Origin of the sequence: Shinella sp. (assembly GCF_052438155.1) — a bacterium.
GTDB lineage: Bacteria > Pseudomonadota > Alphaproteobacteria > Rhizobiales > Rhizobiaceae > Shinella.
In genome coordinates, this window is record NZ_JBQVPI010000008.1 from 1 (window position 1) to 52808 (window position 52808).

The 52808-nt window shown below is 60.9% G+C and carries 63 protein-coding genes and 1 pseudogene (1 of these 64 running past the window's edge); 38 read left to right on the top strand and 26 right to left on the bottom strand.

Features of this window, described 5'->3' with window-relative positions; all coding sequences use genetic code 11:
* Window positions 1-235 precede the first annotated feature (235 nt).
* Together ACT6VE_RS16160 and ACT6VE_RS16165 are read right to left on the bottom strand one after the other, a co-directional pair.
* Window positions 236-553, bottom strand: a complete 318-nt coding sequence (locus tag ACT6VE_RS16160; protein WP_444799574.1) for a single-stranded DNA-binding protein — start codon at window positions 551-553, stop codon at window positions 236-238.
* A gap of 33 nt (window positions 554-586) precedes the next feature.
* A complete protein-coding gene (locus ACT6VE_RS16165; RefSeq protein ID WP_444799575.1) occupies window positions 587-1096 on the bottom strand; it encodes a hypothetical protein in 510 nt (169 codons plus the stop codon).
* A 109-nt stretch (window positions 1097-1205) separates the two neighbouring features.
* On the opposite strand from ACT6VE_RS16165, the gene ACT6VE_RS16170 reads away from it, so the two are divergent.
* The 6 genes from ACT6VE_RS16170 to ACT6VE_RS16195 all read left to right on the top strand — a co-directional run bounded on the left by ACT6VE_RS16170 (window position 1206) and on the right by ACT6VE_RS16195 (window position 4569).
* Window positions 1206-1412 carry a helix-turn-helix domain-containing protein gene (locus ACT6VE_RS16170; protein ID WP_444799576.1) on the top strand — a complete coding sequence of 69 codons (207 nt, stop codon included), beginning with the start codon at window positions 1206-1208 and terminating at the stop codon, window positions 1410-1412.
* Window positions 1413-1540: 128 nt separating this feature from the next.
* Window positions 1541-1960 carry a hypothetical protein gene (locus tag ACT6VE_RS16175; protein WP_444799577.1) on the top strand — a complete coding sequence of 140 codons (420 nt, stop codon included), beginning with the start codon at window positions 1541-1543 and terminating at the stop codon, window positions 1958-1960.
* A gap of 94 nt (window positions 1961-2054) precedes the next feature.
* The gene (locus ACT6VE_RS16180) at window positions 2055-2228 is read left to right on the top strand and encodes a hypothetical protein (protein WP_444799578.1); all 174 of its coding nucleotides are present in this window, start codon (window positions 2055-2057) and stop codon (window positions 2226-2228) included.
* Window positions 2229-2238: 10 nt separating this feature from the next.
* Window positions 2239-2946, top strand: a complete 708-nt coding sequence (locus tag ACT6VE_RS16185; RefSeq protein WP_444799579.1) for a zeta toxin family protein — start codon at window positions 2239-2241, stop codon at window positions 2944-2946.
* Between the two features lie 7 nt (window positions 2947-2953).
* Window positions 2954-3904, top strand: coding sequence for a hypothetical protein (locus ACT6VE_RS16190; protein WP_444799580.1), 951 nt, complete (start codon window positions 2954-2956; stop codon window positions 3902-3904).
* Window positions 3905-4254: 350 nt separating this feature from the next.
* Complete coding sequence (locus ACT6VE_RS16195) at window positions 4255-4569, top strand: hypothetical protein (protein WP_444799581.1); 315 nt, start codon at window positions 4255-4257, stop codon at window positions 4567-4569.
* A gap of 413 nt (window positions 4570-4982) precedes the next feature.
* On the opposite strand, the gene ACT6VE_RS16200 is transcribed toward ACT6VE_RS16195, so the two are convergent.
* The 4 genes from ACT6VE_RS16200 to ACT6VE_RS16215 all read right to left on the bottom strand — a co-directional run bounded on the left by ACT6VE_RS16200 (window position 4983) and on the right by ACT6VE_RS16215 (window position 7574).
* Window positions 4983-5786, bottom strand: coding sequence for a hypothetical protein (locus ACT6VE_RS16200; RefSeq protein WP_444799582.1), 804 nt, complete (start codon window positions 5784-5786; stop codon window positions 4983-4985).
* A 500-nt stretch (window positions 5787-6286) separates the two neighbouring features.
* On the bottom strand, window positions 6287-6436 hold the full coding sequence (locus tag ACT6VE_RS16205; protein ID WP_444799583.1) for a hypothetical protein: 150 nt from the start codon (window positions 6434-6436) through the stop codon (window positions 6287-6289).
* Between the two features lie 21 nt (window positions 6437-6457).
* Window positions 6458-6937 (bottom strand): thermonuclease family protein, encoded by a 480-nt coding sequence (locus ACT6VE_RS16210; protein ID WP_444799584.1) that lies wholly within the window; start codon window positions 6935-6937, stop codon window positions 6458-6460.
* A gap of 19 nt (window positions 6938-6956) precedes the next feature.
* Complete coding sequence (locus tag ACT6VE_RS16215) at window positions 6957-7574, bottom strand: hypothetical protein (protein WP_444799585.1); 618 nt, start codon at window positions 7572-7574, stop codon at window positions 6957-6959.
* 88 nt (window positions 7575-7662) lie between these two features.
* Between ACT6VE_RS16215 and ACT6VE_RS16220 the strand changes: the two genes are divergently transcribed.
* The 15 genes from ACT6VE_RS16220 to ACT6VE_RS16290 all read left to right on the top strand — a co-directional run bounded on the left by ACT6VE_RS16220 (window position 7663) and on the right by ACT6VE_RS16290 (window position 21272).
* On the top strand, window positions 7663-8223 hold the full coding sequence (locus tag ACT6VE_RS16220) for a lytic transglycosylase domain-containing protein (protein ID WP_444799586.1): 561 nt from the start codon (window positions 7663-7665) through the stop codon (window positions 8221-8223).
* Window positions 8224-8268: 45 nt separating this feature from the next.
* Window positions 8269-8592 carry a TrbC/VirB2 family protein gene (locus ACT6VE_RS16225; RefSeq protein ID WP_444799587.1) on the top strand — a complete coding sequence of 108 codons (324 nt, stop codon included), beginning with the start codon at window positions 8269-8271 and terminating at the stop codon, window positions 8590-8592.
* Between the two features lies 1 nt (window position 8593).
* Complete coding sequence (locus ACT6VE_RS16230) at window positions 8594-8884, top strand: type IV secretion system protein VirB3 (RefSeq protein WP_444799588.1); 291 nt, start codon at window positions 8594-8596, stop codon at window positions 8882-8884.
* Window positions 8881-11304 (top strand): VirB4 family type IV secretion/conjugal transfer ATPase, encoded by a 2424-nt coding sequence (locus ACT6VE_RS16235; protein ID WP_444799589.1) that lies wholly within the window; start codon window positions 8881-8883, stop codon window positions 11302-11304. Before ACT6VE_RS16230 ends, ACT6VE_RS16235 begins: the two co-directional genes overlap by 4 nt.
* Window positions 11297-12460 (top strand): transglycosylase SLT domain-containing protein, encoded by a 1164-nt coding sequence (locus ACT6VE_RS16240; RefSeq protein WP_444799590.1) that lies wholly within the window; start codon window positions 11297-11299, stop codon window positions 12458-12460. Before ACT6VE_RS16235 ends, ACT6VE_RS16240 begins: the two co-directional genes overlap by 8 nt.
* Before the next feature lie 10 nt (window positions 12461-12470).
* Window positions 12471-13187: a type IV secretion system protein gene (locus ACT6VE_RS16245; protein WP_444799591.1), complete on the top strand. Its 717-nt coding sequence runs from the start codon at window positions 12471-12473 to the stop codon at window positions 13185-13187.
* A 6-nt stretch (window positions 13188-13193) separates the two neighbouring features.
* Window positions 13194-13367 carry a hypothetical protein gene (locus ACT6VE_RS16250; protein WP_444799592.1) on the top strand — a complete coding sequence of 58 codons (174 nt, stop codon included), beginning with the start codon at window positions 13194-13196 and terminating at the stop codon, window positions 13365-13367.
* Window positions 13368-13371: 4 nt separating this feature from the next.
* Window positions 13372-14391, top strand: a complete 1020-nt coding sequence (locus ACT6VE_RS16255) for a type IV secretion system protein (protein WP_444799593.1) — start codon at window positions 13372-13374, stop codon at window positions 14389-14391.
* Between the two features lie 55 nt (window positions 14392-14446).
* Entirely contained in the window at window positions 14447-14683 is a 237-nt protein-coding gene (locus ACT6VE_RS16260) for a hypothetical protein (protein WP_444799594.1), read from the top strand.
* A gap of 15 nt (window positions 14684-14698) precedes the next feature.
* Window positions 14699-15070: a hypothetical protein gene (locus ACT6VE_RS16265; RefSeq protein WP_444799595.1), complete on the top strand. Its 372-nt coding sequence runs from the start codon at window positions 14699-14701 to the stop codon at window positions 15068-15070.
* Window positions 15071-15225: 155 nt separating this feature from the next.
* On the top strand, window positions 15226-15960 hold the full coding sequence (locus ACT6VE_RS16270) for a virB8 family protein (RefSeq protein ID WP_444799596.1): 735 nt from the start codon (window positions 15226-15228) through the stop codon (window positions 15958-15960).
* Window positions 15960-16742: a TrbG/VirB9 family P-type conjugative transfer protein gene (locus tag ACT6VE_RS16275; protein WP_444799597.1), complete on the top strand. Its 783-nt coding sequence runs from the start codon at window positions 15960-15962 to the stop codon at window positions 16740-16742. The genes ACT6VE_RS16270 and ACT6VE_RS16275 overlap by 1 nt, the downstream gene beginning before the upstream one ends.
* On the top strand, window positions 16739-18160 hold the full coding sequence (gene virB10 / locus ACT6VE_RS16280; RefSeq protein ID WP_444799598.1) for a type IV secretion system protein VirB10: 1422 nt from the start codon (window positions 16739-16741) through the stop codon (window positions 18158-18160). Before ACT6VE_RS16275 ends, virB10 begins: the two co-directional genes overlap by 4 nt.
* A complete protein-coding gene (virB11, locus tag ACT6VE_RS16285; RefSeq protein WP_444799599.1) occupies window positions 18157-19155 on the top strand; it encodes a P-type DNA transfer ATPase VirB11 in 999 nt (332 codons plus the stop codon). Before virB10 ends, virB11 begins: the two co-directional genes overlap by 4 nt.
* A 230-nt stretch (window positions 19156-19385) precedes the next feature.
* Window positions 19386-21272, top strand: a complete 1887-nt coding sequence (locus ACT6VE_RS16290) for a type IV secretory system conjugative DNA transfer family protein (RefSeq protein ID WP_444799600.1) — start codon at window positions 19386-19388, stop codon at window positions 21270-21272.
* A gap of 83 nt (window positions 21273-21355) precedes the next feature.
* Here the strand turns inward: ACT6VE_RS16290 and ACT6VE_RS16295 are convergent, their stop codons facing one another.
* Entirely contained in the window at window positions 21356-22129 is a 774-nt protein-coding gene (locus tag ACT6VE_RS16295) for an SDR family NAD(P)-dependent oxidoreductase (RefSeq protein WP_444799601.1), read from the bottom strand.
* Window positions 22130-22323: 194 nt separating this feature from the next.
* Between ACT6VE_RS16295 and ACT6VE_RS16300 the strand changes: the two genes are divergently transcribed.
* A complete protein-coding gene (locus ACT6VE_RS16300; RefSeq protein ID WP_444799602.1) occupies window positions 22324-23940 on the top strand; it encodes an RcgA family putative transporter in 1617 nt (538 codons plus the stop codon).
* Window positions 23930-24970, top strand: a complete 1041-nt coding sequence (locus tag ACT6VE_RS16305) for an RcgR family putative quorum lactone hydrolase (RefSeq protein WP_444799603.1) — start codon at window positions 23930-23932, stop codon at window positions 24968-24970. The genes ACT6VE_RS16300 and ACT6VE_RS16305 overlap by 11 nt, the downstream gene beginning before the upstream one ends.
* Before the next feature lie 44 nt (window positions 24971-25014).
* On the opposite strand, the gene ACT6VE_RS16310 is transcribed toward ACT6VE_RS16305, so the two are convergent.
* Genes ACT6VE_RS16310 through ACT6VE_RS16320 form a run of 3 tightly spaced genes read right to left on the bottom strand, consistent with a single transcriptional unit; the run spans window position 25015 to window position 30462 of the window.
* Complete coding sequence (locus ACT6VE_RS16310; protein WP_444799604.1) at window positions 25015-28275, bottom strand: error-prone DNA polymerase; 3261 nt, start codon at window positions 28273-28275, stop codon at window positions 25015-25017.
* Complete coding sequence (locus ACT6VE_RS16315; RefSeq protein WP_444799605.1) at window positions 28272-29786, bottom strand: Y-family DNA polymerase; 1515 nt, start codon at window positions 29784-29786, stop codon at window positions 28272-28274. Before ACT6VE_RS16315 ends, ACT6VE_RS16310 begins: the two co-directional genes overlap by 4 nt.
* Window positions 29704-30462: an ImuA family protein gene (locus tag ACT6VE_RS16320; RefSeq protein WP_444799606.1), complete on the bottom strand. Its 759-nt coding sequence runs from the start codon at window positions 30460-30462 to the stop codon at window positions 29704-29706. Before ACT6VE_RS16320 ends, ACT6VE_RS16315 begins: the two co-directional genes overlap by 83 nt.
* Window positions 30463-30669: 207 nt before the next feature.
* Between ACT6VE_RS16320 and ACT6VE_RS16325 the strand changes: the two genes are divergently transcribed.
* The 8 genes from ACT6VE_RS16325 to xth all read left to right on the top strand — a co-directional run bounded on the left by ACT6VE_RS16325 (window position 30670) and on the right by xth (window position 36766).
* Window positions 30670-32739: an ATP-dependent helicase gene (locus tag ACT6VE_RS16325; protein ID WP_444799607.1), complete on the top strand. Its 2070-nt coding sequence runs from the start codon at window positions 30670-30672 to the stop codon at window positions 32737-32739.
* A gap of 39 nt (window positions 32740-32778) precedes the next feature.
* Window positions 32779-33900: a DNA polymerase IV gene (gene dinB, locus ACT6VE_RS16330; RefSeq protein WP_444799608.1), complete on the top strand. Its 1122-nt coding sequence runs from the start codon at window positions 32779-32781 to the stop codon at window positions 33898-33900.
* 92 nt (window positions 33901-33992) lie between these two features.
* Window positions 33993-34583, top strand: coding sequence for an SOS response-associated peptidase (locus ACT6VE_RS16335; protein WP_444799609.1), 591 nt, complete (start codon window positions 33993-33995; stop codon window positions 34581-34583).
* The gene (locus tag ACT6VE_RS16340; protein ID WP_444799610.1) at window positions 34583-34840 is read left to right on the top strand and encodes a hypothetical protein; all 258 of its coding nucleotides are present in this window, start codon (window positions 34583-34585) and stop codon (window positions 34838-34840) included. Before ACT6VE_RS16335 ends, ACT6VE_RS16340 begins: the two co-directional genes overlap by 1 nt.
* Window positions 34841-35041: 201 nt before the next feature.
* Window positions 35042-35224, top strand: coding sequence for a hypothetical protein (locus tag ACT6VE_RS16345; protein WP_444799611.1), 183 nt, complete (start codon window positions 35042-35044; stop codon window positions 35222-35224).
* A 7-nt stretch (window positions 35225-35231) separates the two neighbouring features.
* Window positions 35232-35570: a DUF982 domain-containing protein gene (locus ACT6VE_RS16350; protein ID WP_444799612.1), complete on the top strand. Its 339-nt coding sequence runs from the start codon at window positions 35232-35234 to the stop codon at window positions 35568-35570.
* Window positions 35571-35716: 146 nt separating this feature from the next.
* Window positions 35717-35974 carry a hypothetical protein gene (locus ACT6VE_RS16355; protein ID WP_444799613.1) on the top strand — a complete coding sequence of 86 codons (258 nt, stop codon included), beginning with the start codon at window positions 35717-35719 and terminating at the stop codon, window positions 35972-35974.
* Between the two features lie 9 nt (window positions 35975-35983).
* Window positions 35984-36766, top strand: a complete 783-nt coding sequence (xth, locus tag ACT6VE_RS16360) for an exodeoxyribonuclease III (RefSeq protein ID WP_444799614.1) — start codon at window positions 35984-35986, stop codon at window positions 36764-36766.
* Window positions 36767-36768: 2 nt separating this feature from the next.
* Here xth and ACT6VE_RS16365 read toward each other — a convergent pair whose 3' ends face one another.
* Window positions 36769-37653, bottom strand: coding sequence for a hypothetical protein (locus ACT6VE_RS16365; RefSeq protein WP_444799615.1), 885 nt, complete (start codon window positions 37651-37653; stop codon window positions 36769-36771).
* 30 nt (window positions 37654-37683) lie between these two features.
* A complete protein-coding gene (locus ACT6VE_RS16370) occupies window positions 37684-37866 on the bottom strand; it encodes a hypothetical protein (protein WP_444799616.1) in 183 nt (60 codons plus the stop codon).
* A gap of 194 nt (window positions 37867-38060) precedes the next feature.
* Here ACT6VE_RS16370 and ku (ACT6VE_RS16375) point away from each other — a divergent pair, with 194 nt between their 5' ends.
* From ku (ACT6VE_RS16375) to ligD (ACT6VE_RS16385), 3 genes are read left to right on the top strand one after another with little or no spacing between them, the layout of a single operon-like run.
* A complete protein-coding gene (gene ku / locus ACT6VE_RS16375; protein ID WP_444799617.1) occupies window positions 38061-38966 on the top strand; it encodes a non-homologous end joining protein Ku in 906 nt (301 codons plus the stop codon).
* Window positions 38967-38977: 11 nt separating this feature from the next.
* On the top strand, window positions 38978-39790 hold the full coding sequence (gene ku / locus ACT6VE_RS16380; RefSeq protein ID WP_444799618.1) for a non-homologous end joining protein Ku: 813 nt from the start codon (window positions 38978-38980) through the stop codon (window positions 39788-39790).
* Between the two features lie 52 nt (window positions 39791-39842).
* A complete protein-coding gene (gene ligD, locus ACT6VE_RS16385; protein WP_444799619.1) occupies window positions 39843-40886 on the top strand; it encodes a non-homologous end-joining DNA ligase in 1044 nt (347 codons plus the stop codon).
* Between the two features lie 107 nt (window positions 40887-40993).
* On the opposite strand, the pseudogene ACT6VE_RS16390 reads toward ligD (ACT6VE_RS16385), so the two are convergent.
* From ACT6VE_RS16390 to ligD (ACT6VE_RS16400), 3 genes and pseudogenes are all read right to left on the bottom strand, one after another.
* Window positions 40994-41505, bottom strand: a pseudogene (locus tag ACT6VE_RS16390) (DUF4334 domain-containing protein).
* A 60-nt stretch (window positions 41506-41565) separates the two neighbouring features.
* On the bottom strand, window positions 41566-41976 hold the full coding sequence (locus ACT6VE_RS16395; protein WP_444799620.1) for a DUF4112 domain-containing protein: 411 nt from the start codon (window positions 41974-41976) through the stop codon (window positions 41566-41568).
* Complete coding sequence (ligD, locus tag ACT6VE_RS16400) at window positions 41973-44615, bottom strand: DNA ligase D (RefSeq protein WP_444799621.1); 2643 nt, start codon at window positions 44613-44615, stop codon at window positions 41973-41975. The genes ACT6VE_RS16395 and ligD (ACT6VE_RS16400) overlap by 4 nt, the downstream gene beginning before the upstream one ends.
* Window positions 44616-44792: 177 nt before the next feature.
* Here ligD (ACT6VE_RS16400) and ACT6VE_RS16405 point away from each other — a divergent pair, with 177 nt between their 5' ends.
* Entirely contained in the window at window positions 44793-44996 is a 204-nt protein-coding gene (locus tag ACT6VE_RS16405; RefSeq protein ID WP_112803963.1) for a cold-shock protein, read from the top strand.
* Between the two features lie 23 nt (window positions 44997-45019).
* Here ACT6VE_RS16405 and ACT6VE_RS16410 read toward each other — a convergent pair whose 3' ends face one another.
* Window positions 45020-45463, bottom strand: a complete 444-nt coding sequence (locus ACT6VE_RS16410) for a DUF1810 domain-containing protein (protein ID WP_444799622.1) — start codon at window positions 45461-45463, stop codon at window positions 45020-45022.
* 300 nt (window positions 45464-45763) lie between these two features.
* Between ACT6VE_RS16410 and ACT6VE_RS16415 the strand changes: the two genes are divergently transcribed.
* Window positions 45764-46015, top strand: a complete 252-nt coding sequence (locus ACT6VE_RS16415; RefSeq protein WP_444799623.1) for a hypothetical protein — start codon at window positions 45764-45766, stop codon at window positions 46013-46015.
* A gap of 267 nt (window positions 46016-46282) precedes the next feature.
* Complete coding sequence (locus ACT6VE_RS16420) at window positions 46283-46582, top strand: hypothetical protein (RefSeq protein WP_444799624.1); 300 nt, start codon at window positions 46283-46285, stop codon at window positions 46580-46582.
* Between the two features lie 278 nt (window positions 46583-46860).
* Here ACT6VE_RS16420 and ACT6VE_RS16425 read toward each other — a convergent pair whose 3' ends face one another.
* The 8 genes from ACT6VE_RS16425 to ACT6VE_RS16460 all read right to left on the bottom strand — a co-directional run bounded on the left by ACT6VE_RS16425 (window position 46861) and on the right by ACT6VE_RS16460 (window position 51252).
* Window positions 46861-47142: a hypothetical protein gene (locus ACT6VE_RS16425; RefSeq protein WP_444799625.1), complete on the bottom strand. Its 282-nt coding sequence runs from the start codon at window positions 47140-47142 to the stop codon at window positions 46861-46863.
* A 130-nt stretch (window positions 47143-47272) separates the two neighbouring features.
* Complete coding sequence (locus tag ACT6VE_RS16430) at window positions 47273-48004, bottom strand: Crp/Fnr family transcriptional regulator (protein ID WP_444799626.1); 732 nt, start codon at window positions 48002-48004, stop codon at window positions 47273-47275.
* 211 nt (window positions 48005-48215) lie between these two features.
* Complete coding sequence (locus tag ACT6VE_RS16435) at window positions 48216-48812, bottom strand: general stress protein (RefSeq protein ID WP_444799627.1); 597 nt, start codon at window positions 48810-48812, stop codon at window positions 48216-48218.
* Between the two features lie 12 nt (window positions 48813-48824).
* On the bottom strand, window positions 48825-49142 hold the full coding sequence (locus ACT6VE_RS16440; RefSeq protein ID WP_444799628.1) for a PepSY domain-containing protein: 318 nt from the start codon (window positions 49140-49142) through the stop codon (window positions 48825-48827).
* 88 nt (window positions 49143-49230) lie between these two features.
* On the bottom strand, window positions 49231-49536 hold the full coding sequence (locus ACT6VE_RS16445) for a hypothetical protein (RefSeq protein WP_444799807.1): 306 nt from the start codon (window positions 49534-49536) through the stop codon (window positions 49231-49233).
* Window positions 49537-49841: 305 nt separating this feature from the next.
* Window positions 49842-50060: a hypothetical protein gene (locus ACT6VE_RS16450; RefSeq protein ID WP_444799629.1), complete on the bottom strand. Its 219-nt coding sequence runs from the start codon at window positions 50058-50060 to the stop codon at window positions 49842-49844.
* A 90-nt stretch (window positions 50061-50150) separates the two neighbouring features.
* The gene (locus tag ACT6VE_RS16455) at window positions 50151-50645 is read right to left on the bottom strand and encodes a BON domain-containing protein (protein WP_444799630.1); all 495 of its coding nucleotides are present in this window, start codon (window positions 50643-50645) and stop codon (window positions 50151-50153) included.
* Between the two features lie 94 nt (window positions 50646-50739).
* Window positions 50740-51252, bottom strand: coding sequence for a sigma-70 family RNA polymerase sigma factor (locus ACT6VE_RS16460; protein ID WP_444799631.1), 513 nt, complete (start codon window positions 51250-51252; stop codon window positions 50740-50742).
* Between the two features lie 138 nt (window positions 51253-51390).
* Between ACT6VE_RS16460 and ACT6VE_RS16465 the strand changes: the two genes are divergently transcribed.
* Complete coding sequence (locus tag ACT6VE_RS16465; protein ID WP_444799632.1) at window positions 51391-51621, top strand: DUF6894 family protein; 231 nt, start codon at window positions 51391-51393, stop codon at window positions 51619-51621.
* Here ACT6VE_RS16465 and ACT6VE_RS16470 read toward each other — a convergent pair.
* Both ACT6VE_RS16470 and ACT6VE_RS16475 read right to left on the bottom strand, forming a co-directional pair.
* Entirely contained in the window at window positions 51614-52345 is a 732-nt protein-coding gene (locus tag ACT6VE_RS16470; protein ID WP_444799633.1) for a Crp/Fnr family transcriptional regulator, read from the bottom strand. The genes ACT6VE_RS16465 and ACT6VE_RS16470 overlap by 8 nt on opposite strands.
* Before the next feature lie 236 nt (window positions 52346-52581).
* On the bottom strand, window positions 52582-52808 hold the 3' portion of the coding sequence (locus tag ACT6VE_RS16475; RefSeq protein ID WP_444799634.1) for a DUF6894 family protein. 22 nt of this gene lie beyond the right edge of the window; only the last 227 of its 249 coding nucleotides appear in the window; the start codon falls outside the window, past its right edge; it ends in the stop codon at window positions 52582-52584.

Below are 52808 nucleotides of genomic sequence, written 5' to 3' on the forward strand. Positions count from 1 at the left end.
GTTTTTTTGCCGGCGCGACAAGCGGCTGTGCCGCGCCTGCCCCTTGATCCGAACGGCCGGCGCTGTCATGGGGCGGACACAGAGATGCGGGCCGACGACGGGCCTCAGTGCCGGGGGCGTAGCCACCGACTGGACAAGCGATCGTTACCGGGATCGGCGGAGACGGCCGCAGGCTGGCTTCGTGCTTCGCATAGAGCGCGGCCCACCGGAACGGGCGGTGGCCAATGGCCTTTTGTCAGGATGGCTTCTTCGAGAGGAGATTGAAGAGCTGAGCGATGACGTCGGTGGTATAAACCTGTTCCCCATCGCGTTCGTAGCTGGAATTCGAGATCCGGGACTCGACATAGACGAGATCGCCCGGCCCGACATTTTCTTCGATCCACTCGGCCTGCTTTTTGTCGAGGATCGTCACCTGGGCCCAATCGGTGGCAGTTTTTCGATCGCCATCGGCCTGCCATTCGCGATTGGTGGCGATGTTCACCTTTAGCACATTCTTGAGCTTTATGATGTTTCCGACGTGGCCGAGCAGGGTGTGACGGTTGACAGTCCGCATGGATTTAAACCTTCCTTAACCGCTGAAATCCGGTTATTTGTGCAACTCGAACCAATGCCGCTCGGTTTGGCCAGAGGTGTCATTCTTGATGTCGAAGAAATAAGGCTCTGACCTGAGCGGTCGAGACATGGAGACCGTTTGTATGCAGCTCCGCTGCCGATCAGAGGTGTAAAGGCTGTGCGTGTTGCCCTGGCAAACGTTGACTGTCCTGACGCACAGATCGCCTTCCCTGGCGAAGCCGTTTCGGTCTCTGCTGCTCCCCACCTGAAAGCCTTCCGGGCATTCAGCATACCTCTGGAAGCCCGGCTCTCCGGTTCCTCCTTCCGGGCAGGTCGGCCAGTCGAAGCCCGGTTTCTTCATCGCGGAGATCAGCCGGTTCATCGGCTGATGGCAGGCGGGCACGCCCCTCCAGGACGGATTGGAAGACGAAGCACACAACAGAACCTCGCAGCCCCATTCGCTCGCTGCCGCGGGCGTGGGCAGCATGACGGACGCCAGGAGGATTCCGGCGATGACGTTGGCAGGCAAGGCTGTGACTGACATCGGCAACTCTCTCATCAAAAACACGAACGAGTAAACTATAGTTTATAATATGGCACCGAGCAAACGCAAGAAGGCCGATACAGACCTTGGGACGATGATCCTGCGAAATATGGCGATCGTCATGGAGCGCGAGCGCGAGAAGCGCGGCCTGACGAAAAAGGAGCTGGTGAAGCTTTGTGAGATCACCACGCCCTACTATTTCCGGATTCTCGACGCGACGGCGAATCCGTCCCTTCAGGTCATTACGCGGATCAGCACCAATCTGAAGATACCGCTGCAGGACCTGATGCTCGGGATAAAATCAGACGACAGTTGAAACTCGTCGTTGCGTCCATCACTGTCGCCACAACGATATCGTTGCGCGAAACATAAGTTATAATTTATCGTCGTCCCGGGATCATGATGCTTCGAACCTCGCGTTCGAGCTACTGAGGGATAACGATCGTGAAATATCGCCTAATCTCGGCGCTGCTGACGGTGTCCACCACATGGGCTGCGGACAATCCGATGTGGCGGAGCGGTTTCACCTGGTCCTGCACCTTTTCCTCGGTCATTCGCTGCGAGCGGGCGTCCGATTGCGTGTCGAGCGGAGAGGGGGGCAAAATCCAAGTGGCCTATCGCGAGAACCAGCTGGTCGACCCGGAGGGAAAGACCCATCCGATCAAGCGCCATTATGTGCAGACCGTCGCCGGTAGTCCGATCGGCAGCGAGGTGAAAATCGAACTCGACACCAACGAGGTGATCTGGCTTTCACCGGCCGATCCGGCGGGGACATTTTCCGATAACTGGATCGGCGCGATGCTTTCGCCGAAGGCCGGCGTGATCGTGCAGGAACTTCGTCCACTCATCTGCAAGCCGCTTTGAAAGCTACCGCGGAATGGTGAGCGCTATTTGTCATGCGGAATTTGCAGCCGAGGTCATGAAGCGCTATATTCCCTGCACAGAAAGGAGATCGATCATGCTGTTGAAGAAATACCGTGAGAACAAGGATGCCCTCAAGCAGATCGGCCGGGAAGCTCTTGCTGAGAGCCGCCGTCTTGGCCTTGCGATTTCCGCCAAGGATCGCCTGAACGAGGCGAAGGTGCAGGCCAAATCCGAGCGCAAGGATCGCGTTCCGGCTGCCGTGAGGTAGCCATCACTATATGCCGGAACTGTCATGCATTCTCCTCGCAGGACCGAACGGCTCCGGCAAGTCCTCCGCTTTCCCAAAGCTGAACCTCGAAGGCGAGTGGATCAACGCTGACGAGATCGCGAAAACTCTGCCTGAAACCGGCGACGGCAAGTCGAAGGAACGGCGAGCTTCGGAGGCAGCGCTTCACAAAATCGCTCTAATGATTGAGACCCGGAAGTCTTTCATCTTTGAGACCACATTGAGTAGCCAGCAATCCCTCCGGCTGATGCGCGATGCGAAAGCGGCCGGGTTCATGGTCGGCCTCTATTACACTGCTCTGGATTCCGTCGAGACGAATATCGAGCGCGTTAGGCAGCGTGTGCTGAAGGGCGGCCACAACATCCCTGAGGATGACATCCGGAGACGGCACAGGGGATCGCTGGCAAAGCTATCCGAAGCCCTGAAGATCGCGGACGAAGTCGTGCTTGTGGACAATAGCGGCCTCGAACCTCACGAGGTCTTCGTCATTATCTCCGGTGAAGTCCAGTCCTTCGACATCGACGACACGCAAGAACTACACCGCCTGTTTTCGAGCAAGGTTTGCGAGGCCTACGGGCTGACGCGGGTGCATGGTGACTTCAGGGATGCGAAGGCGGTAGATCCGGAGATCGAGGATCGTACCACGCAGATCCTTGGCAACATGCCTGGATACAAGCCCAAGCCGCCGGGTATGAAGTGAGAGCGGCATGTTCGAATTGATCAACCTTCTCGATACCGTGTACCGGACCATCTCGGCCGATCTCGAGGCATGGTTTGACCAATTTCCTCAAGGGGTAGCGTGGAACGTCTTCTCTGACTATTGCATCGGGGACCCGAACAAGTCGAACGACAGCTTTTCCTTCGCGATCGTTCTCAATCACGACACTCAGGCGAACATCGCGGAATACATTGCAGCGGTAGCTCCAAGCGACATTAAGGGATCCCGGTCATCCTCGGAAGGCCTCATCTTGTATCTGAGATGCCCTGTGGTCTTCAGCATCAGCTTACTGGTCGAGAAGAAATCGAAGCTGCTCCGGGACTACATGATCGACGACAACATCTGCGCCGCTCTTGGGGATATGCGGGAAATTGTCTCGCAGTTGGCGACCATGATCCCGCAGAAGGCCGATCATTTGCGGGCAGTGGACAAGCGGCTGGCAAGCTTCCTTACCGAGATGAAAAGGCGCTCCCGAAATTCCAATCTGGCTCGGCAGATCCTCCTCTGCGCTGCCTTTGCTTGGATCGTTTGCGGGCATCTGGCTGCCAAGAAGAAGCCGAAATTCATTCGGTGGATCAGCGACCGAGATGCCATGTTCGACAAACACGACAAGGTAGCCTTCGACCTCGCCTTCCTCTATTTCCATCTTCACCGAATGATGAACGGTCAGGACGCCCTCGAGCCGGAATTTCTCTTCGGGCTACCTGGATGGGACGGAAAGAACGAGTACGCTGAATTCATTCGGGTTGCCAACTATCTCGCTGGCACACTGGCGGACATCAAGCTTCCGGAGATGACGTTCTCGCATGCGAAGTTTGAATCCGTTTTCCACAATCTCTTCGTCAACGGACCGAACTCTGCCATCATCGAAGTCCTTGCCCGAGACGGCGGAGGGGTTACGGCACGTCGCCTCGTCCCCAGAACTCCTGCCATCGTGTAAAGAAAACGACCGCACCCGGCAGGCAACCTTTTGCCTTCCCACGACACCTCGACCACCAGTATGCTCATTGCTTGCGCGCGCTTCCAGATCATTGGCCATTCTGGCGAGACGCCATAGTTGCTTGCATCCGATTCAGGAACTTCTACAATAACATATCACATAAGATACCTTATGGAACTGCTACGGTTTTCATTACCGAACGGCTACTCTTCCTTCAATGAAGGATCATTATACTCGATGTCCTCGGAAAGCGGGCTATCGTAATCAACACCATCGCGACAAGCGACGGCATGTTGATTTCCACTGGCGTCGTTTCGGCGGAAGACTGCGTGCCGATGGCAAGACAGCCGATGCCCGACGTCGGGATGCGCTTTTCAGGAAATATCGCGTCCGTTTTCCGCGAGGCCATGCGTTTGAACCCGAGCATCCATGACGGAGCGGTCGTCTTCTCGCGCGAAACGGAAGATCACGGGTATCGGCTATGCGCATGGTCGATGCGTATCGTCAGCGCCCGTATCCCGAATGCCGCCGAACCCAACGTGGGCTCCGCTCACAATAGCGCGCTTGCCCTGTCACTCGCGCCAGGCGTCGATCTGTGCGCGATACTTTCGCAAGGCGGCTCGGTGTTTTTCGAGAACGGATCGATTTCGAGACCTGTCAACTAGCGGCGGTGACTTGGGCGCTTGGCTGAACGCCTTGGGCCAGAGAGCCCGGCTAAAACGTCGGTGTAGCATTCGAAGGTTGACCGCGTCCCTACAGGTCGCTTCGGTCTCAGCGAAAGAAAATTGCTGCATCGGACCCGTGTGCCGACACGCCGAGGAGGATCGGAATGGCCCAGGTCGGCTCCACGTCGCGTGAAGGTATCGATTGCCCCTCAGTTCGATCAACCGTGCAGACGTTCCGATGATAGCGGCGCGTCACACGTAGATGGTAGAGCCGCGCGCAGGCTTTCAGCGCAGTCGTTCACGCTCGACATCATAGACGCCCGATCTTTATATCGATTCCCTGAAGGTGAAGGCGTGCAACTTCCACTAACAGCCTGGTCCGTAAACAGAGGCTCGCGGAAACCCGCTCGTCGCTATTCCAGAGCCCGCTCTCCCCCGCCAAACCATGTATTTCCGCGCCAGCAAAGCGCATTTGCATGCCCTCCCAACCTCTGATGCACCGTGCTTCGCAGCGAGAATGTTAAAATTTCAATCGTGGGGATCAGATTTCTGAGGGGAGTGGCGAAGCAATCCGCGGTAATTTGGCCGCTGGGTTTTTTCGGAGACGAAAACCTCACACGTTCCTTTAGCCATCGAAGCCAACGCCCGGACACAATCCTGATCGTGTTGGGACGGCTCCAAAACCGGTTGATCCGGTTCTCGGACACGGAAATCAGACCCATTCGTAATGCATCCCGGATGGCATACCGCGCCGTGGTGCATCCGACCCCGGCGCGCGCAGCAATTTCAGGAAGCGACATGTTCGATTTTCCACGGTCCATCACCGCATGGGCAATGACCGAAAGCACTGCAAGCTTGCTGATCGTCAGCCTTCCTGCGATGCAAGTCGGAATGATGCAGTTCTTAGCGAGCACGCGCCGCCGCAGCCAGGCTGCGGCTCGCTTGTCTTCGGGGATCGACGCTCGCCGGTGTATCCGAGCCGGGACGGGCGGGCGGCGAGCAATCGGCTGCCGCCCATACGGGCGCTCGGATCGAATCGCGTTTCGCTGATGCTCGATCACTGGCGCGAGATACTGCATCTCATCGTCGCCGACGAGCCCTTCTCCATTCAATATCCAGGCAGATTTTGCGCACTCTTCGATCTGCTGGAGGGTGCGCGCTGCGAGCAGGCGTGACAATAGGTTCGGCCCATAGGCCGTTCGTGATACCGCAAGCATGATCTCTCCTTTTGACATCGGCGGAGAGAAACCGGGACGCAAGACGCACCTATCCGTGGCAAGAATTAACTTGCAGCGGAGTCATCAATGTGCGAAAAATCGATTGGCTATAAGATTTTTGCGCACATCTCGGTGTGTCACTCGACCCGTCTCTCCGAGGCGGGTTTTATTTTGTCTACGGCATGGGACCTCCGTGGTTCACTCGCGGCCAAGGCGAGTCGCCAAGCTAATTATAATTTACTCTCAGAACAAACATTAATCTCGGTCGTCGCGAAAACGCCGCTTTTCACTCGTGTAGAGGTTGCGTGAGACATTGGGCTGGGCGGAATCACTTCCGCCCCGTTCCGATATCACCCGATCGAATGCTACTGCGCCGACATGCGTGCGTATGGGGCAGAGCGAACCGCCCTCACCTTCAACGACATTCAACACGCCGTCAGGGTGATAGGAAAGGATGACCGCAAATGGCCATTGAGAGTGCCGCAGAGCTTGTGCAATTCCTAGCCGACGAGCTTCGGCGCCGGGAAACCAAGCCTCATAAATTCGCGGAAATAACCGGGATTGCGGAAGAGCGCCTGGAACTGCTCCAGGAGGGAGCCTGGCATCTCATGACACTCAGGGAAATCGCCATCATCACGGAATGCCTTCATATCGACCTTTCGGTCATCTGGTCACTGCTCGCCCAGGAGCAGGGAAACGGGATGGACGAACGCCCCAGCCCATAGGCCGCTCCGATTGTCCTTGGCCGCTATCTCCGCAATTGCATAGGCTGCCGATACCGGTGCTCCCGAGGGAAAGGCAGCGGCAAACGCCGAACCAGACGATATGAGCGCGGTCCCGACGTCGACCGTCGTTCCATCGAGTTCGGCCGCACAGACGACAAAGGTGGCGCCATCTTTTGCGTGGCCGACTGGCTGACAACCGATCGACCCGGTCGAGAACAGCGCCGCAATGGACGCGATCGAACGCATTCCGCAATCAACCTCATCACCTTCGGGTGAGCGATAGGTCGTCCCGCGAAGACATGCCTGGACACCGAAAAGCCTGAACTTCCGGCTTTCGTAAACCCAGGTGTCGCCCGTCTCAAAGCTGACGTTGGCAGGAAAAGATTTGGTTTCCTCCTGCGCGCCAGCTACCGATGCAAGCACCAAGGCGAGCACCAACGATAGCCTAATCCGCATCTTGAAACCCCATCGATCGTGAAAGCGATTGCGATTCTTCGAGGTCTGGGCGTCGGGACCGACCGTCTTTTGTCCGCCCGATCGCCGCCAGGCCAAGGAAAACCATGCTGTCGTCGTCATTGACCGTCCGGAACGGCTCGCCATTGCCGCCGACAAGCACGAAACACGACGCTGGGATAACCGCGCCGTCGGCAGGCGTCAGCATCAAGGTCTTGCAGAGGATGACGCTGCTACGCCTGTTGTAGACCGCCTCGGCGTAATCGCGCGCCGCATCGGTGCACTTCCATGTCTGCATCCTGTTATAGACGACATTCTCCGTCGGGCAGGAAGACAGGCCACGCAGCTTGATCTTCCGGCCTCCAATCGTTCGCTTGATCGGGCCGTCGATCTCGACATTTCCATCCACCCTCTCCACCGACCGCGCCACCAACTTTCCCTCGGCGTCGAAACGCTCGAGCACGAACGTCTTCGCCCCCTCTACCGCGAATTGGCGGAGGTAGTTTGGCGATGGTTCCGCATAGGGATCCTCGCCTTCCGCGATCGCGAACGCCGCACCTCCAATCAGGATGGAGACGGCGAATCCGAGGACCTTGAGTTGTTTGCGCACAGCAGAAATAGCCATTTCTGAATTGACGGGGAATCCTGCACGAATTAACTATAGTTTATTCTTAGATGCGGCAACCCGGACAACCGAATTGAAAACGACCCTGCTTTTCCTCCTCCTCTCGACGTCGGTCATGACCGCGCAAGCCTGTGAGCCGGTCGATACCGATCGCGTTCTGGAGACGGTGCGGACCATTGCCACCGAGGAAGAACTCGACCCCGACTTGGCGCTCGCCGTGGTTGACGTCGAGAGCGCGGGCGGCAGGCACCAGGCCTCCGATGCCGGCGCCGTCGGCATCATGCAGCTGATGCCGGAAACCGCCTCAGACTACGGCGTGACCGACCGCTGCGATCCGGAATCGAACATTCGCGCCGGCGTCCGTTACCTCAAGAAGCTCTACGGCGAGTTCGACGATCCTCTGCTGATGCTGGCCGCCTACAACGCCGGACCGGAGCGCGTCTACCAGAACGGCGGCATCCCCGAGTTCAACGAGACAGCCCAGTACATCGTCAAGGTGATGAACCGCTGGACGCTGAACGCCAAGGCATCGGCGGCCGAGGAAAAGCGCCGCGGGAACCGCGATGCCAGGAAGGAGACGGTCGCGCTCGCGCCCTCTGCCTGGCGCGACGAGCACGTCTGGACCGCCGAATAGCGCCGGTCCCCAACTTCATCCTCCCAAGATCAGAAGGACATTCGAATGAGCATTTTCCCGATGACGCCGCGCCCGCGCGGCAAGGCCGTCCTGTCGCTGGCGCTGCTTGCCACTTCCATCACGCTGGTCCCGGAGTTCGCCTATGCGCAGTCGGCGGCCCCGGTCGAAGGTATCCTCGAATGGTTCGTCGGCGTGCTGCAGGGCAACGTCGCCCGATCGCTCGCGATCATCGCCGTCTGCTTCCTCGGTTTCCTGTTCCTGACGGGACGCATGGCCTGGCAGGGCGCGATCTCCATCGTCATCGGCATCGCGATCATCTTCGGCGCCGCCGAGCTGGTCGATGCCATGAAGGCGGCGGGGGGCGTCTGACATGCGTGACGATGCTCCCGATGTCGAGCCGCTCGTCCAGCCGCTGACCCGGCCGCCGATGTATTTCGGGGTCGACATCATCGTGTTCGTGGTGAACGGGATTTTCGGGATCGTCGTCTTCATCGCATCGTCGAATTTCCTGGCGCCGCTGGTCGTCCTGCCGGTCCACTTCATCGCGCTGTACCTGTGCCAGCGGGACATCCACATCGTCCGTGTGGCGCAGGTGTTCCTGTCGATGCGCCGGGCGATCCGCAACAGACGCTTCTGGAAAGCGGGGAGCTACGCCCCATGAACATCGTCCAGAACATCGTCAATCACGACCTGAAATTCGGACGCGAGCGCGCCCGCGATCTGGGGATCGGCACCCATGTCCCCTATCTCCGGCATGTCGACGAGGAAACGATCGTCACCAAGTCTGGCCTGCTGCTGCAGGTGATCAGGCTTTCCGGCCTGCCCTACCAGACCATGGACCAGGCAGAGATCAATGCGCGCCTCGCCAACCGCAACATGACGGTTCGGTCGCTCGGCTCGTCCCGCTTTGCGCTTTATGCCACGATCATCCGCCGGCAGATCAAGCCGGCGATCGACGGCGATTTCGACAATCCTTTCGCCGACGAGCTGAACGCCCGCTACATGGATGGCCTGAAGCACAGGACCATGTTCGTCAACGAGCTATACCTGACGGTCATCCGGCGTTCGATGACCGGGCGCGCCGGCAAGGTCGACCGCATGTTCGATGTCTTCCGCATGGCCGACAGCGAGGTCGAAGCGCGCGGCGAGGCGCTACGCGACCTGAAGGACATGGTCTCGGGCATCGTCGGCGATTTTCGCTCCTATCGCCCCGAAGTCCTCTCCTGCGTGACGCGAGACAGCGGCCTCTATTCGGAGCCGGCCGAGTTCTTCGCCAAAATCCTCGCCGCCGGCGATGAGCGGACGATGCCGCTCCCTCGCATGTCACTCGCCGACTATGTCGGGACCGGTCGCATCATGTTCGGCCGCAAGGCGACGGAAATCTGGTCGGCGGACGGCGCGACCTCCAAGGTCGCCGCCATGGTGTCGATCAAGGAATACCCGCCGATGACGACGCCAGGCCAGCTCGACGGGCTGCTGCGCCTGCCCTACGAGTTCATCGTCACCCATTCCTTCGCGCCGGAAGATCGGACCACGGTTACGGAGGCGATCGCGACGATCAGCCGGCAGATCAGCAATTCCGACGACGGCGGCACAGCGGTCGAAGACGATATCGAAACAGCGCGCGACCGGCTGGCCTCGGGCGAGGTGGTGTTCGGAAAACATCACATGACGGTTGCGGTGCTCGAGCGCGATCTGTCGCGGCTCAACCGCGCCGTCGCCGACGTCACGGCGGAGCTGGCGCGCATGGGCGTCGTCGCCGTGCGCGAAGACCTCAATCAGGAAGCGGCCTGGTGGGCACAACTGCCGACCAACTTTTCATACATCGCCCGGCAAGGGCTGATCTCGTCGGTCAACTTCGCCGGCCTGTTCTCCGCGCACAATTTCCCGTCCGGTCAGACGCACAAGGTCCATTGGGGCTTGCCGATCTCGCTATTGGAGACCACCAGCCAGACCGCCTATTTCTTCAACTTCCATGAGGCGGATGTGGGCAACTTCACCGTCATCGGCCCGACCGGCTCGGGCAAGACGGTGGCGCTTTCCTTCCTGCTCGCCCAGGGCATGCGCGTCGAGCCGCGCCCGCGCTGCGTCTTCATCGACAAGGATCGCGGTGGCGAGATCTTCGTGCGGGCCATGGGCGGACGTTACGAGCGGCTGTCGCCGGGCGAGCCGACCGGCTTTGCGCCGCTGCAACTCGAAGACACGCCGGCCAACCGGAGTTTTGGGAAGACGCTGGTCTCCTATCTCGTCACGCCGTCAGACCGCGTGCTCAATGCCGAGGAGATGGCAGTCATCTCCGATGCGGTCGACAGCATCTACACGGATTTCGAGCGGCCGCAGCGACGGCTCGACATGCTGGCTGAAGCTCTGCGCGGACGCATGCGCTCCGGCATTGGTGATCTTGCCGACCGGCTGAAGGAATGGACGACGGGCGACAAGGGCTGGCTGTTCAACAACCCGACCGACAAGCTGGATTTTGCCCGCTCGGTGATCGGCTTCGACATGACGGAGATCCTGTCCGACAAACGCACGCGATCGGCCGCTCTGCTTTATATGTTTCATCGCATCCAGGAGATCCTCGACGGCCGCCCCTCGATGATCTTCCTCGACGAAGGCTGGCGGCTGCTCGATGACGACGTCTTCTCCGGCTTCATCAAGGATTGGCTGAAGACGATCCGCAAAATGAACGGCATCGTCGGCTTCGGTACGCAGTCGGCCGCCGACGTGGTGCGCTCCGATCTGCGCAACACGATCATCGAACAGACGATGACCAATATCTTCTTCCCGAACGCCTCGGCCGACGAGGAGAGCTACCGCAAGGCCTTCGGCCTCTCGGAGAAGGAATTTCGGTTCGTGAAGCAGGCGGACAAGACGAGCCGCACCTTCCTGATCAAGCACGCGCAGGACTCGATCATCGCCCGGCTCGACCTGGCGGCGATGCCGGACCTCGTGAAGGTGCTTTCTGGACGGCCAGAGACGGTGCGCGAGTGCCAAACGCTCCGCGAGACCTATGGCGAAGAGCCGGCCGCCTGGCTCCCGCATTTTTGTGGCTGGACCATCCCGGAGGCGAACGATGCGTAGAGTGTTCATTCTCCTGCTCTCCGCCGCGCTGGTGACAGCGCCGGCGCCGGCGGCCCTCGCGGATATTCCGGTCATCGACGATGATGTGAAGGAAAAGCGCGCGGAGGATGAAGGGCATTCGGCGAAGGACACCGAAACGCAATCCGACCAACTCGAAGAGCAGACGGTGACAAACTGCAACATCTCCCAGAAGGAGAAGAACCGCCGCCTCTATCGTTCGCCGGCCCAGGCCGTGAAAGAGGACGCCAAAAACGTCGAGCTGATCAAGCATTATGCGAAAAAGCATAACGTTCCCGTCGGCCTTGCCCTTTCGGTGGCGCATGCGGAGTCCGGAATCTCGACCTGCTCGGGCTCGCCGACCGGCGTGAAGGGCGTGATGCAGCTGACGAAGCGTACCGGCAAAGGTATGGGTTTCGACCGCGACATCAACGAGGAGAATATCGAGGGCGGCGTCAAGTATTTGGGGCTAGGCGTCAACAAGTGCGGCAGCACCGATTATGCCTGCCTCGCCTCCTGGTACAACGGCTCGACGGCAGCGGAGCAGAAGAACTGGGCCGGCAAGGTCGGCCGGAACCATACCTGGTTCAACGCCTATGCCGGCGGCTCCAACATCGAGGACATTTCCTCGCCGTCGTTCAAGTCCTATGTCGACTATGGCTCGGGCGCCACCCGCAGTTCCAACAGCACCGCGGCCGGCGCGGTCGACCGTGCCGTTTCGGGGATCGACGCGAGCACGGCGCGCGTCCAGGAGGCAGGCCGTCGCATCGATGCGCTGTCGGCCTCGGTCGGCGCTTCGGAAATCTACCAGGATGCCTGGGACGACAACACGCAGGCCCGCGCCGTCAACGCCGAACTGCTGAGCAACCTGATCACCGCTCGCAACCTGTTCAACGAGCTGCTGCAGGCGCGCATGCAGATGCGGCTTTCGAAAACATCCGAGACGGCCAAGGCCCTCAAATCCGACACCAAGGTCAATCCCTACAGCTGCGATCCGGTTATTCTCGAAGAGATGAAGGTGCCGCGGGAGGACTGGCCGCGCTGCGCCGTGGTCGCGGCGGCCGATGCGGAAACCTCGGTCCTCTCGTCCGACGGCACGGACGGCGCGATCGGCAACAATCTTCTTTCGATCCAGAACGCCGCCAACGCGGCCGATTAAGGGGGTTCCCATGAACAAGCTGCTCATCGTTTCCGCCGCGCTTGCCTTCTCGACGCCGGCGCTCGCCGATATTCCGGTGATCGACAACACCAATCTCGCCATCGCCAGGAAGAATGCCGAGAACACCGGCGAGATCATGAAGACCAACACCAACATCCTCGAAAAGACCAAGGAGATCCTCGGCGCGCTTTCCGGCAGCCGCGACGGCTCGATGGGGATTTCCCCGACCGGCCTCGGCGGCAACATGTCGGTCTCGGCCGCACCTTCCTTCTCCTCGATCATGAACGGCGGCACGCTATCCTTCGGCGGGCTTGGTTCGGACGCGCAGAATATTGCCGCGACGCTGATCAACGGCCTGCAACTGGTGAAGCAGGTCAAGGCGATCGTCGAAGGTGAGGATGCCGGCGCGATGAACAATGCCTTTTCCGGCGCGGTCAACACCGTGGCGCTGCTCTCTGCGCTGACGCAGCAGGCATCGAAGGGTGTGTCGCAGCGCGAGCAGTCGCTTCAGTCGGCCACCGGCCAGATCGGCTCGGCCGAAGACGTCAAGGGCTCGGTTGATGCCAATACCCGGATGCAGCTGGAGACGGCGCGCACCATCAACGAACTGGTCGGCGTCTCCAACGGCGCGGTCTCGGCGCTAAACACCGAGATGCAGATGCGGCTGACCCAGCAGTCGGAGACCGCCAAGATGCTGCAATACAAAGACATCAATCCGTTCAAGTGAGGCCGTATGCGACCGCTCGTTACCATCATGCTCTCCGGTCTCGCACTGCTCGCCGGCTGCCAGACAAAGGGCGAGAAGAAAGCCCCCTGCCCTCCGATCTCAGGTTATGCGGAGGCCGATGACCTGTGCGGCCCGGCCCTGCCGGTCAACGACGTCTTCGCGCCTGTCCTGAAGGAATAAGCGGATGGCGGCGACCACGATCATATCGGATATTTTTTCCAAGCTCGACGCCATCGGCGAGACGTTCATCAAGAACGCCTACGACGGCCTCGCGCTGCAGGTCAATGTTCTGTTCGGGTCGATGCTGACGCTTTATGTTATCTGGTGGGGCTATATGATCCTCGCCGGCCGCGACGGGTTTTCCGTGCCGGAGGCGGCCTGGCGGCTCGGCCGCGCCTTCTTCATTTATTACATGGCGACGAATTGGGGCGCATTTTCCGCCACGCTCTACAAGCTTGTCCAGGCGGTTCCCAACCTGATCTCCGACACGATCATCGAGTCGATTGCCGGCTCCGGCGGAATTCTCGACGGTGGGACCGACGATACGACCGGCGTCGTGAAGATCCTCGATGCGGTATTCGAGACCGCCGGCAAGGTCTATGAGCAGGTCGCGACCGGCACCTTCGAATATGTCGGCGCGCTGATCGGCGCGGTCGTCTTCGTCGTGGCGATGATCTTCATCGCCGTCGCGGCCGCTGCGATCCTTGCCGCCAAGCTGATGCTGTTCATCACGCTCGCGCTGGCGCCGGTGTTCATCATCCTGGCGCTCTATCGCTGGACCTTCCGCTTCACCGACGGCTGGCTGTTGCTGATGGTCAACCTGATGGTGACGCAGACCTTGATGATGGCGTTCCTCGCCTTCCTCTACCAGCTCATCGAACTGGCCATCAACACGGCCAACAGCACCGCGACGGAAAGCAAGCTCTCCTATGTCGCGCCGTTCGTGATCGTCTGCCTGCTCGGGATCGTCGTATTCCGGTTCATCCCTTCCTTTGCGGCATCCATAGTTGGCGGCAGTGTGTTGGGGCAAGGCGATTCAGCCTTCATCGGCGGGCGGCGCTCGTCTGCCTATGCCGGACGCCAGATCAGCGGACGGGGTCGGATCCTGCGTGCCGGCCTTGGTCGCCGCCGCACATCGTCGGATGTTCAGGCCGCTCGCGCCCGCGCAATTCAGCGAGAAACCGAAAAGAATGGGCAACTTTAGGGTAGTCTCTCATGCGCATTCTTGGTAACTATAGTTTATCCGAAGGAGAATAGCCGTGGATCACCCTTGGCAAGATGACCGTCGGCGCTTCGCCGCCATGGACGCGCAAAACCGTCTCAACGAAGAGATGGCAAACAACGATCGCGCTGAGGCCAAGAAGGGCGGAGGTCTCGGCGTCCTGCTTTTCATCGGCGCCGTCATCTTTTTCAAACCGTTCGCCGAATATTGCATCGACCTCTACAACACGCTGGCCGGATATGCACAAAGCGTCGGCAGCATGTTCGGATTCTGAGCGGGAAACTTCTCCATGAAGAAAATCACCTCGACCATGATTGCGGTCGGCCTGCTGCTCCCCGGAACGGCATGGTCCCAATCGCCAAGCTCGATCCTCCCTGTGTCGACCGGCACGTATGCACCGGCCGAAGGTGGATGCGACGCCGCAGCCGCAGCGTTCATATATATCGAGGACAAGGGAATCGGTGCGAACAAGACCGCCGGCAAGGTTCTTTCCGTCAAACAGGTCGGCGGATCCTATGTTCTCGATGTGCTGTGGGTCGAGGCCGGGTCTGATGAATCAGACGGCGATCGCGACACGGTCCGCATCGAGGTGAAGGATGATCGCTCCTTCTACTTCTCCAATACGGCGTCGAAGAAAACGCTGATGAAGTGGTGCAGCTAGGTCTTCGGACGACTGCGCCACGGAGCTGAACGCTTCAGTAATCCAGGCAAACCAGCCCTCACCTCAGCACCGATTTGGCCGGTAGAGGTGATCGCTCGGCCTGACGAATAAACTATATTTAACTCCGCAGGATTGGCGGTTTATCGGAAGTCCAAATGAGCAAAGCAGAGCCAGCCGAACATACACCCGAAACTCCGCCGATCGACCTGACCGCCTATTGGAAAGCGGGCGCCTCATGGGAGGCGGAGCTGTATCGCAAGGAGCGCCGCTCGCGTAAAATTGCCTGGACTGTCGCGACGGTCGCCGGCGTTTCCACGTTGCTCAGCCTATCGGCGCTCAATCTTCTCGTTCCGCTGAAGCAATTCGAGGCCGTGGTGGTGATCGCCGACAAGACCACCGGTTTTGTCGAGGTTGCCCGCTCTTTGGATGAGAGCAAGCTTTCCGAGAACGATGCGATCAAGACCGCGAATATCGTGCGCTACATCCGGGCGCGCGAGACCTACGATCCTCGGGCACTGAAGGACAATTACGATCTCGCCAAGCTCTATTCGACGGGCCAGGCCGCGACGGACCTCCGGCACGAGTTCGAGCCGTCGAACCCGCAATCGAAGGACAAGGTGCTCAGCCGCAACACCCGTATCGCCGTCACCATCAAGTCCGTGTCGTTCCTCAACGCTTCCACCGCGACCGTCCGCTTCTCGACGGAAATGCGGCGCGACAACACTCTCCGTCGCGAGCACTGGGTCTCGGTGGTCCGCTTTCGTTATACGACGGCGCCGCTAAAGAACGAATATCGCTTCGACAATCCGCTTGGCTTCCAGGTCGTCGAATATAGGCGCGACCAGGAATCGATGCCCGAAGTCCTGCCAGCAGACAAGGCAGGGCGCTGATGCGGAAAGAAATCCTTGCCCTCGCAGCGCTCGCGCTGCTCGCCACGGCATCCACATCCATGGCCTCCGATCCGCGCATCCGTTACATCACCTTCAACAACAACTCCGTTGTTATAGTGCCGGCGGGTCTGGGTGTCTCGACGATGATCCAGCTCGGAAGCTCCGAAGTGATCGAAACGATCTCGGCCGGCGATACGGCCAGCTGGTCGATCGTTCCCAAAAAGGGCTCCGGCATCCTGTTCGTAAAGCCGCTCCGGGAAAATGCCGAAACGAACGTCAACATCGTCACCAACCAGCGCGTCTATGCCCTGCTGCTGAAGGGATCAGCCGCAGCGGACCTGCGTGCGGCATTCCAGGTGCGGTTCAAATATCCGGACGAAGATGTCAACGCCCGGCTGCTGGCCGCCGCGCAGGAGGGTGCCAAGGATCCGTTGCTAAAGGATCTCGATCCAAGCCGCCTGAACTACGACTATGTGTTCAAGGGCGACACCAGCCTGAAGCCGCGTGTCGCCTTCGATGACGGCACGCACATGTATCTGGAGTTTCCCGACGAAATCCCCGCCATCTTCGTCGTCGAGGGCAAGCGTCAGGAATCGCTCGTCAATCTTCGCACCCAGGGCAAATACGTGGTGGTCGACAAGATCGCGGCGCAGTTCACACTGCGCGCCGGCGACAAGTGGCTTTGCCTTTATAACCGGCAGGCCAATCGCCAATCTTTCGATCTCATTGAGGACGCCTACGGGCCGAAGCGCCTCGGCAGCAAAGAGGAGCGCCAGCGATGAGCAAGATCGACTTCGACCATCTCGACGGGCAGAGCAGTGTCGCCAGTGACCGCAATGGCCGGCTCGGAAAGCTTGCCCTTCCCGTGCTGCTTCTCGTCGGCGCTGGCGTCCTCGCCTATGTCAACTGGCCCAGCGGTCAGCAGACCTCCAACCTGACCGAAGGCACCGGCGAGACCTTCGAGACCTCCAATTCCAGCATCCGCGATTTCCCCGACGAGCCGGTAAAGCAGGCGGCCGATCCGAACCTGGTGCAGATTCCGGTCGAAGAGAAGAAGCCCGTGGATTCCGCCGCGGTCGACGTCACCGTCAACCAGGGCGACGATCTGGAAAAGTTGCGCCAGATCGAGGAAGAGCGTCGTCGCGCCGAAGAGGAGCGGCTACGCGCGGAAGAGGCCCGCCGGCGTGCCGAAGAGGATGCGAGGCTTGCCGCGCTGGAGGCGAAACGCCGGGAGGACGAAGAGAAGGCGCGGTGGGAACGGCTGCGCTCGGAGCAGATCATCGTCGATGGCTCCGGCCGCGAGAGCCTGGCGGCCGGCGACCAGTCGGTGACAATCGCCGATGACGGCCAGCTCGTCGCCGTTCCCGGCGCGGAGAGCGACGCCAATAAGGCGTTCCTCGCCCAGTCGGAAAAGCAGACCGCCGGCATCGTCAAGGCGACACGCTTCGATCGCACCGACGCGCTCGTCGCCCAGGGCACGATGATCCGCGGATTCCTCGAAACGGCGATCAACACCGACCTGCCGGGCATGGTGCGCGCTGTCGTGCGCGAGGATGTCCGTTCGCTCGACGGCGCTCGCATCCTCATTCCGAAGGGTTCCCGCCTAATCGGGGAATACAAGTCCGGTCTGCCACGCGGGCAGAAGCGCATCTTCGTCGTCTGGTCGCGCGTCATCCGCTCCGACGGCGTCTCCGTCGAGATCGCCTCGCCCGGCGCTGATAGGCTCGGCCGCGCCGGGCTGACCGGCGAGATCGATACGCATTTCTGGGAGCGGTTCGGCTCCGCGATCATGTTGTCGGTGATCGGTGGTGCTGCGGAATATGTCTCGGCGCTCGGCGACACGGCGACGGAAAGCGCCCGTTCGATCTCGACCGTCGATCCGATCACCGGTGCGGTCACGACGATCACCACCGAGCCGAGCCGCACGGCCGCCGAGGCCCGCTCGATCGCCGCAGAGAAGTCATCCGCCATCCTCCAGGACATCGCCAACGAGGCGTTCAAGGAAAGCTCGAAGATCCCGCCGACAATCTATGTCGCCCAGGGCGAGCCGATCATCGTCTATCTGCGACGCGATCTCGATTTCTCCGCCTTCTACGCCGATCCGGTCCGGCAGGAGATGATGCGGCTGAAGCGTGGCGGGCAAATCCGCCGCAATGTCGATCCGACGCCCTATTATCCGATCGCCCCGGTTTACAAATGAAGCAGTTTCCGTTTCTCGACAAGGCGCTGGAGCGGCTGAAGCCATTCCTTTCGGACGAGCGGGTCTCGGAAATCTCGGTCAACCGCCCCGGCGAACTGTTCATCGAACAGCTCGGCGTCGGCGGCATGGAGCAGGTGGTCGATGCGCAGTTTTCCGCCGAATGGATACGGACGCTGAGCGAGCGCGTCGCCGGCGCCACCAACCAGGTCGTCAACGACGAGCATCCGATCCTGTCGGCCTCACTCCCGACCGGAGAACGTTTCCAGTGCGTCCTGCCGCCGGCCGCCCCCGACGGTGGCGCGATTTCCATCCGCAAGCAGGTCATCCACGATATCGGCCTTGACGTCTATAAAGACCGCGGTGCGTTCGACGACACAAAGGTCGGTCGCCAGCTGACGCTTTCAGCCGCCGAGGAAGAACTTGCCGCCATGATGCAGGGCGATGTCGACGCCATGCTGTTTCTTCGGACAGCCGTGCGCTCACGGGTCTCGATCGCCGTGTCCGGTGGCACCTCGACCGGCAAAACCACCTTACTCAACGCACTCCTGAAGGAAGTCCCGGACGAGGAACGCATCATCACGATCGAGGACACGCGCGAGCTGAAGCCAATCACGCCGAACACGGTCGCGCTGCTGGCTTCTAAGGGCGATCAGGGTCGCGCCAAGGTGACGCCGCAGGAGCTGCTGGAAGCCTCGCTGCGCATGCGGCCGGATCGGTTGATGCTGGGCGAGCTGCGCGGCGCCGAAGCGTTTTCCTTTCTGCAGGCGATCAACACCGGCCACCCCGGCTCGTTGACAACCGTCCATGCCAACTCGGCACGCTCGGCCTACGACCGTCTGGCGCTGATGGTCATGCAAAGCGGCGTCGCGCTCGAGAAGCAGGAGATCATCGACTACCTGAAGGAGGTCATCCCTGTGGTCGTGCAGCTGACGCGCCTTCCGGACGGCCGCCGCGTCGTCTCGGAAATCGTCTTCACCAAGGGGGACACCCTATGAACCCGGCGATCCTGCTGTTTGGGCTGGTTATTGCGGCAGCTGCGGCGGCATTCGTTGCCTCGCTCGCCTATGCCGGCCTCTACTATGCCTTCGACAATTCGACCTGGATGTTCCAGGCGCTGCAGGAAGACATGCTGGCATCCTATAAGGCGGCGCGGCTCGATCTTGCCGCCGGCGACTGGCATCGGCCGGCAATAGCGGCCGCGGCTGGTCTGTTCGCCGGCGGCGCCATGCTTGTCACCGCGATGACTGGCAAAAAGAAATCGACCGACGCCCGTTTCCTTAGCCCGCTGGAGACGCGCGCCCTCGGCCTCACGCGGACCGGCGGCGTGTTCGTCGGGCGGATCGGCGGCAGCCTGATCAAGGTTCCGGGCGGTTTCACCCAACGCGGCTCCGGCCGGCGGCGCTTTCTGAAACCGATGCTGCTCGGCGGGAAGAAGCTCTGGATCGATGGCGATGACGTCGGCGGCTTCGTCATCGGCCCTCCTCGGTCGGGCAAGGGCGCATCGCTGATCGTTCCCAATTGCCTGTTATGGCCGGACAGCATCGTCGTCCTAGACATGCGCGGCGAAACTTATGAGGCGACGGCGGGCTATCGCTCGAAATTCTCGCGCGTGCTGCGGTTCTCGCCTGCGGACGAGAATGGCGAAACCGAATGCTATAATCCGCTGGATTTCGTGGCCATCGATCCCGATCAGCGCGATATCGACATCAATTCCATCGCAACCGCCTTGCTGCCGACGCCTAAGGGCGATGCCTATTGGATCTCCGATGCTCGAGCGCTGTTCGCCGGCGTGACGTCCTGGGTACTGGAAAACCCCGATATTCCCGATAAGGACAAGAACCTTGGGACGGTCCTCAATGTTGTCGAGGGTGGCGATCAGCCGCTCCGCGAGTGGCTGCAGGAGGTTGCCAATCCCGAGCTTCGGGCCGAGTGGATAAGTTCCTTCACTTATACCACGCTCGCCCGCTTTGCAGTGATGGCAAGCAAGCAGTTTGACGGCGTCTATGGATCCCTCGCCGCCGCCGTGCGGCCCTTCAAGAACAACCGCATCCTGCGCGCGACGGCGCGATCGACCTTCGACATCCGCGCAATGCGGCGCGAAAACATGAGCCTCTATCTGGATTTCCGTATCCAACAGATCGCCTCGATCGGGCCGATCTTCAACGTGTTGATGGTCCAATTCATGGACTACATGTCGCGCAACATGATGAAGCGCGGCGAGCGCCGCGTGCTGGTTTTGCTCGACGAATTTCAGAACCTCGGCAAGCTGGAAAACGCCCTCACCGTCGCTACAGTACTCGGCGGCTATGGCATTCCGTGCTGGTTTTTCGTCCAATCCCTGCGCTCGATCGACAACGTCTATACCCGGGAGGGCCGGCAGACACTGGTGAACTCGGCGCGCGCGCAGATCTTCCTCGGTGCGCAGAATCCAGAAGACCAGCGCTACGTCTCCCAGCTCCTCGGCGAACGCAAGGACGTGACGGTCGACAAGGCGGTGTCGACAGGTGTGACCCTGTTCGATCGCAAGGGCGCGACCATGTCGCACAAGACCGCGATGCGGCCGCTTATGCGGCCCGACGAGCTCGGCGCGATGAACGAGACCCGATGCATCATCAAGCTGCGTAACCAGCAGCCGATATTCGGTGTGCGCAATTTCTACTATGCTGATGGCGAGTTGACGAAACGAGCATGGATTCGGGTCCGAGCGCAAAACGCACACTCAATCGCTGGCGCCGCAACGCCTTTCCCCGAACTGGATTTCGGGAGCAACGCGTCCGCGGACAGCCCCATTCCTCCACCTGCGGCAGCGGGAGCCAAGTTTGCCGCAAAGTGCTCGGTCGCCGCGACGCCGTCGACGACGACCAATCCTGAAGGTCACCTGGAAACTTCACCCGATCCGCATCAATCAGAGCTTCGCGAGGAACTGGCTATCAGGGATGCAGGCGTTGGCGGGCCGGACTTCAAATCTGCCATGAAAAAAAGCGCCGAGCGTAGGGCCGACGCGGAAAAGTCCCTCGAGAAAACCCTCGCCGTCCTCGAAAAATCACCCGCGAAGAAGCGAGCGGCCAAGAAGCTCCAGAAAGAGATAGCGTCGGCCTTTTCCGACAGTTAGCTCCGACCGTGTCGCATATCGCCACCGATAGAGACGGACCGCCACAACACCGTTGTCCCCATAGCGGCGACGAAGCCTATGGATCAACGGATATGACTGCCGCCATTGACGTCAAGCGTCGCGCCGTTCAACGAGTCCTGGCCGTAGCGCAGCACGAAGGCGACAAGCTCTGCGACTTCTTTGGGCTCGGCCATATCGCCCACCGGTATCTCGTCCATCGCCGTCTCCCCGCCTTGCGCCGCGATGTAGTGTTCAGCCATACCGGTGCGCACCAGCCCCGGTGCGATACACACCGCGGATGCACCTTCGCGACCGAAGCTGCGGGCGATTGATTTGGTGAGATTGATCATTGCCGCGTTCGCAGCGCCATAGGGGATGGAATCCGACGCGCTCCCACGTTGGCCGGCACGGCTGGCTATGTTCACGATGCGCCCTCCCCCTTCGGTTCTGAAATGCTGGAGGGCTTCCTTGCAAAGATCGGCGGCGGCGAAAATATTAACCTGGAACTCATTCTGCCACGCCGCTCTCCATTCCCCAGGCGAACTTTCAATGGAGATTTCGGTTCGGATGCCGGCATTGTTGACGAGGCCATGAACACGGCCCGCAAAATCAACTGCTTTCCGCCATAGTTCGAACGGGCCGTCGACGTCAGAAAGATCGGCTTGAAGAACGAGGCCGTTGCCGTCGATCCGATCCAACAGCGTCTCCGCTGTATGCTCGTCCTGGCAATAGTGAATGATCGGCCGTCCGCCCTCCAGGGCGATGCGCTCGACAATAGCTGCCCCAATGCCCCCCGACGCTCCGGTGACCAGGATTGTCTGCCCACGCAGAGGCTTATCCACATGCCGTTCCATCATTCACTTCACCTCCGTGAATATTCAGAGTTTAGGACCACGAGAAAACACAATCATCTGTCACGTACCGCCGGCGCAGCGCGATCGGTCCGCATCGTCGTGGGTATCCAGCGCCGTGGGACGCCTCTTTTTGGAGGCGAAGCCACGAGACGACACGAAATCGAGCGAAACGAAACGAAACGCGAGGCGATAAGTCCTTGTTGAACAATGGAAAGTTTTTTTTCCCGCCGCCGAAGGACGGGAGCGATTTCAAAGAACTCTTCAAACGATTGGCCGCGGCGGGAGCGGGACGGCCTTTAGGAAGCGATGGATTTCCCGCAGGACCGTGGACGCCGGAGCTTCTTGCAGCGGCGATTTCGGAAATTGATTCGAACCGCATCGGGGTCGACCTGCGCACGGTGCAGCTTTGGTTCCAGGACAATGACAAAGGAATCAGCACCGCCAACATCCGGTGGCTGGCGAGGATTTTCGGATGTGATGATGCGGCCGCAACCAGCGAATGGCAGATGGAACTGAGCGCGGCGCAAGCTCGACTGACGGCTAAGAGGCGCGAAGGGAAGCGGGAGGCGGGAAGTGCGCCATTCGAAGGCCGGGATTTGGCACCCGCCCCAATCGAGATCGACGGCCTAGAGCCCGCGGCAGGACTGGTGCAATTTGCCCATGCCGCTGATGGAAAAATCCGTCCTACAGGGCTGGCGATGAGATCTGAGGCGCTCTTCAGCGGCGCATCCCCGCTGAACCTGCCCGCGGCAGTGTTTGCGGGCGCCACCGCCCTTGGCTTTTTGTCCTATGTGACGGGTATTCACAGCGCAAACGCCGAACGGATGGACGGGATCGTAAAGCAGGTCGGATTCCTTTGGGCGCCCAACTGGACTCTCGTCTTCCTGGTGTTGCTGCCGCTGTTTCTGGCTTTTACGACAGACCTTCTCGTCTTTTGGAAATCTGAGGGGCGCTTTACGGTCGGAGCGTCAGGCGATCAGGTCGAAAGCCGGAACGGATGGGCGCGCATTGTTGTAAGTTCTACCTTCACCTACTGGGCTGTTTTTCTCGTTTGCATCGTATTCGCGGGCGTGATCCAGTGGGTCGAAGTGTGTTTGCTTCCTTTGATGAAAGGTGGAGGCGACTATGCGATAGATTGGGGTAAAATAGCGATCGTGCGCCCGGACGTCATTTCTGTGCCCGAGGCGGTCATTTTTACAGGCCTCGCCTACTCGTATATGGCGATTTGCTTTTATATTTTCTTCGTTGGCCTAATTCTACTCTACACCATCGCCCACGACTTCTCGACAATTACAAAGAAGCTGAAACTTCGGCCGGAGGGACATCAACTTTGCGAGATCAACGAGATCGCCTTCAAGTCCATGTGTGCGATTTTCCGATGCACTGCGTTGGGCATCCTGGTCGCTATATGCATGAAGGGCCAAAGCTCTTATCTCTCATCTGCTGGCCGGAACATCGCGGTGTGGTTGATGAGCGACATGTCCTCAGCCCTACATGGAGGGATTAGTCCGAACGTCGCAACCGGATATAGAATGCCGACGCACTATAGTAGCCTCCTCATCGTTGTTTCGACGAGCATTGTATTCTTGTTCGCTTGTGTTCGCTTAGAATTGAACACCCGGTTTCGCAAGACTCTCTGGATAATGTCGATGGTCGTAGCCCTTCTTATTGCATCGTATCTGTTGATCGATGCGTTCCGTGGCTTCTCGATACTTTTGGCGCTATCAGTGCTTTCCGCGCTCTATGGCTTGTTTAATCCGGGGTTCGGAACATGGCGAGCACGCGGTTTTGGAGCCAAGATAAATGTTTCATAAATGGCTAGATCGATGGGATGAGCGGCGTGCGCGGCGGGGAGAGGAAGGGAAGCACCCGACCGCCTTCGCGCTCGACGCGGAGCTCGCCTTTCCCGGAGCCGACAAGGTTCGGAGCATCGAGGAATTCTGCCTCCTTGCGGAAGAGGCTCAAGCCGATCAGTCTTTCTTCGAACGACCTGATGGAGGCGACCAAGGGTTTCAGAGGCAAGATGAATGGCTCAAATTTCCCTCGGATATCACGACCGACGTTGAGGAAAACAATACCGTTTGGGCGAAGATAGCCGAGAGTGGATCGCTTGATCATGCGCTAGTGGTTTTTCATCATTGGAATGCGAGGGCGCGAAACAACCAGCTTGCCAGATTTCTTTCGCGGCGTGGCATTACCGTCGTCGAGATTGCCATGCCTTATCACTTCGAGCGTAGCCGCCCGGGCTCCACGCACGCTGATTACATGCTCAGCGCAAGTCTTGGCCGAACGATTCAATCGATCCGGCAGGCCGTTTTGGATGGGCGAAAGCTTATACGCTGGCTGAAGAGCGAAGGCTACAAACAGATATCTGTTCTCGGTATGAGCCTAGGCTCGTGGGTTGCAGGGCTCATCGCCGCGCACGATTCGACTGTGTCGAAAGCCTCGTTGTTTCTGACGGCTGGAAGCCTGGCGGATATGGTTTGGACGGGGAGAGCGACACGCGCAATACAAGGTTGCCTCGCCCCCCGAATTGAGCTGACCGATCTGAGAAGAGCCTGGTGTCATGTCAATATGGAGAATTGTGGGCACCGTTTGGCAAGATCCGGTCTCAATCTCCAGGTTGTGTTAGGAAAGAGGGATAAAGTGGTAAAACCGGAGGTGTCAGAGAACTTCATGCAGAAATTGTCTGGCGCCGGCGCAAGGCCACGCATATTGGATTTGAACTGTGGCCACTATTCACTGGCAATGCCGCCTTACAGTCTAATGGCAGGTTTGAGCTTAGATCGGTTTCTGCATGCGAGGAATCGGCCAAACCCACAGCTTGGGTTACGAGCACTGTGAGCCTTAAAAGGATGTAACCGGCAAACGGCGATTGCCGCAGAATTTCAATGAAAATTCCGACTCTTCACCTTCAGCCGGTCGATCAGAAGGTCAGGTACAAAAATGTCGCGCGGCGGCGCGGACGCCTTGGGTCGCTCCCGCGGGTCAGGCGCCCCGTTGCCGCGGGCAAACTCGTCCCCTCGCCCGTGAGGCAAAGGAAACTGCTCGTCCCGCTCACCCAGCTGGCAAAGATCTTCGGATAGATCGAACAGCCGCTGCGCCACCAGATGCACGACGTCGCCTTCTCGCTGGATCTTGCCATTAATGGCGAGCATCGATGCCGTCAGCACCAGCCGGCGCTGGCGCTCGAACACCTTCGGCCAGACAACTGCGTTGATGATGCCCGTCTCGTCCTCAAGCGTCATGAACATGACCCCCTTGGCCGAGCCGGGGCGCTGACGCACGAGGACAAGCCCGCCGCTCATCAGCCATCGGCCATCCCGCTCGGCCATCGCCTCGGCGCATGTCACAATCCGCTTGCGGCGAAGATCCTCGCGAAGAAACGAAACGGGGTGCTGGCGGAGCGTCAGGCCGACATGGGAATAGTCCTCGACGACTTCATGCCCGGTTCTCATGGCGGGTAGCAGAACCTCGGGTTCCTGCGCTTCGGAAACTTGGCGCGCTTCACGTTCCGCCGCCGCGCTCCATAAGGCGAGTGGCTCATCGCGCAAAGCCTTGATCGCCCAAAGCGCGTCGCGTCGCTGGAGCTTGAGCGACGGCAAAAACGCATCTGCCTCGGCCAGCTTGACGAGCGCCGCCGTCGGTGCGCCGGAACGGCGCCATAGATCGTCGGCGGAGGCGAATGGTTCGTCGGCGCGCGCCGCCACGATCCGGGCGGCATCCGCGGTCGAGAGCCCCTTTACCATCCGCATGCCCAAGCGCACGGCTTTCAGGCTGCCTTCGCCGGCGTCCTCCAACGTGCAGTCCCATCGAGACGCGTTGACGCAGACGGGCCGGACCTCAACGCCATGGGTCCGCGCGTCGGATACGATTTGGGCAGGAGCGTAAAAACCCATTGGCTGCGAATTCAGCAGCGCGGCGCAAAAGGCGTCCGGGTGATGGCATTTGACCCAGCTCGACGCGTAGGCGATCAGCGCGAAACTGGCGGCATGACTTTCCGGAAAGCCATACGATCCGAAGCCTTCCAGCTGCGAAAACGTGCGCTCGGCGAACTCTTCCGTGTAGCCATTCTTCACCATGCCGGCGACCAACTTGGTCTTGAACCTCGAGACGCCGCCGGAGAATTTGAACGTCGCCATCGATTTTCGCAGTTGATCGGCCTCGCCGCCGGTAAAGCCCGCGCAGACCATCGCCACCTTCATCGCAGACTCTTGAAACAGGGGAATGCCGAGCGTCTTGGACAGCACGGCCTCAAGCTCCGGCGTCGGGTACTCTACCGGCTCGCGACCTTCACGCCGCCTGAGATATGGGTGGACCATGTCACCCTGGATTGGCCCCGGCCGGACAATGGCCACCTGAATGACGAGGTCGTAAAACGTGCGCGGCTTCAGCCGTGGCAGCATCGACATCTGCGCGCGGCTTTCGATCTGGAAGGTGCCGAGCGTGTCGGCCTTGCGGATCATCGCATAGGTCCGGGGATCCTCCGCCGGGACCGAGGCGAGGTCGCGGACGTCCCCCTTATACTCGGCCATCAGGGCAAAGGCCTTGGCCATGCAGGTCAGCATGCCGAGCGCCAAGACGTCGACCTTCATGAACTTGAGGCACTCGATGTCGTCCTTGTCCCATTCGATGACCTGCCGATCATCCATGCGTGCCGGCTCGATGGGCACCAGATTGTCGAGCCGGTCATGGGTCAGCACAAAGCCGCCGGGGTGCTGGCCGAGATGGCGCGGCGCACCCATGAGCTGTTGCGTCAGCTCCAGCGTCAGCTTCAGCCTGTAGTCGGCGGCGTTGAGGTTGTTCTCCCGCAACTGGCGTTCTGAGACGCCTTCCGACCAGCCCCAGACTCCTGATGACAATTGCCCGATCATGTCCTCCGGCAAGCCGAGCGCCTTGCCAACATCACGCAGGGCACCCTTTGCGCGGTAGCGAGTTACGGTCGCGCAGAGGGCGGATCGGCTCCGGCCATAGGTTTCGTAAATCCACTGGATGACCTCTTCGCGCCTTTCATGCTCGAAATCGACATCGATATCCGGCGGCTCGTCCCGTTCCTGGGAAATGAACCGCTCGAACAGCAGGTCGTTGGTATCAGGGTCGATCGAGGTGACGCCGAGGCAGTAGCAGACCGCCGAGTTCGCAGCCGACCCCCTGCCCTGGCAGAGAATGCCCTTCGACTGCGCATAGCGAACGATCGAGAACACCGTCAGGAAATAGGGTGCATAGTTCATCGCCCGGATCAGTTCGAGTTCATCGCGCAGGGATTTCCGGACTTTATCCGGAATGCCCTCGGGGTATCGCACGTCCGCGCCCTCCCAGGTAAATTTGATCAGGGACTGCTGCGCGTCGAGCCCCGGCACGATCGCCTCTTCGGGATATTGGTATTGCAACTCCGCGAGATCGAACGTGCAGCGCTCGACGATTTCCCGCGTACGGGCCAGTGCTCCCGGATAGTCGGCGAACAGCCGGCGCATCTCGTCTGGCGCTTTGAGGAAACGGTCGGCGAGACGTTCACGGTCAAAACCGACGTCGTCGATAGTGGTGCGCGTGCGAATGCTGGTCACGACGTCCTGCAGCTGCCGGCGGCCGGGCTCGTGGAATAGCACGTCGTTGGTGACGATGGTTCTGATCCTATTGTGAGCCGCCATGGCCGCGATCCCGTGCAAGCGCATCCGATCGTTCGGTCGGCGGCGCAAGGTAAGCGCTGCATAGGCGCGATCGCCGAAGAGATCGGCCATCTTGCGGAGTTGCACGGCGCACGCCTCGTCGGCTTCATCCGGCACCAGCACGCCGATCATGCCGGCGGCGTGCTCGGAAAGGTCGGCGAAATCGATGAGGCAATTGCCCTTGCCGCCGCGCGCCTTGCCGAGCGACAGCAGGCGCGTCAGCCGCGAATAGGCCGGACGGTCCGTGGGATAGACGAGGATCGACATGCCATCGATGAGATCGAGGCGACACCCGACGACGAGGCGCACGCCGGTCGCCTTGGACGCCTCCCAGGCGCGCACGATGCCGGCGAGGCTGTTGCGGTCGACAATACCGAGCGCGTCGATACCGAGCGCGGCCGCGGTCGCGAACAGCTCGTCCGCGCTGGACGCCCCGCGCAGAAACGAGAAATGTGTCGTGACCTGCAGCTCGGCGTATTTCATCCGAACACCCCATGCAGGAACCACAGGTGAGAACCTGTCTCCGGATCGATGCCGTCGCCGGCGCGGTAGACCCAGTAGCGCTCGCCAAGCTCATCCTCGACCAAGAAATAGTCGCGTACCGCCTGGAACTCGCGGGGTCGTTTCCACCACTCGCCGAAAATGCGCTCCGGCCCGTCGGCTCGGACGACTCTCCGTCTCTTGCCGCGCCAGGTGAAGACCGCGGGTGGCTGGTCCGGCAGAAGCGCCATAACCTCGATGCGCTCGGGATGCGCCAGCAACCGCGATGGGCGTGGCCACTTGTTGGCCCAGGTCTGGCCGATGTCCGGCGCCGTCGCCGGAATCCGCCGCACGGAGCGTTCTGGAACGTCGGACGCCACCGGAGCGACCCGGAACAACCGATGACCGCGGTTGCCGAGGATGTCGACGAGCGGCGTGATATCGGCGATCTCTTCCTCGACCAGCGAGGAGACCACCTGCCGCTCCTCCAGCGGCTCGGCGAAAACGGCGACGAGCACCAACTTTTCGATGCCGAAACCGGGATCGATTTTTTCGATGCGATCGCACAGCAGCTTGGACAGGCGCGCCGGATCGCGCACCGGCTTGGCAAGGCCGGCGCGAAGATGCTGGCGCGTATTATCGACGCGGTGGATGACGAGGTCGCAGCGCCGCGCGCCAAGACCGTTTTCGGCAAGCTTGGCGGAGAGCTGCCCGACCAGCCGCCGGACATATTTGGCGATGGTTTCCGGCGCGCCGATCGGCTCCGCGAAACTCTTAAAGACCTCCACCAACTCGGGCGTGCGGATCGGCTCGATCGGCTCCGCCACCCGCCCGAACAACTGGTCGAGCCGGCGGGCGGCCTCCGGGCCGAAGCGAAGGGTCAGCGGCGCGCGCGGCATGGCGGAAAGCTGGCCTACCGTATCGATACCGAGAACACGAAGCCCCTGGATCGTCTCGGCCGGCAGCCGCAAGGCGACGATCGGCAGGTCGACCACCGCTTTCGCAACATTCCCGACCCGAACAACGGTCGTTTCCGCCAAGATCAGCCGGGCGATGGCGTGCGAGGCGCCCCATGTGTCCGAGACGGCCGCCCGTGCCGTCAGGCCATGGCCACGCAGCCGATTGACCAGCCCAGAGATGAGAAGATCCTCGCCGCCCTGAAGATGGTCCGCGCCCTCGGTATCGATGACAAGACCGTCGGCGCCGTCGACGGCGACCACCGGGCTATATTGGCGGAGCGCCCAGAGCGCCAGCCGCTCGAGCGCGGCCGCATCCTCGGCAGGCGCGGCGTCGATCATCAGGAGATCCGCAACCATGGCCTGCGCCTTGCTCGCCGGCATGCCGACGCGCAGGCCGAGTTTTGCGGCCGTCGGATCGGCCGCGGAGATCCAGCGCTTTGATCCGCGCCGCGCGATCACGACAAGCGGCTTGTCAGCCGGCAAGGCTTCGCCAGTGCGTCGTCTGATCCGCTCGGTCGCCAGATGCGGGAAGTAGACAGATACGACCCTTGGCATCGGGGGCTCCAATTTCAAATTCGGCGCATTCGCCCGCTTTCACGCGCATTATCTCCGCCAGCCAGCGCGCCTTCCCGACGCCGGCCACCGGCAGCTTCTCGGACGGTAGAGTGCTGATGCGCCACCGCGTCGTCGAGGCCGTCGGCTGTCCATAGTCCGAGGCCTCGTTCTGTCGCCGCCATCGGCGCAGGACGATGCCCATGCTGCCGGTCTTCTCGGCCGCGAGCTGCAGCCGACGGGACGCGGTCATCGACAGGCGGACCAGTTCGCCGACAACACAGGACAGACCACCGAAGGCCAGCCCCTCTTCGAAGGCCGACAATACCTCCTCCTCCCGGTCGCTTTCGCAGAAGACGACGCGATCGGGATACAGCCCTGCCTGCGAGATCGCCGGGAAAAACAGGTCCGGGCGCGTCATGCACCACAGCACTCTTCCCTTCGTCCGCGCGGCGACGCCTGCAGAAAACAGCGCCGCGGCCGCACCGTCGACCGTGCCGCCTCCTCCGCCGGCAACCTCGTGCAGCGCCCCGAAGGCCAGCCCTCCTCCAGGCAGTGCCCGGTCGATGTCCGCGACACCGAACGGAAGCGTCTGCCTTGCGCGTTGCGCGCCGCCTTCGAGGCGGCCAATGCGCTCTCGCAGTTCCGCAAGCACAGGATTGAGGGCATGGTTGGCCACGGCAGAATTGTTGCTCCTTCAGGGTTTTCAGCAGGTCTTCAAGCTGATATGTTCATTATTTGTTCCGATTGGCGAAACGAGTCAATCGGGCCTCCGCCCCGGATGACCCGCCGCCGCTAAGCCGTTGAAACGAATCCGTTAGCTGCATCAAGGGGATATCTGTCCGTGGAAGGGTCAGGAAAATTTTCTTATACGTGCTGGGGACAAATGGCGGCGGCTCATCTCGAAAAACTCAACGAACGCCAGCGCGAGGCGGTCGAACATGGCGTCGGCCTGCCCGACGGACAGATCGGCGGTCCGCTGCTGATCATCGCAGGCGCCGGGAGTGGCAAGACCAACACGCTCGCCCACCGCGTCGCGCATCTGATCGTCAACGGCGCCGATCCGCGCCGCATCCTGCTGATGACGTTTTCCCGCCGCGCCGCTTCCGAGATGACGCGGCGAGTTCAGAGGATCTGCCGGCAGGTGCTGGGCGACAATGCCGCGATCATGACCGATGCGCTCGCCTGGGCGGGGACGTTCCATGGCATCGGCGCGCGACTGCTTCGCATGTATGCCGAACAGATCGGGCTTGGTGTCGATTTCACGATCCATGACCGTGAAGACAGCGCGGACCTGATGAATATAGTCCGTCATCAACTCGGGTTCTCGAAGACGGAAAACCGCTTTCCCACCAAGGGTACCTGCATCGCGATCTATTCGCGGGTGGTGAACTCGGAGACGTCGATCGGCGAAGTTCTCAAAGCCTCATACCCATGGGCTGTGGAATGGGAGCGCGAGCTGAAGGAACTCTTCGCCGGCTATGTTGAAGCCAAGCAGGCACAGGACGTCCTGGACTATGACGACCTCCTCCTCTACTGGGCGCAGATGGTCTCGGACCCGGATCTAGCGGACGACGTGGGCGGCGGGTTCGACTATGTGCTTGTCGATGAATATCAGGACACCAATCGCCTGCAGGCGGCCATCCTGATGTCGCTGAAGCCGGGCGGCCGTGGCCTGACTGTCGTCGGCGATGATGCCCAGTCGATCTATTCGTTCCGCGCGGCCACCATTCGCAACATCCTGGATTTTCCGAAGGAATTCTCACCGCGGCCGGCCGACGTCATAACGCTCGACCGCAATTATCGGTCAACACAGCCGATCCTGGCGGCCGCCAACGGCGTCATCGGCCTTGCGCGCGAGCGCTACACCAAAAACCTTTGGACCGATCGCACCTCCGAGCAGCGGCCGATGCTGGTGACGGTGAAGGATGAAATCGACCAGGCTGCCTATATCGTCGAGCAGGTTCTGGCCGCCCGCGAGATCGGCGTCGCCCTCAAACAGCAGGCCGTGCTGTTTCGCAGCTCGAACCATTCCAGCGCGCTGGAAATCGAGCTGACCCGGCGCAACGTCCCCTTCGTGAAGTACGGCGGCTTGAAATTTCTCGACGCTGCCCACGTCAAGGACCTGCTCGCCGTCTTGCGTTTCGCCCAGAACCCACGCGATCGCGTTGCCGGGTTCCGATTGCTTCAGCTTCTTCCGGGCATCGGGCCGCAGACCGCCGGCAAAATCCTCGACACGATCGCGGCCGATCCCGAGCCGCTCCAGTCGCTCGCCGAGATCCCGCCGCCACCCAAGAGCGGTGACGACTGGCCCGCCTTCATCACGCTGGTTACCGCCCTGCGCAAAGCCGAGGCCGGCTGGCCGGCGGAGATAGGAACGGTCAGGATGTGGTACGAGCCGCATCTCGACCGCATCCACGAGGATGCCGACACGCGCAAGGGCGACCTCCTTCAGCTCGAACAGATCGCCAGCGGTTATCCGAGCCGGGAACGTTTTCTGACCGAGTTGACGCTCGATCCCCCCGACGCGACCAGCGACCAGGCTGGCGTGCCGCTGCTCGATGAGGACTATCTGATCCTCTCAACCATTCATTCGGCCAAGGGTCAGGAGTGGCGCTTGGTGTTTATGCTCAACGTTATCGACGGCTGCATCCCGTCCGATCTCGGCACGGGCACGACCGCCGAACTGGAAGAGGAGCGCCGGCTGCTTTATGTCGGCATGACGCGGGCGCGCGACAGCCTCGCCCTCATCACGCCGCAGCGCTTCTACACCTACGGCCAGAATTCCCAGGGGGACCGCTACGTCTCCGCACAAAAAACCCGTTTCATTCCTGCGACCCTCCTGCAGTATTTCGAGGTGACGAGCTGGCCTAAGGTCGGCGCATCGGCCACTGAACGGAGCAAGCGAAACGTCCGGATCGATGTCGGCGCGCGAATGCGATCGATGTGGACGTGACACACGCGGGCAGGATGCGAGCGTACGCGGCCAAAGGCGATGGATAGACAGGACCCGACCGAGACGATGGCGATGGGTGCGGATGGCGAGCAACGGGTCCGACGCATCATCCATGTCGACATGGATGCCTTTTACGCCTCCGTCGAACAGCGCGACAATCCGGAACTGCGCGGCAAGCCCGTCGCCGTCGGCGGCTCCGCGGCGCGCGGCGTTGTCGCCGCAGCGAGCTACGAGGCACGCGCTTTCGGCGTTCGTTCCGCCCTTCCGTCCGTCACCGCCAAACGACGCTGCCCGGACCTCATCTTCGTGCCGCCGCGCTTCGAAACCTATCGCGCTGTCTCCGCGCAGATCCGGGAGATATTTGCCGAGCACACGGACCTGATCGAGCCGCTTTCCTTGGACGAAGCCTATCTGGATGTCACCGAAAACAAGCAGGGCATCCCGATCGCCACCGAGATCGCGACGATCATCCGGGCGCGCATCAAGGAAGTCACCGGCCTCAACGCCTCGGCCGGCATCTCCTATTGCAAGTTCTTGGCCAAGATGGCGTCGGATTTGAACAAGCCAAATGGCCAGGCCGTCATCACGCCGAAAAACGGGCCTGCTTTCGTCGAGGCGCTCGCGGTCAAGAAATTTCATGGTGTTGGGCCGTCCACCGCATCGAAAATGGAACAGCTCGGCATCTTCACCGGCGCAGACCTTAAGGCGAATTCGCTGGCCTTCCTGCAGCAAAATTTCGGCAAGTCTGGCGCCTGGTACTACAACATCTCGCGCGGCATCGATAACCGGGCAGTCCAGCCGGATCGACCGCGCAAATCGCTCGGCGCGGAAGACACCTTCACAATCGACATCTTCGATCACGCGGCGGCCCGCGCCGAAATCACCCCAATCGCCACGAAGGTCTGGCGTCAATGCGAGGCGAAGAGGCTCCATGGGCGCACGGTGACGCTGAAGGTCAAATATGCCGACTTCCAGATCATCACGCGCAGCAAGACGACGACGGCGCCGATCGCCACGATGGACGATCTTGAAGCCGTCGCGCAATTGCTGCTCGATCCCTTGTTCCCGACCGCAAAAGGTATTCGCCTGCTCGGCATTACGCTGTCGTCCTTCATCGATGACGAGGTGAGCGAGGCGGGCCAGCTCGAACTGCAGATCTAGTTTGGTCGACTTCAGGCGCCGTCGGTCGAAATTCGGCCGGGCCGCCTTACATTGCCATTGCATCGCAACGAAGCCCGCCAATCGGAGGAGCCATGTGCAACGATTATCGCCTGATGGTCGAACTGGCCTCGGTCATCGAGGAATTCGAGCACTTGAAGATCAAGATCCGGTTTCCCGAGGGGCGCCCAAATATCGAGGCGCGCGAGGATATCAAGATCACCGATACCGGGCCTATCGTCCGGACCGTCGAAGGCGAGCGTGGCATCGGCGAACTGGTCCAGCGGCGATGGAGCTGGCCAAGTCCGACCAGAAAGCCGGTCTATAATTTTCGCTCTGAAGGCCGAGAGTTCACCTCCAATCGCTGCCTCATCGTCGCCGACGGTTTTTATGAGTTCACAGCTCCGGCTGACCCAAAAAAGAAGCGCAAGGACAAGTGGCTGTTCCGCAAGGTCGGTGAGCCGATCTTTGCCATTGCCGGCATATGGCGTGAAACAGAGGACGTGGGAGAGGCATACACAATGTTGACGATGGAGCCAGGGCCGGACATCGCACCCTATCACGACCGCCAGATCGTCATTCTCGAACGGGACAGTTGGGCCGATTGGCTCGATCCTTCGGTGTCCGCCAAACCACTGATCAAGCCCCTTCCGGCCGGATCACTCTCGGTGGAGCAGGTCGGCTGATGCGCTTCACCTTTCCTCACAGCCATGCATTTCCGGGCGGTGAAGTCCGGATCGAGGATGCCGAAGCAACCGAAGGAAGATGCGTGGTGGCATTTGGCGACGGCGTCGCGATGTTCGGAGACTGGCATCCGGACCGCGATGCCATTGTTCTCGATATCCCAGCCTATCGTGCCACCAGGGGAACGGACGTCGAAGCCCGGCGTTGGCGATTGGTTTACGACCAGCAGGGTCGCTGGCGCTCGAAGCGGTGTCCCTGAACCGGATCGACCGCTGTTCACCGGAGCCTGGGCCTATTGGCCTCGAGGCCCGGTGAGAAACGAAAGGCCCGAGCACCACCCCCGGATGAGCCATCCTACATCCATTCCCCGTCGGCGCTTTTAAACTTTGACGTACCTGCCACCCAGCGGACGGAACTTTCCTCGTATAGTCACGGTTGGTCGACTTGAAAGGAGCTCAGCATGACCAACGATCCAAAAGACCCGAAAAAACCTCTGGAGATCCCGCCGGAAGAGACACCGGACTCGCTACCGGATATTCCCGAACGCCCGATTGAAGAACCCGGACCGGATGTCGTTCCGGAAGAAGCTCCCGACGTCACGCCCGTTCCGGGGGAGGAAGTCCCGACCAAGATGGGCAATTAGGTCGTCCATGCAGAAAGCCGCCGAAATTTCCTCGATCAGAAGGGAACCACTTTGCCTGAACGGCGTTTATCGCCCCGGTCAGATTGGGAATAATGAAATGCTTTCTGTTATTTGGGACAATGCACTCGCCATCCTCCTTCCAGGCATGCCCCGCGCGATCGAGATCAAAGACCCAAGAAACGCCATGTTCGTGCTGGCGGAGAGATGGCCGGTGACCTACGGACGCGCGTTCCAACGAGCGCTCGCATTTTGCGCGAAGGCGATTGAAGGGAAATGCTCTCCATCCAGAGCAAGGTTGGCGTTCCTCGCGGCGGCGCGAGAGGCGAATGTCCCGGTCGTTCGCTGAAGACCCGCCAACCCACGGCTCGTGCGTGCCTGCCCATGAGACAGGAACGAATCCGCCTCTCTGGGCATTTCTCCCGCAGACAAAGTTGGTTCGCCGCCCCGCTACTGAAGCGGGGCGTCTTTTTGGAGTCCTACAGGAGGTCCGCCATGAATGTCAGAATTCCTCCGCCGCAACTGCCGACAACCGGTCCTGATGTCACGCTGGAATGCGAGCGGGCGATTGATGGCGCAGTGCGCGAGCTTGTCGATCATGCCATCATCGCCGGTTGGCCACCCGAGGTGGCATTTGAGGCAATCAAACGCGCCGCCGAACGTCAGGCGACAGCCTATCACGAAGAACCCGACCCGGCAGACGACCCGGCCGAAGCTCGCCCGCCGACCGGCTTGTCGCTAGCGCCGTTCTAACGGTCGTCGATGAAGATCGCGACCTACAACGTCAACGGGGTCAACGGACGCCTCGCCGTGCTGCAGCGATGGCTGAAGGAGGATTCCCCTGACATAGTCTGCCTGCAGGAACTGAAATCACCCAATGATCGGTTCCCGCGCGCGGAGCTGGAGACCGCTGGCTATGGCGCGGTCTGGCACGGCCAGAAAAGCTGGAACGGCGTGGCGATCCTCGCCAAGGGCATCGTGCCCCTCCTTACGCGACGCGGTCTTCCGGGCGACCCCGACGATACGCACAGCCGCTATATCGAGGCCGCGGTCGACGGCCTTCTCATCGGTTGCCTCTATCTTCCGAACGGCAATCCCGCGCCCGGCCCGCAATTCGACTACAAGCTCCGCTGGTTTCAGCGCCTGCACGCCTATGCCGGCGAGCTCATCGATCTCGACGTTCCCGCCCTGCTGGTGGGCGACTTTAACGTCATGCCGACGGACCTGGATGTGTATGCTCCGGAGCGCTGGCGAGACGATGCACTGTTTCGCCCGGAGGTTCGCAAAGCCTATGCCGATCTGGTTTCGCAAGGCTGGACCGATGCCATCCGTCATCTCCACCCCGACGAGCGGATCTACACGTTCTGGAAATATTGGCGCCATGCCTTCGAACGCGAAGCGGGCCTGCGGATCGACCACTTCCTGCTCAGTCCCGCTGTCGCCCCCTGGCTGCGTTCGGCGAGCGTGCGGCGCCGGCCGCGCGGCTGGGACCACACCAGCGACCACGCACCAGTCGTGATCGAAATCGAGCCGCCATCCGAATGATCTCAACTTGAAGGCCGTTGCCCGCTCCTGGGTTCGCGCGACCGCGCCACCCGCCGCGCATTGCGCAATTCTTCGATGGTCGGAAGCCACCAGCCGCGTCGGCGCTCGTCATGCTGAGGCGCGGCCTTCGACGGCCACGTCTGCACCAGTTCTTCCAGCGACGGAATGCGCCATAGTCCCCAAACCTGGACTCCATCAAAGTCCGGATAGAGATCGGCGATGTCCTCATGTTCGATCAACTCGCCTGTGATATCGCTGATGACGACGATGCCGTAGGCCTCGGTGGCGATGGGCCGGTCCAGCGGCGGGAGGTCGGCCGCCGGAAGGGGAATTCGTCGACGTCGGCGCTCCGCCGATCGACAACGGGCTTTCCGTTCGTCCTCGGTGCCCTTTCGCGCCTCGGCACGCTTGCGCCGTTCCTCCGGTTCGCAGCGCTGCGCCTCGGCTTCGATCGCCTGCCAATGGTGAAGAAGCTCGTCGTAGGAAGCGAAGGGGACGCGCCAGACCTTATGATTTCCATCCCAGCGGGCGAACGGCACCTGCCGGATTTCCTCGACCAGCTTTCGCGAGTAGGGCGTCCTGATGCGAAAGCCGTCTTTGTCGATACTCAGATATGGGCTGAGGATCGGCTCGAAGGCGAAAGCGTCTCTTCCCTTTTCTTCTGCGAACGGATCGGCTCGGGATTCTTCCCTGGCTTTCCACCGGTCGAAGCGCCGTTGGGCTGTCTTTCCAGGGACGAGCCAAGCCTTGCGCCGATCACTCCAACAGGCCCGGGGAAATTCCTGCCGAAAGCGCTGGACCGTCATCCGGTCAAGCGGAAACGAGACGGCGACACGCTCGTCGCCGTCATCGGTTTCGACTCTCTCCGATTGGACATTGTCGCCCATCGTGTCATCCTATGGCGCATCCGCCATTCGTCAGTGCCTGGTAGGCCGGCCGCCGCGGTCGCCTTCGCCGGGCTTGGCCTCGTTTTTGGCCTTTTGTCGACGGTCGGCCGACAAGGAACGGCTGACGTCGACGCTTCCCTTAAACCGACCGTTCTCGTCGCGACGATCATAGCGATTGTCGGTCCCTGTATCGATGGTCTCACGCTTCGTCATGACTTCTTCCTTTCGGGTTGCAATGTTGGAAGAACGCACGGCGCTTGCCAAAAGATGCAACGAATCAAAGGCATATTCCGGACTCGCACTAGTCGAGCAGCGCGGACCCTAAGCCGTTGATTTCTGATTCATTTTAGACGCGGAACAAAATCGCAAGTGATTCGCTTTGGTTGCGTCGAGTCGGGAGTATCGAGATGGCCGGTCATCGTGCCCAGTGGAAGGGTTTTATCAAGTTCGGCGAAGTCAGTTGCGGGGTGGGTCTCTATACGGCCGCCAGCACCTCCGAACGCATTTCGTTTCACACGATCAACAAACGGACAGGGAACCGCGTCAACCGCATCTTCATCGACAGTGACACGGGCAAGGAGGTCGAACGCGAGGACCAGACCAAGGGTTTCGAGATCGAGAACGGCCAATATATCATGATCGATCCTGAGGAAGTTGCCGCCACGATCCCGGACAGCAACAAGACGCTCATGGTCGAAGCCTTCATCGCCTGCTCCGATGTCGACGACGTCTATTTCGACAAGCCCTACTATCTCGTCCCGACCGACCGTGTCTCGTCTGACGCGTTCACGGCGCTGCGCGATGCGATGGAGAAATCCCAGGTCGCCGCGGTCGCCCGCACGGTGCTGTTCAGGCGGATGCGCACGGTCCTGATCCGGACGCACGGCAAAGGCCTGATCGCGACCACCATGCAATATGACTATGAGGTCCGCTCGTCGGAAAAGGCGTTCGAAGAGATTCCGAAGCTACGCATCAAGGGCGAGATGCTCGACCTCGCCAAGCACATCATTGCCACAAAAAAGGGCTCTTTCGATCCGGCCGCGTTCGACGATCGGTACGAAGCGGCCATCGCCGAACTGGTGAAGGCGAAGATCGAGGGCAAGGCCCTGCCGAAGCGCAAGGAGGTCAAGGTCTCGACGCCTGATGATCTGCTCGCAGCCCTACGCGAGAGCGCCAAGATGCTGAAGGCTGGCGACGACAAGCCGAAGCGCGCAGCTGCCAATGCCGACAAGGGCGCCGGCCAAAAGCCCGCGACACGCACGCATGCCTCGAAGTCGAGCCGCGACGCGGCTGCCCAGCGTAAAGCCAGTTGAGGAGAGAGACGATGGCGCCCCGCCCCTATTGGAAAGGCTATCTCAAGCTCTCTCTCGTGACCTGCCCGGTCTCGATGTCGCCGGCGACGTCCGAAAGCGAAAAGGTTCGATTTCACACCCTCAACAAGGAGACGGGCAACCGCGTGGTCTCGCAATATGTCGATGCGGTCACGCGCAAGCCTGTCAAGGACGAGGACGAGATGAAGGGCTACGCCCGCGGCGAGAACGACTATGTGCTTCTGACCGATGATGAGCTTGATGCCGTCGCCCTCGACACGGTCAAAACGATCGATATCGAGAAATTCGTGGCGCGCGACAGCATCGAATGGATTTATCTGGAGAAGCCGCATTACCTCGTCCCGGACGATCCTGTCGGACACGAGGCCTTCGCCGTCATCCGTGACGCCATGTCCGCTGACAAGGTGTTCGGCATATCCAGGCTTGTGATTGGTCGGCGCGAACGGGCTGTCGTGCTCGAGCCGCGCGGCGAGGGCATCGTGCTCTGGACGCTGCGCTTCGGCGACGAAGTCCGGCCGGAGGAATCCTACTTCGAAGACATCGATGACAAGGCGGACCCCGAGCTTACTCCGCTGGTGCAGAAGTTCATCAAACAGCACACCAGGAAATGGTCAGCGGACATGGTTTCCGACCCGGTGCAGGACGCCTTGCTCGATATCATCGCCAAAAAGAAGAAGGCGCTGAAACCGTCGCGGAGGGGCAAAGCCAAGGGTGAGGATCGCCCGTCCGGCGACAATGTCATCGACATCATGGATGCGCTGCGCAAAAGCCTGGCAGCCGGCGAGAAAGGCAAGCGCGCATCCTGAATTCTTCACGGAAGACACCTATGTTCGGACTCTCCGCATGTGATGGACACCGATGAAACGAAAGCGCCAATCCGCCATCCCCCTTTACGACGAGTCCCACGAGACGCTCCAGTCGCGTCCGGTGCGAAAGCGGGATCCCGAGCAGCCGAGCCTGCCGTTCGATCCGATGCCAGATCGCGTCGAGCCGTGTCTCGCCCTGCTGCGGCCCGCGCCGCCGGAAGGATCGGACTGGCTCTACGAACTCAAATGGGACGGCTATCGCCTGGCGATCCACATCGAACCGAAGGGCGTGCAGATCATCACGCGCGGCGGACACGACTGGACCCATCGCTTCCCCAAGATCGCTGAGGCCGCCAGCAAACTCGGTGTGGGGACCGCCATTCTCGATGGCGAGGCCGTGGTCCTCAACAAGGACGGGCATTCGGATTTCGGGGCGCTTCAGCGCTCGCTCGGCGGGCGAGGTGGCAAGCGCGCCTCGACTGAAGCTGTGTTCTTCGCCTTCGACCTCCTCTATTTCGACGGCCACGACCTGACCAGGACCGAGCTCGCCGTTCGCCGGCACCTGCTCGAGGACTTTCTCGACGACGCGGTCGGCGCGGTGCAGCTCTCGGAAGAAGCTCATGGGGACGGAGCCGCGCTCCTCGCGAACGCATGCAGGATGGGCCTCGAAGGCATCATCGCCAAGCACCGCGACAGTCCCTATCGATCCGGCCGTACCGGTGACTGGATCAAGATCAAGTGCGTCCAGAGCGAGAGCTTCATGGTCGTCGGTTACGAGCAGTCGGACGCTGCGCGCGGCGGCATCGGAAGCCTGCTGCTGGCGGGACGCAAGGGCAACGGCTGGGTGTCGGTCGGTTCAGTCGGGACGGGATTCAAGGCGGCCGACGCGGAATACCTGCGCAAGACGCTCGACAAGCTGAAGACCAAAAGGCCCGTCGTGCCGCTGAAGGGCAAGAACTACGTCTTCGCCCAGCCGACGCTCATCGCCGAGATCGAGTTTCGCGGCTGGACGGACGACGGAAATCTGCGCCACGCCTCCTACAAGGGACTGCGCGAACTCCAGGACAATGCCGCGGTGTTCGAGATCAGGGACTAGCTGGCCGGTGGATAGGGCGCGTGATCCTGTCGGGGTGCCTTTTCACCAGGACGCCGCAGCGCACGAGCTGTGTTGATAATCGGCACCAACACGGGTGATCGGATCAATTATGTCGAACCGTCGACGTGCTCAAGCTCGAAAAAGAATAGCCGATCGTCATGCCTCATTACCATCACTCCCATGAGACGCTTGTCGTCGATCCTTCGGAAATGATCCACGATCGGCTGCTCGTCGTAGGTCATGGCGGCGCTCACAATGCCGTCGAAGGCAAGCATTCTGACAGAGGCGACGGGACCGTTCGCTCGCATCCGGCGCTCCAGACAGGAGAACAGGTGTCGTGCGATGCGCGTCCTGCCCAGCTTGTGAAAGTGGAGCGCCAACCGAAGGGGAATTCGACTCGGATTGATCGCGATCAGACGGCGCTCTCCGGACCGGAATAGTAAGGCGTCCGCGCGCATCTCCGGGGTAAACCGCTTGCCGAACCAGCCGAGATTCTCCAACACGCCGTCGAGTGGATGATCCGACGGGATGCCCCGCCCTTTCATAGGCCGACGAGGTCGTGCTGCCCGATCGGCGGCAGCCGTCGAAATCTCTCAAGTGCGGTTTGCTGATTTTCCAACGACCCACCTGTCCTCTTGGTGCCGTCCGCGCGGTTCGATATCGCCGACACTGACGGATCCTAGCGGTCGAGGTCAGCATGATCGAGGCCGAAATGATCCAGCACGAGTCGCAGATTTCGGCGGTTGGATTTGAAATAGACGTCGAAAACGTCACCCAGGACCGGAACGCTGCCTGCCACCGTATCGAAGCCCACATTGACGAGCATCTTGAAGAGCGTCTCCTTCGGCACGCCGAGACGGCGCGCCTCGTTGACAATGAAGAGGCTGACTGCGGCGGCGCCAAAGTCGCCGATGCCGGGGATAAGGCCAAGAACTGAGTCGGCGCCGAGCGAGACGCCCGTGCCGGGAATTCGGAGCGCCGTATCCATCAATCTTGCCAAGCCGCGTATCCGGCGAAGACGCATCAGATGGTCGATCGGAATGTCGTGCTTCACGCCCGCCCGCGATCCCCTGCCCTGTCTCGCGCTCATGCTGCGGCCTTTTGCTTGCCGAGCCGCTTGATGGCCTGCTCCAGCGGCCGCTGCCCGTCGCAATAGTCCTCCCAGGCCGTCGTTTTCTTCAAGAGCGCCGGCACCGTGCGGATGGTGAAGCGTTTCGGATCGAGGTCGGACTTGACCTGCGTCCAGTTCAGCGGCATCGACACTGTGGCCCCCGGCCGCGCCCTCGGCGACAGAGGCGCCACGGCGGTCGCCATGCGATCGTTGCGCAGATAGTCGAGGAAAATCCGCCCTTCCCGTAGGCTCTTGGTCATCTTGATCAGGTAGAGGTCGGGATTGTCGCGGGCCATTTCCTGGCAGACGTCATGAGCAAACCCCTTGGCCTCGGCCCAGGACAGCGGCTTGCGCTTGTTGACCGCGAGCGGCGTCACGACATGCAGACCCTTGCCGCCGGTGGTCTTGCAGAAGCTGATCAGGCCGAGATCGCCCAGCCGATCGCGCATCTCGCGCGCAGCGGCAACCACCGTGGCGAAATCCACATCGGGGCCGGGATCGAGGTCGAATACGAGACGGCCCGGCACGTCCGGCTGGCCGGGTGCACAGTTCCAGGGATGCAGCTCGATCCCGCCGATCTGGGCGATGGCGATCAGCCCCTCGACGCGATCGACCTGAAGGTATGGCTTCTTGTCGCCGAAGACCTTGACCAGCTCCAAAAGGTTCGACGTGCCAGGCATGGCGTGCCGCTGGAAGAACTGTTCGCCGCCGATACCGTCGGGCGCGCGGATGATGGAACACGGCCGACCCTTTACGTGGTCGATGAGCCACGAACCGACCGCCTCGTGATAGTGGCCGAGATCCTCCTTGGTCACCGGCTCGCCATCGCCGGCATCCGGCCAGAGCGGCTTGTCCGGGTTCGAGACGAGCACGCCCATGACATCGGCTTTCGCGCCCTTACGGCGGCTGGGCTTTTCCTTCGCGACGGCCGCTGGCTCCGGCGTCTCGGTCTTTGCGGGCGAAGCCGGCTTTTCGGCCTCGACCTCCGCCGCGGGCTTATCCTCCCGCAAGCCTTTGAAGGCGGCCTGGCGCACAAGGCCGTCCGCGGTCCAGCCGGCAAACTCGATCTCAGCGACGAGCTCTGGCTTCAGCCAGACGACCTCCCTCTCCTTCTTCGGCGCGCCGATCCCGGTAAAGGGGGACTTTTCCGTCTCGACCGCTTCCAGCTTCGGCAGCAGGGTCTCGACCTTCTTCGCGCCGTAGCCCGTGCCAACGCGGCCGACATAGACAAAGTGGTCTCCGCGGTTGACGCCGACCAGCAGCGAGCGGAACTTGCCGTTCGTCTTGGCGTAGCCGCCGATCACGACCTCATGACCGGCGCGGCATTTCGATTTCGCCCAGGTCTCGGTACGGCCTGACTTATAGGGTGCACCTGCCTGTTTTGAGACGATGCCTTCCAGGGAGAGCTTGCAGGCAGAGCGCAGCACCGCGTCGCCGCCGGTTTCGAAATGCTCGACGAACCGCAGATGGGGATCGTCGGTGGCATCATCCAGGAGATCCTGCAGGCGCGATTTCCGGTCGGTCAGCGCCTTCTCCCGCAGATCCTCGCCACCGTCGAACAGCAGGTCGAACGCGAAATAGACGAGGTTGCCGGTGTTCTTCTCAGACAGTGCCGCCTGCAGCGCGGCAAAATCCGGCGCGCCGTTCTCGTCGAGGGCGCAGATCTCACCATCGATGATGCAGTCGGGAAGCGGCGTGGCTGCGTCCGCAATCTCCGGGTATTTGGCCGTCCAGGTCAGACCCTTACGTGTCTTCAGCGTAACCTTTCCATTCGCAACCCGCATCTGGATGCGATAGCCGTCGAACTTGATCTCGTGCAGCCAATTCTCGCCGGCGGGCGGACGGTCGAGTGTTTCGCAGAGCTGCGGCGGGATGAAATCTGGAAGGTCGGCAGCCGTCGACGTCGCCACCTCATTGCCGGATCGATTTTTCTTGCGCTCGTCGGCGGCAAGGCCGGACTTGCTATCCCAGACGGCATCCGCCTCTACATCGCCGCTCGCCATCATAAACGGCTTCGGCTTGCGGCCCTTGCCGCCGGCGATCTGTTCCATCGTCCGCCCGGAGGCGACGGAGGTCATGTTCTCGTCGAGGATGGCCGCGCCGTTCTCCTCCACGGAATGGTCATCATGGTGCTTGATCAGCAGCCAGTTGGTGCGCTTGCCGCCGTCGCGGTCGTGGCGCATCCGAACGAGAACGAAGCTGCCGTGCAAACGCTTGCCGTGCAGCGTAAACTTGAAGTCGCCCTTCTTGAGTGCTTCTTTCGGCGACTTGTTGCCCTCCGGCTCCCAATAACCGCGATCCCAGAGCATGACCGTCCCGCCGCCATATTGGCCCTTCGGGATCGTGCCTTCGAAATCGCCATAGTCGAGCGGGTGGTCTTCCACTTCGACCGCGAGCCGCTTATCGCCGGGATCCAGTGAAGGGCCTTTCGTCACCGCCCAGCTCTTGAGCACTCCGTCGAGTTCGAGACGGAGATCGTAGTGGAGACGGGTCGCATCGTGTTTCTGGATGATGAAGCGCAAACGCTTCGAGGGTTTGACCTCCGTTGAACCGCTCGGTTCCTGCGTCTGCTTGAAATCCCGCTTCTTCTTGTAGGTTGAGAGCTTGTCAGCCGCCATTATCGACCTCGTTCCATCTCGCGTTGCCGGAACCCGTCAAGGAACCAGCCGCGTCGAGACGAAAACCCCGCGCGAACGATTGTTGTTCCCGCGCTCGACGCGATGTTCGTTGCGAGCGCCGCGCTTGGCGAATATCTTCGCCGTCGGCGCAACGCCGCTCAGCTTACGAGGATTTTTATGGCAACGGGTACGGTCAAGTTTTTCAATCAGGACAAGGGTTTTGGGTTCATCACGCCCGACGACGGTGGGCAGGATGTCTTTGTCCATGTCTCCGGCGTGATCTCCGGCGGGCCGCTGCGCGATGGCTCTAAGGTCAGTTATGACCTCGGCCAGGACCGCAAGACCGGCAAGTCGAAGGCGGAAAACGTTCGCGCGATCTGACCGGCGCGGGCCAAGGGCGGCGGCTAGCCGATGCCGCCGCCAAGCAGTTCAAGGGTTCGCGGATCCGGTTCGCCGGCGAAGAAGCGCTGAAGGGCGAGCCGAAACCTATCCTCCGCCGCGCCGGCGGTCTCGTTGAACAGCGTCATTGACGAGCTGAACTTGAGATCGTCGGGCGAACCGAAGATATCATGGGCCGAACGGTCGGACACTCCAAGCACGGTATCGACCGCCTGCGCCAGTCGTTCAGCAAGCAGGGGATGCAGGAGATAGGCCCGCGCCTCTTCGATTGAGCCGATCCCGTAGAAGTTCGCAGTCGGAGATCTGCCGAGCGCGCGCAGCTGCGGAAAGACGAACCACATCCAGTGGGTTTGCTTACGCCCGGCTCTCAGCTCGGCAAGGACCGTGTCGAAGACGAAATCCTGCGCAGTGACGAAGCGGGAAAGCTCAAAGGGATCGTTCTCTGCCATCGACCGCCACCTTCGATGTCGCTGTTAGATCGGGGCGGCCGCCAGCAGCACCGCGACTGGCACAGTGATAGCCGAGGCGCTGATCGCCAATGCTGTGGCAAACCTGATGATGCGGGCGCGCCGCGCGCGCCGAGGATCCCATTCATACGCCATACAAGTCGTCCCTCCGGCTGCAAAGAAAGCATGGGCAATGGAGAGAGTCCATCCTCGACACAAGGCGAGCGCACATCGCCAACACTCACCATTGCAAAGCGGACCGCAGCACCCATCTTTGCGCACGGAGGTCAGTGGAGAAATGCAATGCGACAGTTTTTCGAAGACATCGCGCCGGACGATGGGGTTGAAATCATCAGCCCCCCTGACAGGAAGGCAGGTTCCCGGTGCTCCATGATCTGCCTCTGTTGCCAGCGGGCCGACCAGTCGATGGACGACGACGGTTGCGGCATTTGCGATACATGCCTGGGCGCACCCGCTCGCGCGGCAGACAATCCGGATGAGCTTGAATTTCGCGGCACCCTCTCCCATCTATCGTTCATGGCCCGTAATCGATGACTGCCTGCAGCGATGGTGCTCTGTCGCGCATTCATAGTCGTCCGGGTTCGAAGGGCGCTCCCCGAAAGGGTCGAGCGCCCTTCGTATATCGGCCACGTCTCCGATCGTCCTTTTCGCGCCGTCTTTTCGCTGTAGCGATTTGACTTCGTGTCGTACCGCACCAGATCAGCACCACTCGTCCGTCACAAGCGGGTGAACCGGGGAGGTCCGGGGCAGCCCCCGCTGCATCGGATCCCCCTGACGCATGAACATAACGCAGGAAACGAAATGCCTCTCAGCAGGAAGAATGGCGCATCGGCGCCCAAAGAACTCGGGCTGTTCTGGCCAATGCAGACACCCGAGGGCAAGACCATCGACGTCTACATCTTCGCCAGCACACTTCAATCGTTCGATGCGGATCCGGTGGGTCCAGTCGGCTTACTCAAACGGCACAGGGCTCTGCTCGAAACCATCGCCAGCGAAAAATATGATCATCACGGTGTTGGCGATACCGGCCCTCTGCGCATAACCGAAGATGATCTACGCCGGCCGAGCGGCAAACTTTCAAGCCAGACAGAGATCGGCTGACAAGCCTAGAGTGTTACCGACAGTCCGCCGCCGGCTCTTTTACGGTTCCCTCGGAATTCTTCGCTGCCATGGCGGCCTCAATCTGCCTCATTACCTTGGCGGCCTCAAGCAGAATAGCCCTCATTTCGTCGTCGTAGCGGTGCAGGGGTGTGGTGAAACGTTGAAGTTTGGCCCCTTTCGGCGCGGAAGAATGACCCCAGATTTGGTAGATTAACACGCTGCCTAATGTTTCGTTTCCCCGATATGACTGGGGTCAACCGTCCGCGCCGATGGTGGGGTCAAATACCACGCCAAAACGCACAAGGGCACTTCACGCCGATGCCCCATGAGATGGTCGACCAGGGTGCCGGTCTCCGTGACCTTCGGAATACCTGGGTTGTGGCGAAATAGTAGAGTAATGCGACCAACGCTACGGCAAACGCGGTCAGAAAGCTAATTTCAACCAGTTCGCGATAGGTGCAGGCGTTCATCCAGAAAATGATGAGATCGACCAGAAACAGCGTGCCGAACAACGGCGCTACAAAGCCAAGTAGGGCGAACCCAACCAGGGCGTTGAACACAAAAAACTCTAAAGCCTACGAATAAATTAGCTTGCTTCTCTGGGTTCTCACTAGAGAGATGTTTAATCTGACCCCGGTTTGGTATCGCTCCAAACATCTAAGGTTGCTCGACTACCAACCGGATCTCTTGTCATTGCAGCTTTTCCGACGATATATCACTCATCAAACGCCGATATTCCGCTTCGGGTCTACCATAACAATCATGTGCGAAAGTCTCGAGCGCCAGGCGATCGCGGATGACGACATTGCCCCGCAGCGAACGGATGAGGCCCTCGCCTTCCAGGACGTGGAGCGCGGTCGTCACACTTGGGCGCCTGACGCCAAGGAGCACCGAGAGGAGTTCGTGCGTGAGCGCCATCTCGTCGCTGCGCGAGCGGTCGTGGCACATGAGAAGCCAGCGGGCGAGGCGCTCGTTGACGTCATGCACCGCGTTCGACACGGCCGTATGCGCCAGTTGAACAGCGAACCCCTCCATGGACCGGTTCATGATTTGAACGAAGGGTTTGCTCTGTTCCATCCAGCGGCGGAAGTGGTCGAACTCCATACTGTAGCCTTCGGCGTCGAGCTGGACCGTAACGTCGTAGGAACTGATCCGTGCGCCCGTGACCGCGGCAGTCGGGATATAGCCGTCAAAGCCGAAGATACCGGCTTCCGCGCGCCGACCCTGCGGTGTCATGATTACCACCGACCCTATACCGGAGGTAAGGAAATGCACTGCGTCGATCGGCTTGTCACGATGCGCCAGTGGCGTGCCCTTTGGAAAGACATTGTGTGTCAGATCTGGCGCCAGCATCTGGAAGTCGATTTCCGGCAGAAGCTGCAGGAGATTGTTGAGAGGCGCTGAGCGCAACGGTGCGGTCATGTTCACGCCTCCAGTTTCGAGCCGATGCTTGTTTCGGCGTGTCAAGCGCCGGAAGATAATACCGATGATGGCACGAGCTTACGCCCTCCTGTCGCACTGGCAAGGGCGAACAGCACCCCCGGTACGCCGACGCTAAATATGTATAAGGACGGCCGGCCCGCAGCTCGCGGACCGGCCTTCCTCTAGCCGAGAAATACAGCATGCTCAGCAATCAGCGCCGATAACGCAGGCGCTCCTGCTCGATTTCTGCGGGACCGTAGGGATCGAGCGTTTCGTCGAAGCGCGTCCAACCCTGTTCGGTATAGGCCGCACGCCGCTCGACCGGATCGACCCAGTTCGACTGGCGCAGAACCGCCTCGGCTTCCGCATAGAGGTTCTCCTCGACCCGGGCGGTTACGAGCGTGCCGCCGCGGCGCACGCCTTCCGCATAGACATGGGCATGCTCCTCCGGCACACCGGATTCCGTCATCGCGCCGATGATGCCGCCTGCCGCGCCGCCCGCGACGGCACCTGCGGCGGCGCCGGCTGCGGTTGCGGCAAGCCAGCCGGCGGCGACCACCGGGCCGACACCCGGAATGGCCATGATGCCAAGGCCTGTCAGGAGACCGCCGACGCCGCCGACGGCAGCACCGATTCCTGCACCCGTTCCGGCGCCTTCGGCGGCATTCGTGTCGCCGGTCTGCCGTTCGTCCACGTTGTTCGAGACGATGCTGATGTCGTCCGAAGGAATACCCTTAGCTTCGAGGGCGCTGACGGCGGCGCGTGCATCGGAGTAGTCGTCAAAAAGTCCGGTAGCGGTTCTCTTCATGGAAATATCCTCCTAGTTAGCGACGATGTTGCCCTGATAGTCGAGTCTGACGTTGACGGACTTGCCATCCTTCATCGCCGTGCCGCGCCAGACGCCCTTGTCATCAAGCGTGAGCCCGGTGACGGCGGCGTAGCCCGCCTCGACGATGCGCTCCTTGGCCTGTTCCTCGGTGAAGCTGTTTGCGCCTTCGACCGGCGCGGTGGCGTTATTGTCGTCCGGGGTCGCGATCGCCGGGGTATCGCCATCGGTGGCAGGTGCCGTGGAGGTTTGGGCGAAGGCGCCAAGGGTCGATGCGCCGACAAATGCGGCGGCGAGCAATAGCTTTTTCATGATGTCTCCTCGTTTTCAGCCGTTGAAGGCAAGGAGCAAACCGGGATACGGGCGTTTGGTTCCGCGATAATTTTGAGATCTCTTAAAATTACTTCAGGCTGATGCCGGATTTTTCACTTGGCGCGAGCCGGCAGCCACACCGTCCAGCCCATAGGACAAGCCTGCCCGGCCGACCTGTTTCATTCGGCGATGCGCAAGGGGCTTTCCAGGTCAGCGCAGGGTCAGTCTGCTTGGCCGGTTCGTCGTTCTCGTCGGGGTTCGGATTGGGCTCCTCATCGGGCAGGTACTCGGGCTCCGGCTCCTTGATCGGCGGGCTTGGCTCGCCGATAGGCGGCAGGTCAGGAACCGGGTTCGGGCCGGGGCCGGGGCCGGGTTCGGTCGGAATAATAGCCATGGGAAACTCCTTACTTGTTTGACCGGCCCCTATTGCGCCTTGACATTGCGCGCGCCGGCTTGGCGGAAGGCCCGTTCGGCCTTGAGAAGATTGGAACGCGCGATATCGGCGGAAACGCGGATTTAGCCGTGGAGCGGCGCCTCGGCACGGGTGGCGTCACCGCCGGAAGGCGCCGTACCAGCCGTGTTTGCCTCCGTATCGGGCTCCACGAACAGATCGGTACGGGCTCGGAGATTGCACCTTCTCCTCTTCTTCAGGGATCAGGTCTGCAACGCGGCAAGGAAGCGATGGTTCAGAACAGAGCGCTAGGCGCTATCCCGCGTGTAGAACATGCGGGCGGAGGCCTCGATGATGGAGCGGTGCTTAACGGGGTCGAAGGTGACGGCGGGGAATGTCTCGAAGAGATACTTGGCAAAGCTCTCCCTCGCCTCCTCCGACGCATCGAACCAGGGTTGCGAGGTGAGTTCATCGAAGACCGACTTCAATGCGCCCAACTCGTCCGGCTCGAAAGTCCCCTTGCCCACGCCCGCCTCCTCTATGCGACAGGCATGAGTCTAGGTCCGTATAGGTACGATTCAAAGCGATATCATGGTACGAAATCGTACGGAAAAACTTCAATCCGTCACGTCGCGAGGCAAATGGCTGTCCACACCACGCGCGAGAAGCCCGTGAGCCTCTACATCACACACCCCTTTCACACGGCGCAGGAAGCCAATGAGGTGGCGGCGATCTTCCTCGCTGTCGACGGCACCGTCGAGCACCGCGACGCCGTCGCGGATCGTGAGATCCAGCGTCGCAAGATGGACCCTGGCATCGTCTTCGAGCGTCTCCATGATCCGCGCCTCGAGATCGCCATCGGCGATGATATTGCCCGTTTCATCCACAAACGGCAGTGGCGCGCCGTCGACGTCCCGCGCGGCGGGATCACGCGTGATCGCGATACCCTCGTTGTCCAGCTGATCCAGATCTGCGCCGGGGCTTCCATAAGGCAAATTCTGCGCGGCTCGACGTGCATCGTCATCGTCCGGATAGGGCCAGCCGTCGCGGGTATCCCGCTCCTCGTAATCTCGAAAATCCTCTTCACGAGAGACTTCTTTGCGATCGGCCATCGTCTTGCTCCGCGGTTTGATCGGGAAATGATGATAGCCAATCGCTCAGACCGGCGTTTGTTCCGGAGAAGAACCACAACCGCGCCGCTGTTCGTCATTGCGCGCCGGGGCGGCCGATGTCGTCTTCGAGCATCTTGCGCGCGCGGTTGACCCTGCTTTTCACCGTGCCGATCTCACAGTCGCACAGCCGTGCGGTATCGATGTAGCTGACGCTCATCGCCACGAGTAGCAACGTACGGCGCGAGCGCGGCGGAAGGCGGCGCAGGGCGCAGCGGAGTTCGCTGCGGCGAACCGCCCATTCCTGCGGCGCCATGATGCTCGCCCGTTCGAGCAGGCCGTCATCCAGACCGACAGGCTCCCGGCAACGGCGGCGATATTCCGTGTTGAAGCTGTTGCGCATGATCGTGAAGAGCCACGAGCGGAGTTTTGTATTGGGGTGAAACTGGTGCGAGGACCGAAGCGCCCGCATTACCGTTTCCTGGATCAGATCCTCCCGGTCGCTCGCCGAGCGGGTCAGCTGCTGGGCGAAGCGCGTCAGCGCGGGCAGCTGGGCCTCTATGCCGGCATGGACCGTCTGAGAAACGGGTTCGGAGACCAAGGCGTCCATTCACTCCTCCATTTCGAAGGAAACGAGACGGGGTCGCGGAGGTTGCCGTACGATAGCGTACAGATGCGGCGGGGAATAAAATGGAACACTTGGCGGCTTCGCCAGTCCCTATGGGAGCAATGAAGCTGCGAGGCAACCATGACCCACTACTTCTTCCACATCTGCAGCCGAATGGAACGAATCGAAGACCGGGAAGGTGCGGATTTCGATACGCTGGAGGCCGCCCTGACGGAGGCCCGGCTTGCAGCGCGCGAGATACTGGCGGAGGATCTGCGAAAAGGAAACGTCGATGAAACGCGTCTGTTCGAGATCGTCAATGAATGGGGGGAGCTGATGGCGCGGGTGCCCTTCAAGGAAGCGATCAGCTAGCGGGCCGCGAGACAACGGCGCCGATGAGCCGTTCGTATTCCTTTTCACATTCGCCATAGGCATCGCGCGCAAAGGCTTCCAAGCCAGCCCGGTTGCGCACGCTGACGACGCCGCGCTCGGAGTAGATGAGCTTCTTGCCCTCGAGCACATGAAGCGCCGTCGTCACGCTGGCGCGCCGCACAGCAAGCATGATCGACATGAATTCGTGCGTCAGGCTGATATCCGAACCGTCCACCCGGTCGTGGCACATCAATATCCATCGGGCGAGCCGCTCGTCGATATGGTGCACGGCATTGGAAAGCGCGGTATAGGCCTGCTGGACAGCCAGTGCCTGCGTGTAGCGCGCAAGCAGCCTTTGAACCTCGTGATCTTCCGTCAAAACTGCTTTCAAGGCTGCAACGGGAAGACGGTAAGCTTGGCCTTGCATCTGCATGTGGATGGAGAATGGGTCGGCGTCGACGTCAAGGACCGCCGATACCGGACACATGCCGTCCCTTCCGATGATCGCGATTTCGCTATGCTGCCCCTCCGGCGAGCGGATGACCACGGAGGCAATGCCGCTCTCGAAGAAATAGGCGTGTTCCATTGGCTGATGGGGAGAAGACAGCTGATGCAAACGGGGGAGATCGACGCACTCCAATCGCGCGGCGAACCGCTGCAGGCTCGCTTCCGGTAAACGCCGTAGCAGGGTATTTCGAAAACTGCCCTGCCAAACGCCATCCATCCAACGATCCCATGCGGTTAAGCGACCGCATATCCGCCAAAGGCTTCGGTCTCCCTAAAGTCAATGGCTGTCCATCTATGACCATAAAATCGGCGAGACAACCCAGAGTCGGGCGTCGGTACGGAAGCGGACAGAGGGATGGAAATGTACGCGCGCCCGGCATGGATCGCGAAGAAGGCGCGCCGGTTTTCGCCCGCGGTCAGTATCCGCGTCGGCGAACGGGTTTGCCTCCGCTCTCACACCTCCTGGGTGCCGTGCGGGATCGCTTCTAGAACCAGCCGGAAGGTGACGATAGGCACGCGGTTGGAATCCTGCAACTCGACGGTGATACTGTCCAGCGGCTCATTCGGCAAACCATCGATGGCCATCTCGGCAAGAAGCGTCCTTGCCTCATCCTTGGCCTTTTCGATGTCCGCGAATTCGAAACCGCGATCAGGCTGCAGTACGCCGTCCTGATCTTGGA

What these genes read in the sequence shown, in the direction of transcription:
- ACT6VE_RS16160 (WP_444799574.1), bottom strand. Translation starts at nt 553, where the DNA reads ATGCGGACTGTCAACCGTCACACCCTGCTCGGCCACGTCGGAAACATC.
- ACT6VE_RS16165 (WP_444799575.1), bottom strand. Translation starts at nt 1,096, where the DNA reads ATGTCAGTCACAGCCTTGCCTGCCAACGTCATCGCCGGAATCCTCCTG.
- ACT6VE_RS16170 (WP_444799576.1), top strand. Translation starts at nt 1,206, where the DNA reads ATGGCGATCGTCATGGAGCGCGAGCGCGAGAAGCGCGGCCTGACGAAA.
- ACT6VE_RS16180 (WP_444799578.1), top strand. Translation starts at nt 2,055, where the DNA reads ATGCTGTTGAAGAAATACCGTGAGAACAAGGATGCCCTCAAGCAGATC.
- ACT6VE_RS16185 (WP_444799579.1), top strand. Translation starts at nt 2,239, where the DNA reads ATGCCGGAACTGTCATGCATTCTCCTCGCAGGACCGAACGGCTCCGGC.
- ACT6VE_RS16190 (WP_444799580.1), top strand. Translation starts at nt 2,954, where the DNA reads ATGTTCGAATTGATCAACCTTCTCGATACCGTGTACCGGACCATCTCG.
- ACT6VE_RS16195 (WP_444799581.1), top strand. Translation starts at nt 4,255, where the DNA reads ATGCCCGACGTCGGGATGCGCTTTTCAGGAAATATCGCGTCCGTTTTC.
- ACT6VE_RS16200 (WP_444799582.1), bottom strand. Translation starts at nt 5,786, where the DNA reads ATGCTTGCGGTATCACGAACGGCCTATGGGCCGAACCTATTGTCACGC.
- ACT6VE_RS16205 (WP_444799583.1), bottom strand. Translation starts at nt 6,436, where the DNA reads ATGAAGGCATTCCGTGATGATGGCGATTTCCCTGAGTGTCATGAGATG.
- ACT6VE_RS16225 (WP_444799587.1), top strand. Translation starts at nt 8,269, where the DNA reads ATGAGCATTTTCCCGATGACGCCGCGCCCGCGCGGCAAGGCCGTCCTG.
- ACT6VE_RS16230 (WP_444799588.1), top strand. Translation starts at nt 8,594, where the DNA reads ATGCGTGACGATGCTCCCGATGTCGAGCCGCTCGTCCAGCCGCTGACC.
- ACT6VE_RS16235 (WP_444799589.1), top strand. Translation starts at nt 8,881, where the DNA reads ATGAACATCGTCCAGAACATCGTCAATCACGACCTGAAATTCGGACGC.
- ACT6VE_RS16240 (WP_444799590.1), top strand. Translation starts at nt 11,297, where the DNA reads ATGCGTAGAGTGTTCATTCTCCTGCTCTCCGCCGCGCTGGTGACAGCG.
- ACT6VE_RS16245 (WP_444799591.1), top strand. Translation starts at nt 12,471, where the DNA reads ATGAACAAGCTGCTCATCGTTTCCGCCGCGCTTGCCTTCTCGACGCCG.
- ACT6VE_RS16250 (WP_444799592.1), top strand. Translation starts at nt 13,194, where the DNA reads ATGCGACCGCTCGTTACCATCATGCTCTCCGGTCTCGCACTGCTCGCC.
- ACT6VE_RS16255 (WP_444799593.1), top strand. Translation starts at nt 13,372, where the DNA reads ATGGCGGCGACCACGATCATATCGGATATTTTTTCCAAGCTCGACGCC.
- ACT6VE_RS16265 (WP_444799595.1), top strand. Translation starts at nt 14,699, where the DNA reads ATGAAGAAAATCACCTCGACCATGATTGCGGTCGGCCTGCTGCTCCCC.
- ACT6VE_RS16270 (WP_444799596.1), top strand. Translation starts at nt 15,226, where the DNA reads ATGAGCAAAGCAGAGCCAGCCGAACATACACCCGAAACTCCGCCGATC.
- ACT6VE_RS16275 (WP_444799597.1), top strand. Translation starts at nt 15,960, where the DNA reads ATGCGGAAAGAAATCCTTGCCCTCGCAGCGCTCGCGCTGCTCGCCACG.
- virB10 (WP_444799598.1), top strand. Translation starts at nt 16,739, where the DNA reads ATGAGCAAGATCGACTTCGACCATCTCGACGGGCAGAGCAGTGTCGCC.
- virB11 (WP_444799599.1), top strand. Translation starts at nt 18,157, where the DNA reads ATGAAGCAGTTTCCGTTTCTCGACAAGGCGCTGGAGCGGCTGAAGCCA.
- ACT6VE_RS16290 (WP_444799600.1), top strand. Translation starts at nt 19,386, where the DNA reads ATGCTTGTCACCGCGATGACTGGCAAAAAGAAATCGACCGACGCCCGT.
- ACT6VE_RS16295 (WP_444799601.1), bottom strand. Translation starts at nt 22,129, where the DNA reads ATGATGGAACGGCATGTGGATAAGCCTCTGCGTGGGCAGACAATCCTG.
- ACT6VE_RS16305 (WP_444799603.1), top strand. Translation starts at nt 23,930, where the DNA reads ATGTTTCATAAATGGCTAGATCGATGGGATGAGCGGCGTGCGCGGCGG.
- ACT6VE_RS16310 (WP_444799604.1), bottom strand. Translation starts at nt 28,275, where the DNA reads ATGAAATACGCCGAGCTGCAGGTCACGACACATTTCTCGTTTCTGCGC.
- ACT6VE_RS16315 (WP_444799605.1), bottom strand. Translation starts at nt 29,786, where the DNA reads ATGCCAAGGGTCGTATCTGTCTACTTCCCGCATCTGGCGACCGAGCGG.
- ACT6VE_RS16325 (WP_444799607.1), top strand. Translation starts at nt 30,670, where the DNA reads ATGGCGGCGGCTCATCTCGAAAAACTCAACGAACGCCAGCGCGAGGCG.
- dinB (WP_444799608.1), top strand. Translation starts at nt 32,779, where the DNA reads ATGGATAGACAGGACCCGACCGAGACGATGGCGATGGGTGCGGATGGC.
- ACT6VE_RS16335 (WP_444799609.1), top strand. Translation starts at nt 33,993, where the DNA reads ATGTGCAACGATTATCGCCTGATGGTCGAACTGGCCTCGGTCATCGAG.
- ACT6VE_RS16340 (WP_444799610.1), top strand. Translation starts at nt 34,583, where the DNA reads ATGCGCTTCACCTTTCCTCACAGCCATGCATTTCCGGGCGGTGAAGTC.
- ACT6VE_RS16345 (WP_444799611.1), top strand. Translation starts at nt 35,042, where the DNA reads ATGACCAACGATCCAAAAGACCCGAAAAAACCTCTGGAGATCCCGCCG.
- ACT6VE_RS16350 (WP_444799612.1), top strand. Translation starts at nt 35,232, where the DNA reads ATGCAGAAAGCCGCCGAAATTTCCTCGATCAGAAGGGAACCACTTTGC.
- ACT6VE_RS16355 (WP_444799613.1), top strand. Translation starts at nt 35,717, where the DNA reads ATGAATGTCAGAATTCCTCCGCCGCAACTGCCGACAACCGGTCCTGAT.
- xth (WP_444799614.1), top strand. Translation starts at nt 35,984, where the DNA reads ATGAAGATCGCGACCTACAACGTCAACGGGGTCAACGGACGCCTCGCC.
- ACT6VE_RS16365 (WP_444799615.1), bottom strand. Translation starts at nt 37,653, where the DNA reads ATGGGCGACAATGTCCAATCGGAGAGAGTCGAAACCGATGACGGCGAC.
- ACT6VE_RS16370 (WP_444799616.1), bottom strand. Translation starts at nt 37,866, where the DNA reads ATGACGAAGCGTGAGACCATCGATACAGGGACCGACAATCGCTATGAT.
- ku (WP_444799617.1), top strand. Translation starts at nt 38,061, where the DNA reads ATGGCCGGTCATCGTGCCCAGTGGAAGGGTTTTATCAAGTTCGGCGAA.
- ku (WP_444799618.1), top strand. Translation starts at nt 38,978, where the DNA reads ATGGCGCCCCGCCCCTATTGGAAAGGCTATCTCAAGCTCTCTCTCGTG.
- ligD (WP_444799619.1), top strand. Translation starts at nt 39,843, where the DNA reads ATGAAACGAAAGCGCCAATCCGCCATCCCCCTTTACGACGAGTCCCAC.
- ACT6VE_RS16395 (WP_444799620.1), bottom strand. Translation starts at nt 41,976, where the DNA reads ATGAGCGCGAGACAGGGCAGGGGATCGCGGGCGGGCGTGAAGCACGAC.
- ligD (WP_444799621.1), bottom strand. Translation starts at nt 44,615, where the DNA reads ATGGCGGCTGACAAGCTCTCAACCTACAAGAAGAAGCGGGATTTCAAG.
- ACT6VE_RS16405 (WP_112803963.1), top strand. Translation starts at nt 44,793, where the DNA reads ATGGCAACGGGTACGGTCAAGTTTTTCAATCAGGACAAGGGTTTTGGG.
- ACT6VE_RS16410 (WP_444799622.1), bottom strand. Translation starts at nt 45,463, where the DNA reads ATGGCAGAGAACGATCCCTTTGAGCTTTCCCGCTTCGTCACTGCGCAG.
- ACT6VE_RS16415 (WP_444799623.1), top strand. Translation starts at nt 45,764, where the DNA reads ATGCGACAGTTTTTCGAAGACATCGCGCCGGACGATGGGGTTGAAATC.
- ACT6VE_RS16420 (WP_444799624.1), top strand. Translation starts at nt 46,283, where the DNA reads ATGCCTCTCAGCAGGAAGAATGGCGCATCGGCGCCCAAAGAACTCGGG.
- ACT6VE_RS16430 (WP_444799626.1), bottom strand. Translation starts at nt 48,004, where the DNA reads ATGACCGCACCGTTGCGCTCAGCGCCTCTCAACAATCTCCTGCAGCTT.
- ACT6VE_RS16435 (WP_444799627.1), bottom strand. Translation starts at nt 48,812, where the DNA reads ATGAAGAGAACCGCTACCGGACTTTTTGACGACTACTCCGATGCACGC.
- ACT6VE_RS16440 (WP_444799628.1), bottom strand. Translation starts at nt 49,142, where the DNA reads ATGAAAAAGCTATTGCTCGCCGCCGCATTTGTCGGCGCATCGACCCTT.
- ACT6VE_RS16445 (WP_444799807.1), bottom strand. Translation starts at nt 49,536, where the DNA reads ATGGCTATTATTCCGACCGAACCCGGCCCCGGCCCCGGCCCGAACCCG.
- ACT6VE_RS16455 (WP_444799630.1), bottom strand. Translation starts at nt 50,645, where the DNA reads ATGGCCGATCGCAAAGAAGTCTCTCGTGAAGAGGATTTTCGAGATTAC.
- ACT6VE_RS16460 (WP_444799631.1), bottom strand. Translation starts at nt 51,252, where the DNA reads ATGGACGCCTTGGTCTCCGAACCCGTTTCTCAGACGGTCCATGCCGGC.
- ACT6VE_RS16465 (WP_444799632.1), top strand. Translation starts at nt 51,391, where the DNA reads ATGACCCACTACTTCTTCCACATCTGCAGCCGAATGGAACGAATCGAA.
- ACT6VE_RS16470 (WP_444799633.1), bottom strand. Translation starts at nt 52,345, where the DNA reads ATGGATGGCGTTTGGCAGGGCAGTTTTCGAAATACCCTGCTACGGCGT.